Source organism: Aquabacterium sp. A7-Y (assembly GCF_026153205.1).
Classification (GTDB): domain Bacteria; phylum Pseudomonadota; class Gammaproteobacteria; order Burkholderiales; family Burkholderiaceae_C; genus Caldimonas.
On sequence record NZ_JAPFBW010000048.1, the window covers coordinates 1 to 42,199 of the forward strand.

Annotated in this window: 41 protein-coding genes and 1 pseudogene; 23 read left to right on the forward strand and 19 right to left on the reverse strand. The window is 69.9% G+C overall.

All coding sequences use genetic code 11. From position 1 onward, the window contains the following. Both OOT46_RS28305 and OOT46_RS28310 read left to right on the forward strand, forming a co-directional pair. Positions 1-696: helix-turn-helix domain-containing protein (locus tag OOT46_RS28305; RefSeq protein ID WP_265406972.1), on the forward strand; the 696-nt coding region annotated here is incomplete at its 5' end. 27 nt (positions 697-723) lie between these two features. Further along, positions 724-1,122, forward strand: a pseudogene (locus OOT46_RS28310) (integrase core domain-containing protein); the annotation flags it as partial. Positions 1,123-1,265: 143 nt separating this feature from the next. Here OOT46_RS28310 and OOT46_RS28315 read toward each other — a convergent pair. Beyond that, positions 1,266-2,840 carry a hypothetical protein gene (locus OOT46_RS28315; RefSeq protein WP_265406973.1) on the reverse strand — a complete coding sequence of 525 codons (1,575 nt, stop codon included), beginning with the start codon at positions 2,838-2,840 and terminating at the stop codon, positions 1,266-1,268. Between the two features lie 486 nt (positions 2,841-3,326). Here OOT46_RS28315 and OOT46_RS28320 point away from each other — a divergent pair, with 486 nt between their 5' ends. Continuing rightward, complete coding sequence (locus OOT46_RS28320) at positions 3,327-4,688, forward strand: chitinase (protein WP_265406974.1); 1,362 nt, start codon at positions 3,327-3,329, stop codon at positions 4,686-4,688. A 43-nt stretch (positions 4,689-4,731) separates the two neighbouring features. Here the strand turns inward: OOT46_RS28320 and OOT46_RS28325 are convergent, their stop codons facing one another. The 4 genes from OOT46_RS28325 to OOT46_RS28340 all read right to left on the reverse strand — a co-directional run bounded on the left by OOT46_RS28325 (position 4,732) and on the right by OOT46_RS28340 (position 8,590). After that, a complete protein-coding gene (locus OOT46_RS28325; RefSeq protein ID WP_265406975.1) occupies positions 4,732-5,583 on the reverse strand; it encodes a DUF2306 domain-containing protein in 852 nt (283 codons plus the stop codon). Positions 5,584-5,721: 138 nt separating this feature from the next. Continuing rightward, the gene (locus OOT46_RS28330; protein WP_265406976.1) at positions 5,722-6,447 is read right to left on the reverse strand and encodes a substrate-binding periplasmic protein; all 726 of its coding nucleotides are present in this window, start codon (positions 6,445-6,447) and stop codon (positions 5,722-5,724) included. A 20-nt stretch (positions 6,448-6,467) separates the two neighbouring features. Next, on the reverse strand, positions 6,468-7,805 hold the full coding sequence (locus OOT46_RS28335; RefSeq protein WP_265406977.1) for a diguanylate cyclase: 1,338 nt from the start codon (positions 7,803-7,805) through the stop codon (positions 6,468-6,470). Further along, positions 7,796-8,590, reverse strand: a complete 795-nt coding sequence (locus tag OOT46_RS28340) for a substrate-binding periplasmic protein (RefSeq protein WP_265406978.1) — start codon at positions 8,588-8,590, stop codon at positions 7,796-7,798. Before OOT46_RS28340 ends, OOT46_RS28335 begins: the two co-directional genes overlap by 10 nt. Before the next feature lie 284 nt (positions 8,591-8,874). Between OOT46_RS28340 and OOT46_RS28345 the strand changes: the two genes are divergently transcribed. Further along, positions 8,875-9,144 (forward strand): hypothetical protein, encoded by a 270-nt coding sequence (locus tag OOT46_RS28345; protein WP_265406979.1) that lies wholly within the window; start codon positions 8,875-8,877, stop codon positions 9,142-9,144. A 32-nt stretch (positions 9,145-9,176) separates the two neighbouring features. On the opposite strand, the gene OOT46_RS28350 is transcribed toward OOT46_RS28345, so the two are convergent. After that, a complete protein-coding gene (locus OOT46_RS28350; RefSeq protein ID WP_265406980.1) occupies positions 9,177-11,189 on the reverse strand; it encodes an acetoacetate--CoA ligase in 2,013 nt (670 codons plus the stop codon). Positions 11,190-11,343: 154 nt separating this feature from the next. On the opposite strand from OOT46_RS28350, the gene OOT46_RS28355 reads away from it, so the two are divergent. The 7 genes from OOT46_RS28355 to OOT46_RS28385 all read left to right on the forward strand — a co-directional run bounded on the left by OOT46_RS28355 (position 11,344) and on the right by OOT46_RS28385 (position 19,403). After that, positions 11,344-13,164: a 3-hydroxyacyl-CoA dehydrogenase NAD-binding domain-containing protein gene (locus OOT46_RS28355; protein WP_265406981.1), complete on the forward strand. Its 1,821-nt coding sequence runs from the start codon at positions 11,344-11,346 to the stop codon at positions 13,162-13,164. Between the two features lie 141 nt (positions 13,165-13,305). Beyond that, positions 13,306-14,466 carry an acyl-CoA dehydrogenase family protein gene (locus OOT46_RS28360; protein WP_265406982.1) on the forward strand — a complete coding sequence of 387 codons (1,161 nt, stop codon included), beginning with the start codon at positions 13,306-13,308 and terminating at the stop codon, positions 14,464-14,466. Positions 14,467-14,471: 5 nt separating this feature from the next. Next, the gene (locus tag OOT46_RS28365) at positions 14,472-16,889 is read left to right on the forward strand and encodes a PAS domain-containing hybrid sensor histidine kinase/response regulator (RefSeq protein WP_265406983.1); all 2,418 of its coding nucleotides are present in this window, start codon (positions 14,472-14,474) and stop codon (positions 16,887-16,889) included. 140 nt (positions 16,890-17,029) lie between these two features. After that, complete coding sequence (locus OOT46_RS28370; RefSeq protein WP_265406984.1) at positions 17,030-17,392, forward strand: hypothetical protein; 363 nt, start codon at positions 17,030-17,032, stop codon at positions 17,390-17,392. 77 nt (positions 17,393-17,469) lie between these two features. Further along, positions 17,470-18,402 carry a sodium-dependent bicarbonate transport family permease gene (locus OOT46_RS28375; protein ID WP_265406985.1) on the forward strand — a complete coding sequence of 311 codons (933 nt, stop codon included), beginning with the start codon at positions 17,470-17,472 and terminating at the stop codon, positions 18,400-18,402. Between the two features lie 16 nt (positions 18,403-18,418). Further along, the gene (locus OOT46_RS28380) at positions 18,419-18,727 is read left to right on the forward strand and encodes a P-II family nitrogen regulator (protein ID WP_265406986.1); all 309 of its coding nucleotides are present in this window, start codon (positions 18,419-18,421) and stop codon (positions 18,725-18,727) included. A gap of 358 nt (positions 18,728-19,085) precedes the next feature. After that, positions 19,086-19,403: a hypothetical protein gene (locus OOT46_RS28385; protein WP_265406987.1), complete on the forward strand. Its 318-nt coding sequence runs from the start codon at positions 19,086-19,088 to the stop codon at positions 19,401-19,403. Between the two features lie 33 nt (positions 19,404-19,436). Here the strand turns inward: OOT46_RS28385 and OOT46_RS28390 are convergent, their stop codons facing one another. From OOT46_RS28390 to OOT46_RS28400, 3 genes are all read right to left on the reverse strand, one after another. Next, positions 19,437-21,170: an ATP-binding protein gene (locus tag OOT46_RS28390; protein ID WP_265406988.1), complete on the reverse strand. Its 1,734-nt coding sequence runs from the start codon at positions 21,168-21,170 to the stop codon at positions 19,437-19,439. 187 nt (positions 21,171-21,357) lie between these two features. Beyond that, positions 21,358-22,008 (reverse strand): FMN-binding negative transcriptional regulator, encoded by a 651-nt coding sequence (locus OOT46_RS28395; protein WP_265406989.1) that lies wholly within the window; start codon positions 22,006-22,008, stop codon positions 21,358-21,360. Positions 22,009-22,063: 55 nt separating this feature from the next. Next, a complete protein-coding gene (locus tag OOT46_RS28400) occupies positions 22,064-22,507 on the reverse strand; it encodes a GNAT family N-acetyltransferase (protein ID WP_265406990.1) in 444 nt (147 codons plus the stop codon). Between the two features lie 286 nt (positions 22,508-22,793). On the opposite strand from OOT46_RS28400, the gene OOT46_RS28405 reads away from it, so the two are divergent. Genes OOT46_RS28405 through OOT46_RS28415 form a run of 3 tightly spaced genes read left to right on the forward strand, consistent with a single transcriptional unit; the run spans position 22,794 to position 27,487 of the window. Then, positions 22,794-25,985, forward strand: coding sequence for a LodA/GoxA family CTQ-dependent oxidase (locus OOT46_RS28405; protein WP_265406991.1), 3,192 nt, complete (start codon positions 22,794-22,796; stop codon positions 25,983-25,985). Further along, on the forward strand, positions 25,957-26,220 hold the full coding sequence (locus tag OOT46_RS28410; RefSeq protein WP_265406992.1) for a hypothetical protein: 264 nt from the start codon (positions 25,957-25,959) through the stop codon (positions 26,218-26,220). Before OOT46_RS28405 ends, OOT46_RS28410 begins: the two co-directional genes overlap by 29 nt. Beyond that, complete coding sequence (locus OOT46_RS28415) at positions 26,213-27,487, forward strand: FAD-dependent oxidoreductase (protein ID WP_265406993.1); 1,275 nt, start codon at positions 26,213-26,215, stop codon at positions 27,485-27,487. The genes OOT46_RS28410 and OOT46_RS28415 overlap by 8 nt, the downstream gene beginning before the upstream one ends. Before the next feature lie 36 nt (positions 27,488-27,523). Here OOT46_RS28415 and OOT46_RS28420 read toward each other — a convergent pair whose 3' ends face one another. Together OOT46_RS28420 and OOT46_RS28425 are read right to left on the reverse strand one after the other, a co-directional pair. After that, entirely contained in the window at positions 27,524-28,078 is a 555-nt protein-coding gene (locus OOT46_RS28420; protein WP_265406994.1) for a histidine phosphatase family protein, read from the reverse strand. A gap of 14 nt (positions 28,079-28,092) precedes the next feature. Next, the gene (locus OOT46_RS28425; protein WP_265406995.1) at positions 28,093-28,731 is read right to left on the reverse strand and encodes a YbhB/YbcL family Raf kinase inhibitor-like protein; all 639 of its coding nucleotides are present in this window, start codon (positions 28,729-28,731) and stop codon (positions 28,093-28,095) included. A gap of 186 nt (positions 28,732-28,917) precedes the next feature. Here OOT46_RS28425 and OOT46_RS28430 point away from each other — a divergent pair, with 186 nt between their 5' ends. Next, on the forward strand, positions 28,918-29,268 hold the full coding sequence (locus tag OOT46_RS28430; RefSeq protein WP_265406996.1) for a DUF805 domain-containing protein: 351 nt from the start codon (positions 28,918-28,920) through the stop codon (positions 29,266-29,268). A gap of 66 nt (positions 29,269-29,334) precedes the next feature. On the opposite strand, the gene OOT46_RS28435 is transcribed toward OOT46_RS28430, so the two are convergent. Continuing rightward, the gene (locus tag OOT46_RS28435) at positions 29,335-31,578 is read right to left on the reverse strand and encodes an alpha/beta fold hydrolase (RefSeq protein ID WP_265406997.1); all 2,244 of its coding nucleotides are present in this window, start codon (positions 31,576-31,578) and stop codon (positions 29,335-29,337) included. 149 nt (positions 31,579-31,727) lie between these two features. Here OOT46_RS28435 and pqqA point away from each other — a divergent pair, with 149 nt between their 5' ends. From pqqA to OOT46_RS28455, 5 genes are all read left to right on the forward strand, one after another. After that, positions 31,728-31,802 carry a pyrroloquinoline quinone precursor peptide PqqA gene (pqqA, locus tag OOT46_RS31080; RefSeq protein ID WP_416136270.1) on the forward strand — a complete coding sequence of 25 codons (75 nt, stop codon included), beginning with the start codon at positions 31,728-31,730 and terminating at the stop codon, positions 31,800-31,802. Positions 31,803-31,999: 197 nt separating this feature from the next. Continuing rightward, positions 32,000-32,779 (forward strand): pyrroloquinoline-quinone synthase PqqC, encoded by a 780-nt coding sequence (gene pqqC, locus OOT46_RS28440; protein WP_416136269.1) that lies wholly within the window; start codon positions 32,000-32,002, stop codon positions 32,777-32,779. A 92-nt stretch (positions 32,780-32,871) separates the two neighbouring features. Next, complete coding sequence (gene pqqD, locus OOT46_RS28445; protein ID WP_265407011.1) at positions 32,872-33,099, forward strand: pyrroloquinoline quinone biosynthesis peptide chaperone PqqD; 228 nt, start codon at positions 32,872-32,874, stop codon at positions 33,097-33,099. Then, on the forward strand, positions 33,071-34,267 hold the full coding sequence (gene pqqE, locus OOT46_RS28450) for a pyrroloquinoline quinone biosynthesis protein PqqE (protein WP_265406998.1): 1,197 nt from the start codon (positions 33,071-33,073) through the stop codon (positions 34,265-34,267). Before pqqD ends, pqqE begins: the two co-directional genes overlap by 29 nt. Before the next feature lie 62 nt (positions 34,268-34,329). After that, positions 34,330-35,544: a patatin-like phospholipase family protein gene (locus tag OOT46_RS28455; protein ID WP_265406999.1), complete on the forward strand. Its 1,215-nt coding sequence runs from the start codon at positions 34,330-34,332 to the stop codon at positions 35,542-35,544. Here OOT46_RS28455 and soxR read toward each other — a convergent pair. After that, positions 35,541-36,038 (reverse strand): redox-sensitive transcriptional activator SoxR, encoded by a 498-nt coding sequence (soxR, locus tag OOT46_RS28460; RefSeq protein ID WP_265407000.1) that lies wholly within the window; start codon positions 36,036-36,038, stop codon positions 35,541-35,543. The two genes, OOT46_RS28455 and soxR, sit on opposite strands and share 4 nt — an antisense overlap. An 83-nt stretch (positions 36,039-36,121) precedes the next feature. Between soxR and OOT46_RS28465 the strand changes: the two genes are divergently transcribed. Both OOT46_RS28465 and OOT46_RS28470 read left to right on the forward strand, forming a co-directional pair. Beyond that, positions 36,122-36,673, forward strand: a complete 552-nt coding sequence (locus OOT46_RS28465; protein ID WP_265407001.1) for an NADPH-dependent FMN reductase — start codon at positions 36,122-36,124, stop codon at positions 36,671-36,673. 101 nt (positions 36,674-36,774) lie between these two features. Then, a complete protein-coding gene (locus tag OOT46_RS28470; RefSeq protein WP_265407002.1) occupies positions 36,775-36,969 on the forward strand; it encodes a heavy-metal-associated domain-containing protein in 195 nt (64 codons plus the stop codon). A 63-nt stretch (positions 36,970-37,032) separates the two neighbouring features. On the opposite strand, the gene OOT46_RS28475 is transcribed toward OOT46_RS28470, so the two are convergent. From OOT46_RS28475 to OOT46_RS28490, 4 genes are all read right to left on the reverse strand, one after another. Beyond that, a complete protein-coding gene (locus OOT46_RS28475; protein WP_265407003.1) occupies positions 37,033-37,299 on the reverse strand; it encodes a hypothetical protein in 267 nt (88 codons plus the stop codon). 12 nt (positions 37,300-37,311) lie between these two features. Then, complete coding sequence (locus OOT46_RS28480) at positions 37,312-38,121, reverse strand: hypothetical protein (protein WP_265407004.1); 810 nt, start codon at positions 38,119-38,121, stop codon at positions 37,312-37,314. Between the two features lie 169 nt (positions 38,122-38,290). After that, entirely contained in the window at positions 38,291-38,866 is a 576-nt protein-coding gene (locus OOT46_RS28485; RefSeq protein ID WP_265407005.1) for an HNH endonuclease, read from the reverse strand. A 505-nt stretch (positions 38,867-39,371) separates the two neighbouring features. Then, positions 39,372-39,794, reverse strand: coding sequence for a VOC family protein (locus tag OOT46_RS28490; RefSeq protein ID WP_265407006.1), 423 nt, complete (start codon positions 39,792-39,794; stop codon positions 39,372-39,374). Between the two features lie 179 nt (positions 39,795-39,973). Between OOT46_RS28490 and OOT46_RS28495 the strand changes: the two genes are divergently transcribed. Then, a complete protein-coding gene (locus tag OOT46_RS28495; RefSeq protein ID WP_265407007.1) occupies positions 39,974-40,702 on the forward strand; it encodes a class I SAM-dependent methyltransferase in 729 nt (242 codons plus the stop codon). Between the two features lie 20 nt (positions 40,703-40,722). Here the strand turns inward: OOT46_RS28495 and OOT46_RS28500 are convergent, their stop codons facing one another. Next, positions 40,723-40,971 carry a DUF3297 family protein gene (locus tag OOT46_RS28500; RefSeq protein WP_265407008.1) on the reverse strand — a complete coding sequence of 83 codons (249 nt, stop codon included), beginning with the start codon at positions 40,969-40,971 and terminating at the stop codon, positions 40,723-40,725. A gap of 98 nt (positions 40,972-41,069) precedes the next feature. Continuing rightward, a complete protein-coding gene (locus OOT46_RS28505; RefSeq protein WP_265407009.1) occupies positions 41,070-41,579 on the reverse strand; it encodes a hypothetical protein in 510 nt (169 codons plus the stop codon). Positions 41,580-42,199 lie beyond the last annotated feature (620 nt).

Consider the following 42,199-nt stretch of genomic DNA (forward strand, 5'->3'; position numbering starts at 1 on the left):
TTCGTGCTGCACACACGCCGGGCCAATCTGTCAGGCCTGATGCAGCGGCTCAACGGCATCTACACGCAGGGCTACAACCGTCGCCACGGCAAAGTGGGGCATGTGCTGCAGGGCCGATTCAAGGCGATTCTGGTCGACCGCGACAGCTACTTGCTGGAGGTCTGTCGCTACGTGGAGCTGAATCCTGTCAGGGCCGGCCTGGTGGAGCAGGCAGGCCACTGGCCGTGGTCCAGCTACCGGGCGCATTGCCTGCAGTGCAACTCGCCGCCCTGGCTCGATACCGATGGTTTGCACGGTTATGTGTTGGCGCGTGAAGCGAGCACGCTGGCGCTCAAACGCCGAGCAGCACGGCGTTATGCCGACTTGGTCGCTGCGGCTCGCGATGTGCGGCTGTGGGAGCAGAGCCTGCAGCGGCAGATCTATCTTGGTAACGACGACTTCGTGGCACGCATGCAGGTGATCGTCGCGGGAACGCCACGGCTTGATCAAGCGCGCGACATCGCCAAGGTTCAGCGACGCAGCGAAGGCAAGACGCTGCGGCAGTACGTTGCCGAAGCGGCAACGCGCGAAGAGGCGATGTGGCTGGCACATGCGCGCTCCGGGCTGACGATGACGCAGATCGGTGAGGAACTGGGGCTGTCGACGGCACGGGTCAGTCAGCTGATCAAGCGTTATGAGCAGGGGCGTGGCACTTAAAATTTAACGCCTGGCCCCCAGTCGCCGATCCGTTCGGTGCGTGTCATCGAGGCCCTCAGCCGGCTTGTGAGCGAGCGCGGAGCGCCGAGATACTTGCGCAGCGACAACGGGCCAGAGTTCGTCGCGACAGCACTGCTGAAATGGGTTGTGGACCAAGGGATCGAAACCGCGCTGATCGAGCCGGGCAAGCCGTGGCAGAACGGCACCACTGAGAGCTTCAACGGGAAGTTGCGCGACGAATGCCTGTCGCTGGAATGGTTCCGCCACCGGCTGGAAGCACGCGTGGTCATCGAAGAATGGCGCCGCCACTACAACGAGGTTCGACCGCATTCAAGCTTGGGGTACAGGACGCCCCTGGAATTCGTCCGACAATCAGCCCCGCAAGGGAAACACGTCGAAGCCAGAGTCAACCCTCCAGTGGTCTGAAGAAGCCGAGCAGGTCAGCCTGACCCCGTCAGCGTGTGTGACCCCGTCAGCGTGTGTGACCCCGTCAGCGTGTGTGACCCCGTCAGCGTGTGTGACCCGTCAGCGTGACCGGTGTGACACTTAAGATTTAAGGCCTGACCCCGTCAGCGTTTACTGATCAAGGCGGTGTAGGTGGTGACGGTGCTGATCTGGTCGCGGAAGTCGTAGGCGTAGTCGGTGCGCTGCCCGGCGCTTTTGTTCAAGCCCGGGGTCCAGGCCTGCAGGTCGGCCAGCGTCGTGGCGCCGCTGTACAGGCTGGCGTGCTGCAGGGTGCTGGCGCGCCGGCCGTGGCTGTTGTATTGGTGCTCGGTGACCCGGCCGTCGGCGTTGACGACAAAGCGCAGGTGCAACTGGCCGTCGTAGACGTAGTGGGTGGTGACGGGGTCGCTGGGCAGCAGCGCGCCGGCGCCGTCGGGGTCGGGCTGGCGGTAGCGGGTTTCGCTCAGCAGTTCGTTGCGGCTGCCGTAGCTGCGCTCGATGACGTTGCCGATCGGGTCGCGCTCGTAGGTGCGGTTGCCGTTGGCGTCGTAGCCATAGGTGGTGGCGTAGGTGCTGCCTCGCGGGTTGGCAGCGCTGATGACGTTGCCTTCGAGGTCGTAGCCGAAGGTCGTCACCAAGTTGACCGCGCCCACCGCCGGCGCCTTGATGCTTTTCAGCAGTCTGTTGCTGGTCCAGTACGCGACTTCCGTGACCTGCCCGAGCGCGTCGGTGACCTTGGTCACGCCCGCCGTGCTGTAGTCGAAGCTGGTGACACGCACCTCGCTGCCGACGGTCTCCTTGACCGCACTGACCCGCCCGCTCGTGTCGTAGTCGAAGTCGAGCTTGCTGCCGTCGCTCTGCGTCAGCGTGTTGAGGCGCCGCGAGGTGGCGTCGACATAGGTGTAGGTCGTGACGTAGGTGGCGCCGTCGGCGATGGCGTTGTCGCTGGGGCTGAGGTCGACCGTGACGCTGGTGAGCCGGTTGACGCTGTCATAGCCGTAACGCACCCGCGTCAGCGAGCCGTCGGTCTTGACCGTGCGGATCTGCGCGATGTTCGCGGTCTTGCCCGTCGTCGTGTCGTAGTCGATATAGACGGTCTCGCCGCTGGCGGTCTGGATCTGGCTGACGAGGCCGGAGGCGTTGTAGCCAAGGGTCAGGGCCTTGCCGTCGAGGTCGGTCACGCTCTTGAGCCGCGCCTCACCGATCTCCGCCAGATCCACCACCTCGTAGACCTCGCGCACCTGACTGTCGCCGTCGGTCCAGGTCCAGCTGGTGCCGTTCCAGGCCAGCGTGTCGTGGGCGCCGCCACCTTCGGTGGTGACGTAGGCGGCACGCGCCGCGTCGTACGTGTAGAGGGCTTCGGCCCCGTCCTCGCCGATGCGCCGCACGGTGCTGCCGGCCGTGTTGACCGTGCCGGTCAAGCCGCTGATGCGCCGGCTCAGGCCCAAGCGCCAGTTGTCGCCATTGTCGTCGTCCAGCGCGCCCAGGCTGTTGTAGGTCCGCAGGATGGCGGCGTCCGGACCCGCGCTCACCAGCCATTCGTCGCGCTGCTGCACCACCAGGTTGCCCGTGCCGGCGTTGACGTACACCTGCTCGCCCGAGCGCCCTTGCGCGGCCTGGCCGACCTGTCCCCCTGCTCCGATCAGCCCCAGCGAGCTGTTGGACACACCCAGACCCTGGCCCGAAACGATTGCCGTCATCTTCCGACTCCCTCACCCACACCCGCGCTTGCGGGCTACTGCACTTGCTTGGTTTTAGGGACCGGCGGGCGGGCTGCACTTGGCCCTACCTGCCAGCCATCACAACTGGCGCGGCGCTCAGGGCGCCGCTCTCCGGGTGTTTATCCAGAGCGGAAGGCAAAGGTTTAGGAGACCCCCCTTATTCAGGGGGGCAAGGGGACGATGACCAGGCGGCAGCACGACGCATCAAGCCGGAAGGCAATGCGAGGCAGCCATACCACTTTCTTCTTGCTGGCAGGAAAGTTGGGCCAATAAGTCTATGTCGCCGTTTTGCTTTTTCCAGGGCCGCCTGGCATATGAAATACCACTGCAATACCAATAGTTGCACCTGGTATGGTCTTCAGCCTGCATGATCCCGCAGTCGGATGCGGACCTCGTTCGTGGCAGCGGCCGTGCCGACCTCTCCGGCGCAAGTGGCGCCCGACACCAGCCGAGGACAACCAGCACATGACACCCCAATCCCTCCCCACGCCTTCCGCCCGCTCCGCCCGCCTGGCCCGCCTGTTCGCTGCCGCGGCACTCGCGGGCAGCGTGCTCGCCGCCCAGGCTGCCCCGCTGTGGCAGGAAGGCCAGAGCTACAACGCCGGCACCGTCGTGACCTACAACGGCCACGACTACCGGGCCCATGTCACGCATACCGCCCACCCCGGCGCCGGCTGGAACCCGGTCGCCACACCCAGCCTGTGGAAGGACCTGGGCCCGACCTCCGGAGCACCGGCGCCCACCCCGACGCCCACACCCGCGCCGACACCGACCCCCACGCCTGCGCCAACCCCCACCCCGGCTCCGACACCTACCCCCACTCCTGCCCCCAGCCCCGGCCCGGCACTGCCCAAGCACGTGGTGGTCGGCTACTGGCACAACTTCGACAACGGCACCGGCACGATCCGGCTGCGCGACGTGCCCGACGAGTACGACATCATCAACGTCTCCTTCGTCGAGGGCGACCGCTCGGCCCCCAACGGCACCGCGATCTTCGTGCTCGACAAGGCCTTCAACGAGGCCGAATTCATCGCCGACATCAAGGCCAAGCAGGCCCAGGGCAAACGGGTGCAGGTCTCGCTGGGCGGCGCCAATGGCGTGATCATCCTCGACACGCCGGCCGCCCGCGACATCTTCATCCGGACGATGGGCGAGATCATCTCGAAGTACGGCTTCAATGGCATCGACGTCGACATCGAGAACAACCTGACCATCGGCGCCGGCGAGGACTTCCGCAACCCGCAGACGCCGCAGGCCGTGAACCTGATCGCCGGCGTCAAGGCGCTCAAGGCGCGCTTCGGCAAGGACTTCAGCGTCACGATGGCGCCCGAAACGGCCTACGTGCAGGGCGGCTACGGCGCGGCCGGCGGGCCCTGGGGCGCCTATCTGCCGATCATCCACGGGCTGCGCAACGAGCTGACGATGCTGCACGTGCAGCACTACAACACCGGCAGCATCACCGGCCCCGACGATCGCGCCTACAGCCAGGGCACGGTGGACTTCCAGGTCGCACTGACCGACATGCTGCTGACCGGCTTCAACATCAACCGCGACCCGAACAACTTCTTCCCGCCGCTGCGGGCCGACCAGGTGGGCTTCGGCGTGCCGGCCACCAGCGGCGCGGCGCCTGCGGGGGGCTACATCTCGGTGGCCCAGACGCAGCAGGCGCTGGACTGTCTGATGAAGCTGGTGAACTGCGGCAGCTACAAGCCGCGCACCGCGCAGCCGAACCTGCGCGGCATCATGACCTGGTCGATCAACTGGGACCGCAGCAACGGCTACGCCTTCGCCAAGGGGCACCGCGCCTACTTCAACCGGCAGCCCTGAGCGCGCTGGGGAAGGCTGGCCCCGCCCGGGGCCACCTCCCGCTTCAAGACCTCAGCCAGTCGACGATGGCCGGCCCCCAATAGTCTTTGGTGAAGTGGTACGTGCCGAGCAGCACGAAGCTGGTCGCAGCAGCCAGCACGACGGCGGCCGCGGTCTTCACGGCGGGCGGCGCCGAGGCCTTGCGGGCCCGGATGAAAGCCTCGACCAGCAGCAGGTTCGGCAGGTAGAAGAAGAAGGCCATCACCACGTCGAAGCGGCCGGTGAAGTCGTCGGTGTGGCCGGCGCCACCGGTGGCCACCATCCAGAAGCCGTACTCCATGCGGTACAACCAGGAGCCGATCGCCAGCGCGAACAGGCGCAAGGCCCAGGCGCGGTGCAGTTCGAAGCGCCGCGCCCGCGCGTGGCGCCAGGCCTGTGCGGCGGCCCACACCATCAAAGCACCGTACAGCGAAAACCCCAGGTCCATCGGCAGCCCGCCGACCGTTCCCTTCATCGCAATAAAACCGAGCCCTCCGAGGCCGGCCAACAGCGCCGCGCTCGCGTACAGACGCCCGATCCAGCGGTGCACCGCCGGATAGCGGGTGCGCAGCGCGCCGATCAGCTGGACGGCGCCGAGCACCAGGATCAGGCCACCGGCTCCGAAGTGCAGGCCGATCGCCAGGGTCGCGGCCGGTGTGGCGGGTTCGTACAGCCGGGGCAATATCCTGTTCCAGCGCGCCATGTCGCCATCCGACGCGGCGGCCGCGTAGAAGGCGAGGATGTACAGCCCGAAGAGCAAGGCACTGCCCATCGACGTCAGCGACAGCGCGGTGCCGCTCCAGCGCAGCGCCACGCCGGCTGCCGAGGCCCGGGGAAGGCCGTGAACAACGGCGTCGAACGATCCTGACCCTGCCATCCCCTGCCTCTCGTGTCGTGTCCCGGTCGAGGCCAATTATCTGCGCGGGCACCGATGCCGAGAAGCCCGCGGACGTGCGCCGCGTTCCGCACCTGACCTCAGGGGCCGCAGCCGAGCGGAGCGCGCGCTTCCTGGCCCTCAGGGCCGGCCCTGCATCACCCGTCCGACCCAGCCCTCGACCTTGAGCTTCTGGAAAGCCGCCCGGGTGCGCTCCACCACCTGGTCCGGGGTCGACATGCCGTAGGCCATGTACAGGCTGGCCGTCAGTTCGTCCAGCGTCAAGACGCGCTCCAGGTCGGCACAGTTGACGCCGGCCTCCTGGCACAGCGACAGCGCGTCGTTCTCCGGCAGCGGGATGAGCTGGATCTGCCGGCTCACCAGCTTGCGGAAGTTGTCGATGTTGTGTGCCGAGACCACGACCTTGGCAAAACCGCGGCTCTTGAGGTACTGGTGCCTCAGGTCGTCGCGGACCACGCCGACCGAGTAGCTGCGTGCGTCCTGCAGGCTGCTCACCACCACGTCCTTGCGCTCCTTGAGCTTGTAGAGGTGGTACTGCATCTTCATGAACTCGCCCACCCACTTGAAGCCCAGCTCGCGCTCGGGCGTGCGCGCGATCATGTAGATCAGCACGTTGGGCTGGTTGCGTGCCTGGTCGTAGGCACGTGCCCAGGGATAGAGGTTCAGGCGGTAGTCCAGTCCGGCACGCTGCAAGGTGGCCTCGACGACCTCGGTCGCCGGGCCGCTCACCTTGCCGTCGCGCAGGTAGCTGTAGGACGTCGCCTCGGTGACCGCCTGCACGGTCTGGGCTTGCGCGCCCAGGCCAGCCTGCATCGCCAGCAGCACCACCAGGAGAAATCGCTTCATCGTCCACCTCCTCGAGCTTCTCATGACGCCACCCGGTTGCGGCCGTCCCGCTTGGCTCGGTAAAGCGCCTCGTCGGCGTGCTGCAGCAGGACGTCGAAGCGGTCCATCGTGACCTCGTCGAACTGCGCCACCCCGACACTCAGCGTCACGTACGGCGCCGCCTCGGACCCCTTGTGCGGAATCTGCCGCTGCGCCACCGACAGGCACAGCCGCTCGCCGAGTGCCACGGCGCCGGCGCTGTCCACGCCCGGCAGCAGCACGGCGAACTCCTCGCCGCCTATGCGTGCCGGCAACTCGCCGGCACGGCTGAAGTTCTGCTTCAACACCTCGGCGACCGCCTGCAGGCAGCGGTCGCCGCTCGCGTGGCCGTAGGCGTCGTTGAAGCGCTTGAAGAAGTCGACGTCGCACAGCAGCACCGACAGCGGCTGCTGCGAACGGCGCGCGCGCCGCAGCTCGACATCCTTCATCTCGTCAAAGTGGCGCCGGTTGGGCAAGCCCGTCAGCGGGTCGCAGCGCGACAGCTCCTCCAGGCGCGCGATGGCCGATTCGAGCTCCTTGGTGCGGTCATGCACCAGTTCGGCCAGCCGGTCGCGGTGGGCGGCCAGCTCGCGCTCGTACTGGCGTTGCCGCGCCAGGTAGTCGTAGAGGCTGCCTTGCAGGTGGTTGACCCCCTCCTCCAGCCGGCTCAGCTCGTCGCGCCGCGGCGGGCGCTCGAGTTTCACGAAGTCCTGCAGCGTGTCGGGCGACATGGCGGCCAGGTGCCGCGCGATGTGCTTGACGTGCACCGTCACCGAGCGGTTGAACATCCACATGATCAAGCCGGCCAGCAGCAGCGACTGGATGATCTGGGTGATGACGATGCTGGTGACCTCGGCCTGCAGCCGCTTCCACAGTACCCGCTCGTCGCCGTCGAGCGTCAACTCGCCGACCGGTTCGCGGGCACCTTCATACGGCTCGTAGCTCAGGGTCCGCTGCAGCGAGGGCATGCGGGCCGATCGTGTCCAGCCGGACTGGCGGTGGTCCAGCACCTCGGGCGGCCGGTTGGCCTGGCGGATCTTCAGCTCCACACGGCCCACCGAGGCCACCTGCGCGGCGCTGGCCAGGTGGGTGCGCAGCGCGTCGCGGTCCATCTCCCAAATCGCCTTGGCGAGCGTGCGCTCGAACACCTTGTCGATCTGGGCCAGCTCCTGGCGCATCGCGTCGACCGTGGCATGCCAGGCCGACCAGGTGCGCACGGCCACCGTCACGAGCGTGAACACCAGGCAGAAGCCGATGGTGCCCAGCGCCACCTGACGCCCGAGCGAGCCGCCTCGCAAGGAGCGCGCGAGCTTGCGGCAGACGTCCCGGGCTACAGCCATTTCCGTTTCAGGGCCTCGTACTTGCCGCTTTTCTTGATGGCGTCCAGCCCCTTGCGGAAACGCTCGACGACGGTGTCCGAGGTCTTGGGGCCGAAGGCCATGTAGAGCCCGTCGCTGCCACTGAGCTCGGGCAGGTAGAGCACACGCGCCAGCACCTGGTCCGGGTTGTCACCGGCGCGGCGCGCCAGGTAGCGTGCCACCAGGTCGTTGGCCACCCACAGGTCGACACGGCCCCGCTTGAGCTTGTCGTAGTTGAACTCGTACTTGTTGCTCGACTGCAGGTTCTTGCCGATCACGAACCCGCGCGAGACCAGGAACTGCTCGCCGGCGTCCTCGTTGACGGTGGCGACCTGGTACTTCTTGGCATCGTCCAGCCGTTCGATGCGGATGCCGCCCTCGCGCGCAGCGAACAGCGACCAGTCCGACGGCGCCACCGCGCCGACCCACTTGAACAGCTTCTCGCGCTCGGGCGTGCGGGCGATCGAGTAGATCAGCACGTTTTCCGTGTTGCGGGCGATGTCGTAGGCGCGTGCCCAAGGCATGGACTGGATGCCGGCCTGCACGCCGATCTCCTTGAGCACGGCTTCCACCACTTCGGTGCTGAAGCCGGTCACCTTGCCTTTTTCCGTGAGGTTGTAGGGCGGGAACTCCTCGGTCACGACCCGGATCTCGCCCGCGTTTGCGCTCACGCCGCCGACGAACAGCAGGCAGGCCGCCAGAAGGACGGCATACGCCGCGCCGGAGCGAGTCCGCAGGAGCTGCAGGCAGGAGATCTTGTTCACCATGGCGTCGTGTCCGTTCTGGGCGCCTCCCGGCCGCCGAGGTACGGCCGGTATCGCAGGAACAGGAAGGCGGCACGCGTCGGTCGCGCGCGCTTTTTTCCTCTCCTGCCTTATCGGATGCCGGCGTGCGGAATTGAGCCAACAAAGTCACGGACTGCGGCGAAACCTGGCCCAGCCCCCCGGTCCCCGTGCCCACCGGGGGGCACCGGCGGCAGGCATCCGGCTTGCCGCTACCCGGCCATGGGCCGGTTGCAATGTCGCGCCGGCGCCTTGGCAGGAGCAAACGAATGGCACAGACACGCAACACCCCCTCGCAACACGGCGGCACCGACAGTCAGGGCTCACGCGGCGGCAGCCTGACCGGCTCGGCCAGCCCGCATACCGGCCTGGGCGACCAGCGCGCCCCCGAGCCGGCCGCCCCGGGCGCGGACGCCGACGAGCGCGGGTCACAGCATTCGTCGCAGGGACTGGCCGGCGCGCAAGGCAGCGGCGGCGGCGCCGAACGCGGCATGCAGCAGGACCGCGACCGGGGCGCCCGGGGTGGCAAGTCGCACTGAGACCGGTGCCCCTTGCGGCCAAGGTCGGTGCGCTAAGCGGGTGAACCCGCGGCGGCGCGCGCCTCGGCCAGCTCGGCATACCAGGGCAGGCACTGCGGGTTGGCCATGGCCTCGGGGTTGACGACCTTGGCGAGCGGCTGGCCCAGCAGTAGCTTCTTGATCGGCACCTCCTGCTTCTTGCCCGAGAGCGTGCGCGGGATGGCGGGTGCCTGCAGGATCTCGTCGGGCAGGAAACGCGGCGACAAGGCGCTGCGTATCGCCGCCCTCAACCGCGTGCGCAGGGCCTCGTCCAGCACCTCACCCTCGCGCAGCACGACAAACAGCGCCATCCAGCTCTCGCGCCCGAGGTACTCCAGGTCGACCACCATCGAGTCCATCACCTCCGGCAGCGCCTCGACGGCGGCGTAGATTTCGCTCGTGCCCATGCGCAGGCCGTGGCGGTTGATGGTCGCGTCGCTGCGGCCGTAGATGATGCAGCCGCCGTCCGCACCGATCCGGAGCCAGTCGCCGTGCCGCCACACGCCGGGGTAGACGTCGAAGTAGCTCGACAGGTAGCGCGCCTGGTCCTCGTCGCCCCACAGATAGAGCGGCATCGACGGGATCGGGCGCGTACAGACCAGCTCGCCCACCTCGTCCACCACCGGCTGCCCCTGCTCGTTCCAGGCCTCCACCGCACAGCCCAGCTGGCGGCATTGCATCTGCCCGGGCACCTGGGGCAGCTCGCGGTGGCCGCCGATGAAAGCGCCACAGAAGTCGGTGCCGCCCGAGATATTGCACCACCAGATGTCGGGCCGGCCCAGGCCCTCGAACTGGTCGCTGCCCCAGCGCTGCACCTCCTCGGACAAGGGTGAGCCGGTGCAGCCCAGCGCCCGGATGCGCGAGAGGTCGCCGCAGTCGCCGAGCTGCAGGCCGGCCTTCCTGCAACTCGTGTAGAAGGCCGCCCCGGCACCGAAAAACGTGACCCGGTGACGCGCCGCGAAACGCCACAGGGTGCTCCAGTCGGGATGCTCCTTCGAGCCGCTGGGACTGCCGTCGAAGAGGCAGGCCGTGGTGCCGCCAAGCAGTCCGTTGACCTGGCCGTTCCACATCACCCAGCCGGTGGAGCTGTACCAGTGGTAGCGCTCGCCGCGGCTGTTGGGCGTGTAGCTGCAGCCGATGTCGTTGTGCAGCCCGCAGGCCGCGCTGGTCAGCAGGATGCCGCCGTGGCCGTGCACGATGGCCTTGGGCAAGCCGGTGGTGCCGCTCGAATAGACGATCCACAGCGGGTGGTCGAAGGGCAGCCATTCGGGCTCGAAGGCCGCGGTCGCCGCGTCGTCGCGCGACACCGCCCCGGCAAAACAGGCATCGGCGTCCAGCCGGCCGGCCGCGTAGGGCGTCTCGAGCACGACCAGGCGCGAGACGCTGGGCAGCGCCGCCCGCAGCTCGCGCACCACCGCGCTGCGGTCCATTGCGCGCCCGGCATAGTGCACCCCGTCGGCGGCGATCAGCACGCGCGGCTCGATCTGGCGGAAGCGGTCCGCCACCGCCTGCGTGCCCATGTCGGGCGAACACACGCTCCACACTGCGCCCAGGCTGGCACAGGCGAGGAAGGCGACCACAGTCTCGGGCAGGTTGGGCAGCCAGGCCGCGACCCGGTCGCCGCGCTGCACACCCAGCTCGCGCAGGCACAAGGCCAGCGAGGCCACCTGGCGCCGCAGCTCGGACCAGGACAGCTCGCGCACCTGGCCCAGCTCGTTGTCGCTGACGATGGCCGGCACACCCGCCGCATGCGCGGCATCGACGTGCCGCAGCACCCGCTGCGCATAGTTGACCTGGGCCCCCGGGAACCACACGGCGCCCGGCATGCGGGCTTGCGCCAGCACCGCGCCGTGGAGGGTCGGCGACTGCATCTCCTCGTAATCCCACACGCTCTGCCAGAAGGCGTCGAGGTCGGTGACGGACCAGCGCCACAGCGCCTCGTAAGAGGTGAAGGACAGCCGGCGCTGCTCGCGCAGCCAGTCCTGGTAGAGACGCATCCGGGGACGGTAAGGAGGAATGTTTTCCATGCCAGGCAGCCTATAGTCGTCCTTGGCAGGACGCCCTCGGGATTTGTACGGCACGATCCCGCGCTCACGCACGTCCGCCGCCCTGTCCTTCTGCACCGCGGGACGGCAGGTGTCGGGCTGGCGCTGCCGTCAGAACAAGACAAGGAGACATGCCATGGCGGTCGACCACGAGGTCCGCGGCGAGGTCGTGGTGATCCGGCTGGCACCGCCGCCGGAGCCGGGAGCACCGACCCGTCGGGCCGTCGCCACGGCGCTGGCCGCGGCGGAAGCGAACCGGGGGGTGCGGGCCATCGTGCTGCTCGCCGACGAGGCCGCCTGCCTCGACCTCGACGAGGGGGGTCCCGGCGGACACGCCGCCAGTCTCGCGGCCCTGGCGCTGGCGATCGAGAACGCCCGCAAGCCGGTGGTCGCCGCCCTGCACGGCAGGGCCGTCGGCCCCTGGTTCGAACTGGCGCTCGCCTGCCACGACCGCATCGCGGCGCCGGGCTGCGAGTTGGGGCTCGACGAGGTCCGCCTCGGCGGCCTGCCGTCAGCCGGGGGCACCCAGCGGCTGCCGCGGCTGGTGGGCGTGGAGCCGGCCCTCAACATGATCCTGAGTGCCCTGCCGGTCAGCAGCGAGGCCATGATGACCTTGCCGCGGCAGGCGCTGCTGTGCCGCCTCGCGAGCTCGCCCGACACCCTGGTCGACGAAGCCCTGGCCCGGGCCCTGGAACTCGCCGCATCAGCCGCGTTCAGGCGCACCTGCGACCTGCCCTGCCGCCACCCGATGCGCGAGGCCTATTTCCAGTTCGCCCGCAACATGACGCGGCCGCGACCGCAGCCCACCCCGGCCGCGCTGCTGGCGATCGACGCGGTCGAGGCCGCAACCGGCAGCAGCTTCGCGCTCGGCCTGGCCGAGGAGCAGCGGCTGGCCGCCCAGCTGATCGGGACGCCGGCATGGCGCGCGCTGCACCACGCGGCCCGCGCCGAGCGGCTGGCCGCAGCCCTGCCCGACATGCCGGCCGACATGCCGCGGCGCAGCATCGCCGCGGTGGCCGTCATCGGTGCCGGCCTCCCGGGCGAGGACATCGCGGCGACCTTCCGCGACGCCGGCGTCCCGGTCACGCCGGTCGACCTTCAGCAACTGTGCGCGGCACCGCAGCCGGCCGACCTCGCCCGGGCCGACCTGGTGATCGAGGCAGTGCCGGAGGATGCGGGGGCCCGGGAAGCACTGTTCCGACATCTGGGCGAACTGGTGCAAGCCGGCACCATCCTGGCCGTCACCACCCCGGCCCTCGATCTCGACGCCGTCGCCGCCTTGACGCGTCGGCCGCAGGACGTCGTGGGCCTGCACTTCTCCAGCCCGGCTCGCCGCACGCGTTTGCTGGAGGTGGTGCGCGGGCGGGACACGGCACCGGATGTGATCGCCCCCCTGCTCACACTGGCGCGCCGCCTCCGCAAAACCGCGGTGTTCTCCAGCGGCGGCGGGGACGGCATCAGTGCACGGCTGCTCGAGCACTACGGCCGGCAGGTCAACTTCCTGCTCGCCAGGGGCACCTCGCCGCAGCAGCTCGACCGCGCCCTCGAGGCCTTCGGTTTCGGGATCGGGCCCTGCCGCGTCAGCGCAGACGAGCCGGGCCTCCGCGGCACCGCTGCCCGCACCGTGATGGGTCCGCAGCCACGCCCGGCGCCCGACGAGGAGCTGGTCGACCGCCTGCTGTTCGCGCTGGTCAACGAAGGCGCCCGGATGCTGGAGGAAGGCAGCGTCGCGCGCGCCAGCGACATCGACCTCGTCTGCGTGTGCGGCCACGGCTTCCCGGCCCACCGCGGCGGCCCGATGTTTCATGCCGACGAAGTGGGCCTGCACACCGTGCTGCAGGCGATGCGGCGCTTCCAGTGCCACCCTGCCGACGACGCCGCGTATTGGGAGCCGGCCCCCCTGCTGGCGCGCCTGGCGGCCGGAGGCCAGACCTTCCACCCGCAGCCGCGTGCCTGAACCGCGCCGGCCCGGCTGCGACAAGCGCATGCCGCCAGCCCCGGACCCCGCATGCGTGACATGCCGCGGTTTCGCTCGCACGCCGATTGCTTGTTGGGCTGGGCCCCTCAAGACCGAAAGCCCGGAGCGTTTCGAGCCGCCATGGACGAGTTTCTTCCGAGCGAACTGCAGGCGCTCCTCGCAACTGCACGTGCGGTGGCGGAGGAGACCCTGCTGCCCGAGGCCGACAGCGTCGACCGGGACTGCCTTTGGCCGGCGGCCGGGCTGCAGGCGCTGGCCGCAACCGGCCTCGCCGGCCTCACGGTACCGAGCCGGCTGGGCGGGCTGGGGCAGCGCCTGCTCGGACTGGTCGCGCTGACCGAGGTGTTGGGCCAGTCGTGCGCCTCCACCGCGATGTGCTACGCCATGCACTGCGTGGCGACCGCGGTGATCGCCGCCAAGGCGACCCGCTTCCACGAAGAGCACTACCTGAGGCCCATCGCGGCGGGCCGGCATCTCACCACCCTGGCGCTGTCCGAAACGGGCACCGGGGCCCACTTTTTCTTGCCCCAGACCAGGCTGGAGCCGCGCGGTGACAGCTTCGCGGTGAACGGCACCAAGCAGTTCGTCACCAATGGCGGCCAGGCCGACTCCTACGTGGTGTCCACCACCGCGGGCAGCGAGACGGCCGAGGGCGACTTCAGCTGCGTGGTGGTCGACCGCGACACGCCGGGCATGAGCTGGGGCGCACCCTGGCGGGGGCTGGGCATGCGCGGCAACGCCTCCCGCAGCCTGACCTTAGAGAACGTGGTGCTGCCGCGGCACCACCTGCTGGGGCGCGAAGGCGACCAGGCCTGGTATGTGTTCGAGGTCATCACGCCGTACTTCGCGCTGGCGATGGCCGGCACTTATCTCGGCGTGGCCGGCGCCGCGCTGGAGGCCGCGGTGCAGCACCTCAAGACCCGCCGCTATGCCCACTCGGGGCAGGCAGTGGCCGAGATCGAGGTGCTGCAGCACCGCATCGGCCAGCTCTGGACCGGCTGGCAGAAGACCCGGCTGCTGGTCTACCACGCGGCCCGGCTCGGCGACCTCGGCGACCCCAGCGCGCTGACGGCCATCCTGGCCTGCAAGGCCGATGCGGCCAACACCGCGGTGACCCTGGTCAACGAAGCCATGACCCTGTGCGGGGGCATGGCCTATCGCGAAAACAGCACCCTGTCGCGCCTGCTGCGCGACGCACGCGCGGCCCATGTGATGTCACCCACCACCGACATGCTCACGGTCTGGACCGGCCGCACCGTGCTGGGCCTGCCGCTGCTCTGAGACCGATGGACGCCCAACTGGTGGTCGTGACCGGCGAGCGCGTCGACACCCGGGCGCTGTCCCTGCGCGAACGCCTGCTGCAGCAGGCCCGCGAACTTGGCGCCACCGCGGCCCAGGCGGACTCGGTGGAGGCGGCGTCGCAGCAGGTGCGTGCCGCCGAGGCCCTGGGCCGGCCCAGCGTGGTCGTGCTAGGCCCGTGCGTCGAGCACCCCGCGCGCCTGGCGCGCCGGCTGAGCGCGCAGCACCCCGAGCTGCGCTACGTCTTCGCGCTCGACCCCGGTCGGGAGCAGGCGGTGCGGCGCGAGCTGCTGTTCTCGGCCCCGCCCGGCGGCCGCTGGACCGCCCTGGCGGCCGACAGCCCGGCACTGGCCGAGCACCTGGACCAGGCGCTCGCCGCATGCGCCCAGCAGCAGCGCAGCCGTACCACGCTGGAGCGCCTGCGCCTGCGCCTGGCCGGACGGCCGCCGCTGAGCAGCGCGGAGCACCGGCGCCTGGTGGTGTCCGACCACTACCTGGCCGGCGTGCTCGCGTGTGCCCACGACGCCATCGTCTCGCTGGATCTCTCGGGCGCCATCGTGTCATGCAATGCCGCGGCCGAGCGGCTCTTCAAGCTCGAACACCTGGAGGCCGAGGGCCTCGACCTGGCCTCGCTGTTCGACGTGCCCGCCTCACTGCAGCTGACGCTGCAGGCTGCCACGCGCGGCAGCCCGACGCGTGGCGAATTCGTGCTCGACGAGGCGCGCGGTGCACGGGTCGTCGCTACCGCCTTCACGGCCTTCCGGGACGAGCGCGACCAGATCCTCGGGGTGGTTGCGATCCTGCGCGACATCACCTTGCAGCGCGAGGCCGAGGCGCGCAGCCGCGAGCTCAACGAGCGCCTGGTCACGACCTTGGAAAGCATCACCGACGGCCTCTACACGCTGGATCGCGACTGGCGCTTCACCTATGTGAACCGGCGCGCCGAGGAGCTGCTGCGACGCGACCGCGCCAGCCTGCTGGGCCGCTCGATCTGGGAGGAGTTCGCGCCGGCGCTGGGCAGCGCGTTCGAGGCCGAGTACCGGCGTGCCTGCCGGGAGCAGCGGGCGAGCACCTTCCGCGCCTTCTACGCGCCGCTGGACGGCTGGTTCGAGATGACCGCCTACCCCTCCGAGCAGGGCCTTGCCGTGTACTTCCGGGACGTCACGGAGGCGCTGCAGATCGAGCAGGCCCAGCGGGCGCAGCTGGCCGCCGAGGCCGCCAGCCGCACCAAGAGCCAGTTCCTCTCGCGCCTGAGCCACGAGATGCGCACGCCGCTGAACGCCGTGCTCGGCTTCGCGCAGTTGCTGGCGCTGCACGCCGGCGATCCCGAGGGCCTGGACGCCCGCAGCCAGCTCAGCTACGCGAACCAGATCCGGCGCGCCGGCCTGCACCTGCTGGCGCTGGTCAACGACGTGCTCGACATCCAGCAGGTCGAGGAAGGACGGCTGTCGCTGAGCCCCGAGCCCATCGAACTGGCCGAAGCGGTGGATACCACCACCGAGCTGCTGTTGCCCTTGGCCGAGGCGCACCGGGTGGCGACCTTCAACGAGGTGCCCCCGGGCGTGGCCGTGGTCGCCGACCGGGTGCGGCTGCGGCAGGTGATGATCAACCTGGGCGGCAACGCCGTGAAGTACAACCACGAAGGCGGGACCGTGCGCTGGCAGCTGGCGCGCGACCCGGCGCGGGCCGACCGCGCCACGCTGTGCGTGGTGGACAGCGGCCCCGGCATGTCGGCCGAGCAGCTGGGGCGGCTGTTCCAGCCGTTCGAGCGGCTCGGCAAGGAAACCGGCGACATCGAGGGCACCGGCCTCGGGCTGTTCGTCTCGCGCGGCATCGTCGAGCAGATGGGCGGCAGCCTGCGCATCGAGAGCGAGCCCGGCCGCGGCACCCGCGCGCTGGTCGAGTTGCCGCTATGGAGCGGCGGCGCCGGGGAGCTGCCGACCGCCCTCAACACCGCCCCGGGCGAGCTGCTGCCCTTCCGTCCCGCCGCCGCGCCAGGCGCCGGGGCCGACGGCGTGCGCAAACGGCTGCTTTATGTCGAGGACAACCGCGTCAATGCCATGCTGTTCGAAGCCGCCATGCGGCTGCAGAGCGATGTGGAACTGCGCGTCGCGGAAAACGGCGCCCAGGGCCTGGAGATCGCCGCCCACTGGATCCCCGACGTCATCGCTCTGGACGCCAACCTGCCCGACACCAACGGATATGAGCTGCTGATGCGGCTGCGGCAGCTGCCGCCGCTGCGCGAGACGCCGGCCTTCATGTGTTCGGCCGATGCGATGCCGGAGGACTTGCAGCGCGCCCGGCGGGCCGGCTTCGTCGGCTATTGGACCAAACCCATCGACATCGAGCAGGTGCTCGGCGACATCGAGACCGTCTGCGGCGAAGGCGCGGGGCCGCCGTCCTGAGGCCGCACCGCGTGTCTGCCGTGCTGCTGCCGCAAAGCACGGTAAAGGCACCGTAAAGCTTCGGTAAAGCATGACACCCGAGCGGCAGTCGGCGCGTTGTGGAGGCAAGGCCTGTTTCCCGGGCCTGCAAGGAGAAACTGATGAATGCTCGTGCCCTCTTCGCCAGCGCTGTCCTCGCCCTCGGCGGACTGGCCGCCGTCCCGGCTCAGGCCGGCGACATCCGCTGGTCGGTCGCCGTGCACGGCCCGGGCGTGACGACGACGGTCGGCAATGCCCGCCCGGTGGTGGTCCATGCGCCGCCGCCCCAGGTCTGGGTGCACCCGGTGCGCTCGCGCCGCGGCGACCACGGCCATCACCATCATCACCGCGGCCGCTGGGTGCATCACGATCACCGCGGCGGCCACGACCACCATGGCTACCATGGCCACCATCGTCACCATGACCACCACGGCCACGGCGACCACCGCGATGGTCACGACGGTCACGGCTGGCACCGTCGTTGAGCGGCCGGGCGCGGGCCGCCGGCGCTGACGCCGCGACCGGCGCCCTCCCCGCGCGGCTTGTGGCAGCATGACGGGTGATGCTTGATGTTGTTGTCTTCTTTTTCCTGCTCGGTGTCGTGGCCCGGGTGGCCGGCTCGGACCTGCGGCTGCCCGAGGCGCTGTACGAAACCCTGTCCATCTACCTGCTGCTGGCCATCGGCCTCAAAGGCGGCATCGAACTGTCCAGGGAGCCGTTCGCGGCGCTGATGCCCCAGGTGCTCGGCGCGATGCTGCTGAGCTTCACGATTCCCCTGCTGCTCTACCCGGTGCTGCGCGCGCTGCGCCTGAGCGGGCCCGATGCCGCTTCATTGGGCGCCCACTACGGCTCGGTCAGCGTCGTGACTTTCGCGGTGGTGACGGCCTCCCTGGTGCGCCAGGGCATCGGCCATGAAAGCCATGCGGCGCTGTGGGTCGCGGTGATGGAGGCACCCGGCGTGGTGTCGGGCATCCTGCTGGCGCGGCTGTCCCGGCTCAAGGAGGTGCGCTGGGGCGCGCTGCTGCACGAGGTGGCCTTCGGCAAGAGCGTGCTGCTTCTGCTGGGCGGCATCCTGATCGGCGCGCTCGCCGGCGAGGAGGGCACGGCGCCGATCCGGCCGCTGTTCATCGACCTGTTCAAGGGGGTGCTCGCCCTCTTCCTGCTGGAGCTGGGCCTGGTGGCGGGGGCACGGCTGGCCGAGGTGCGGCGCTTCGGCGCCACGGTGCTGGCGGTCGGCCTGCTGGTGCCGCCGGTGCTGGCGCTGCTCGGGGCGCTGGCCGGCTGGGCCCTCGGACTGTCCACCGGCGGCGTCGCGGTGTTTGCGACGCTGGCCGCCAGCGCGAGCTACATCGCGGCGCCGACCGCGATGCGGCTGGCGGTGCCGGAAGCCAACGCCGCGCTGTCCATCACCGCGGCGCTGGGCATCACCTTCCCGTTCAACATCGTGGTCGGCATCCCGCTGTACATCCAGCTCGCGCAGGCGCTGACCCACTGACCGCCGAGGAGCATCGATGGCCCTGACCAAACACCCGCGCCAGCTGCTGGTCATCATCGCCGAGGCGGCGCTGGAGAAGTCGCTGGTGCGCGACGTCAAGCGCCTGGGCGCACACGGCTACACGGTCTACGACGTACGCGGCGAGGGCGCGACCGGCGTGCGTGAAGGCGCGTGGGAGGCCGACCGGACGATAGAGATGAAGGTGATCTGCGAGCCGGCGGTGGCCGACCAGATCGCCCAGCACGTGCTGGCGCAGTACGCGCCGCACTACGGGTTGACGATGTTTTTCACCGACGTGCACGTGCTCCGGCCGGAGAAGTTTTGAAGCCGGGTCGCGGCCGCCCGAGGCGCTCGCCCTGTACGCGAGCTGCGGCTACCGCCCCACGCCGGCGTTTCCAGCCGACCGCGTCCCGATTGCATCGTGCGAAACGTCATCTCTAGGAAGATGGCAGGCGGCTGGACCTCGGTTTCAAGTGCGGGCGTGCCCCGACAACAGAACAGCCGAATGGTGCAAGCCGGCAGATTTGCTAGAAGGGTATTCAGCTGCTTGCAAGGAAACAGGCCACGTCGTAAGGTGACCCCGCACCTTTGACCAAGACATTGCAGTGCACCGAAAGGTCCGACTGCCCGGGCCCGGGTCGTGACCCCGGCGCACTGATCTCACCGCGGGGAGCGGAGACACGATGCCGCATCGAAAAGCACGCCGGGAGCGTGAACTGCAGCCACGGGGGTTGCGACATGCCTTGTGGGTCGCCCGCGTCGCTTCGGCGACCATCGCGCCCGCGTTCGACCTGCCGGCGTGGCGCCGGCGCGGTGAGCCGCCCTATGATCCGGAGGCGGGTCGTGCCGGCGACCGGACTTCCCGGCTCATCCCGTCCACCTGGCAACCGGCATTGACGCTCGAACACCTTGCGGCGTGGCAAGGCGGCCTGTTCTGGTCGGTGGCCGGCCCCTGCCCCGAGGAGCAGTTCGGACAGCTCGCTCACGGCGGCACCGGTTGAGTGCCGCGCCGGAGGCCGCAGCGATCCGGTCGGTCATGCCGCCGGCGGCTCCGCCTGCCCCGCCACCTCGGCGGGCCACTCGCCCTCGTCTGCGGGCAGCAGCAGGCACACCGTGCTGCCGCGGCCGGGCTGGCTCTCCATCAGCGCCAGGCCGCCGGCCGCGGTGCAGAAACGCTGCACCTGAGCGAGCCCCAGCCCCGCCGTTGCGGGACCGGGGCGTGTGGTCCAGAAAGGGTCGAACACCCGTGCCAGGTGCTCGGCCGGCACGCCCCGGCCGGTGTCCCTGACGGCGACCTCGATCCACTCGCCGCCGCGGCCGGCGAGCCGCCGATCACCGGGCTGCACATTGCACACCGTGATGACCACCCGGCCCGGCGTATCCATCGCTTCCCCGGCATTGAGCACAAGGTTGCGCAGCGCCGCCTCCAGCGCCTGCGGGTCGGCGCGCACCGGTCTCACATGCGGGTCGATATAGACGTCCAGCCGCGCCTGTCCTGCAAGCAGCGGCGCCAGCCGGGGCAGCAGCTCGGTGAGCATCTGCCGGGTGTCGATGCGGCAGGCCGGCCCCTGGCCTTCGGCCGAGAGGCTCCGCAGCTGCTGTGCCAGGTGGCCGCCCTGGTTGACCACGTCGACCAGCCGTGCCAGCGGCCGCCCGGCCGCCGGCTGGCTGCGCAGCTGGACGTGCAGCACATGCACGTCGGTCGCCACCTTGACCATCAGCTCGTGCAGGGAGCGCGCCAGCGCGCCGAAGGCGAGCTCGTCCGGCGGCGCGGCGGCCTCGCCCTGCCGCTGCGCCAGTCCGCGGCGCAGTGCCCACAGAGTCCACAGCAGCGCACTGCTGAGCAGCAGCGGCACGAGCAGGGCCTGCCAGCCGCTTGCGCTCAGCTGCCGCCACCACTCGGCGCGCCAGGCGAGCTGGTCGTGACTCACCAGCACATACAGCGGAAAGCCCTGCACCTTGCGAAAGCTCATGCGACGGTCGGCGCCGTCCAGCGGCGAGACGCCACGAAGGCTGCCGCTTTCCCCGGCGCAGCGCAGGAACTCGAGCAGGCCGCTCTCGGCCTCCAGCTGCAGGCGGGTGTTCAGGCGCGGACGCCGGGCAACCACCGAGCCGTCGTCATGCAGCAGGGTCACCGCGTGGCCCGGGGGAAGGTCCGGCAGGCCGCGAAGGAAGGCGTCGAAGTAGGCCGCCGGCAAGGTCGCGGCCGCCACGCCGAGGTAGCGGCCCTTTGCATCGACCCGCCGTGCGCTCATGCGGATCAGCCAGTCGTCGCCCGGCCCGGGCGTCAAGGCCACCCGGGGACCCGCCGCCTCCAAGCCTGCGCGGCGGGTCGCGTCGGACGGCGCCTGCAAGCCGCTGGAGACCAGCAAGCGCCCCTCGGCATCGAACACGTTCAGCGCTGCGGCTGAATCGCTGTCGCGGGCCAGGTGTGCCAGCCGGGCCCGCAAGGGTGAGCTCTGGCTGCGGATCGCGACATCGCCCATCCCGCCGACCAGCTCCAGCGTCTGCTGCAACAACACCTGGTGCGTCTCCAGCACCCTCAGCGCGTTCTCACGCACCAGCCCGGTCAGGCGCTCCAGGCGCTCCTGCAAGGCCCGCTCGGTGCTGCGCGAGGTCTGCCAGGTCAGCACGCCGAACAGGCTGACGGGCAACAGGAGGGCCAGCAGGCAGGCCTGCCGCAGCCGGGCAGCGGCGGAACCGAACGAGAACGGGAAGTTGGGGTGACGCCCGGGGGGCGGAGGCGAAGCCGGACGACGACGGAACATGCGGAAGACAGCGGCAGCGGCGAGAGAGGGAAGGCCCGAGCATCCTCCTGGGGACGCGCCCGCGCGCGCGGCCGGCCTTGAATTGCGCAAGGCCGCAGAGGGCCCGCAAGCATCGAGAAGGGGATTATCAAAAAGTCCGGCTGGTCGCGGAAACCTGTCAACCCACGCAGGCTCCGAGGCCTGCCCTTCAAGCGGCCGGCGTGCCGTCGAGATGCCGGCCGACCAGGGCCGCCATGTCGAGCGAGACGCTGTCGCCCTGCGCGGCCAGGCCGGCCACGACACCTCGCTTGTCAGCCTCGGTGCGGTTCTGGCTCACCTTCCACTTGCCCATCATCCGGGTGATCGGGATCTCGATGCCGACGATGGCTGCGAGCAGTCGCTCGGTGAAGTCCGCCGGTGCGTCGGCGAGTGTCCAGGGCAGCTCGCGCCCGGCCTCGTGTTCGTCGGTGAGCCGGGCCAGGTGCCGCAGCAGCCACTCGCGGTCCTCGACAACGCGGGGCCGGCCGTGAACGTGCACCACCGCGTAGTTCCAGGTCGGCACCGCCTTGCCGTGTTCCGCCTTGCCGGGATACCAGGAGGGCGAGATGTAGCGGTCGGGGCCGTGGAACACGACCAGCGCATCGCCCCCGGCCGCGCAGGAACGCCACACCGGGTTGGCGCGCGCCACATGGCACAGCAGGGTGCCGTGCTCGCCGCGCCCGGCGTCGAGCAGGAAGGGGACGTGGTTGGCGAGCAGCCCGTCGTCCGAGTGGCTCACCCAGGTGCCCAGCGGATAGGCCCGGATCAAGGCCTGCAGGACGGCGGGATCGGACTCTTCGTGGAACTTGGGAACGTACATGCGCACTCCGGAGACGAACGGAACGACGAACAAAAGGAGGCCGGATTGTGCGGCCTCAGCCGGCAAATTCCATGAAAACGCGCTCTGCGGTTTCGGACGTCACCCGGAAACCCAGCCTCTCGTAGAAGGCCCGGGCCGGATTGACCCTCAGCACGCGCAGCCGCAGCGGCAGGCCGTGGCGCTGCGCATCGTCCTGCAGCCCCCGCACCAGGCGCCCGCCTATGCCCTGTCGCTGCCAGGCCGGCAGCAGGAACAGCTGCTCCAGTTCCAGATGGGTCGCGAAGCGGTCGAGTCGCAGCAGCCCGATGCGCTGCCCCTGCGCCTCGACGATCTCGGACCGCCCCGCGGCCGCGTCGGCGGCGACCGCCTCGCGGGCCTCCCGTTCCAGCCAGCGGCCCCAGGTGGCCACAGCATGACCGCGCATCGTGTCTTCGAGGACCTGGTAGGCGAAAGCGGCGTCGGCCGCCGTGGCCGGCCGGCGCATCACGGAAAGCGACATGTGGCAAGGCCCGCCGGGCGCGCGGCAGGGCAAGTGGTTCTGTCAGGGACCGAAGCATAGCCCCCCGCGCAGGCCACCTGCTTTCGATGTGAAGCAAGGCCTCGCGCCGTCGGCGCTTGCGCAGCGCGGCAACGCTTCACCTGTGAACCAGCCCCGAGTAAGTCCCGATCCCGCCTTCCCCCTTCGGAGGGTTGTGGGCCGACGGCCCAGGGTCTCTCATTGATCTGCGTACCGCCCGCCGTGCGCGTGCCAGCGGCGCGAGCGCATTCAATCAGGGAGACATCACATGGCCACCGTCTACAGGATCCATCCTGCGATCGGCATTGCCCGCCTGGGCAACAGCCCGAACGAGTTTTTCGTCGGTCCCGAACGTCCCGGCGAGCGGCCAGCACCGCCCGGGGGTTTCAAGGATGCGCAATGCCGCGTCAAGCGCCAGGCGGCACGCTTTCGCATCTATGCGCACCACGACGACCTCAGTGTCGAGGAGATCACCGATGCCGAGGCCGAGATCACCTGGACCGTCCACCTCGCGAACAAGAAGGCCTCGTATCCCGGCCGCGGCAACAGCGAGCCGGCTGCCGACCTCAACATCGACCCCGGCCCGCGCACCCTGGAGGGCCCGAACCAGATCGAACGTTTCGACACCGGCAGCATCCACTTCTCCGGCCAGCCCGTCACCACGGTCGAGCTCGGAGAGATCCGCAGCGACGACGACAACCGGCTGCTGGTGCTGGGCGGCTTCGGCCGCTCGGCCTCGCCCGGCGGCAATGGCATCGGCAGCTTCTGGGGCAATGCCGGCTGGTACGACGACATCTCCGACGGACCCGTGACCGCCACGCTGCGGGTCCGCGCCACCGGCACCATCCATCCGGTCGAAGGCGCCTGGGTGATCGTCGCGCCGCCGAAGTTCGCGCCGCATCAGGACAGCGTCGTCACGCTCTGGGACCGGGTGTTCCAGACCATGGTCGATGCCGGCCATGCCACCGCCCCGACCACCACCAGCTACACCCAGGACGTCTATCCGGTGCTGCAGCGGGCGCGCGACACCCGCTGGGTCTACGAGACCTATGCGCACAACTGGGCCGACCCCATCGTGGCGCAGCCGATGCGCGAATTCATCTTCAACAAGCTGCGGCCGCTCGGCAACATGCCGGCGCTGCTGGGCAGCGACTCGGCACTCACCGCCGTGCAGTACGCGCACATGCAGCGCTGGAAGGACAACAACTTCACCAACGACTGGGTCGGCGTGCCGCCCCCTCAGGCAGACGTGACGCCGCAGGGCCTCGACCGCGCTGCGCTGGAGGCCTGTGTCGGCGGCGCCTTTTATCCCGGCATCGAGGCCGGCGGGCTGGACGACAGCCAGCGGCCCATCACGACGGCGTCGAACTACGACGGCTTCCTGCGCTTCGACCCCGCCGCGGTCGGCCCGGGCAGCATCAGCGCCTCGATGGCGCTGCCCTGGCAGGCCGACTTCAATGCCTGCGCCGACAACTGGTGGCCGGTGCCGCGGCCCAACCAGGTCACACCGCAGGGCGCCAGCGGCTACGAGGAATGGGACCGCGGCGTGGGCAGCTACGAGGACATGGTCGCGAAGTGGCACACCCTGGGCTTCGTGGTCCGCCAGGGGGCGGTGCACGTCGAGGTGGACCGCTGCGAGAACGCGTCCATCACCCTGCTGACGCCCCAGCTCGATTTCGTCGACATCCCGCAGGGCCCGATGGGCATGGTGCGCGAACAGCCGCTGGCGATCAGCTTCGAGGTGATCGCCCCCGGCGGACCGCTCACGCTGGAGTACGCGCCGGGCGGCGCGCCGATGCACGCGCAGCTGGTGGCGGCAAACGCCAGCGTCTCCGCGGGCCCGACCTCGCCCGGCGCGGTGCAGACCGTGCGGCTGTGGGTCATCTACCGCACCGGCAGCGCCGGCTCGGCCCTGCCAACCCAGGTCGTCACGGTGCAGGAGCCCGTCAGCGGCCAGCAGTGGGCCATCACGATAGATGGCAACACGGTGGCGCGCCGGACCGCCGCCGCGGCGCTGGTGCTGGACCGCTCGGGCAGCATGAGCGAGGACCGCGGCGACGGCCTCAGCAAACATGTGTCGCTGCAACAGGCCGCGAGCATCTTCGTCGACGTGATGCTGGAAGGCGACGGCGTCGGCCTGGTGCGCTACAACGACGACGCCCAAGCGCTGCAGCCGGTGCTGCAGCTCGGCGCGGGCGGCCTTTCCGACCTCAACCGCAGCGCGACGCTGGACCTCATCCACGGCAGCGGCCTGGACCCGGCCGGCAACACCTCCATCGGCGACGGCATCCATGAGGGGCGCCAGATCCTCAATGCGGCGGCCGGCAGCTACGACCTGAAGTCGCTGGTCGTGCTGACCGACGGCAAGGAGAACCGCACGCGCTACATCGCCGACGTGGCCAGCGACATCAACGAACGCACCTATGCGGTCGGCTTCGGCACGCCGCAGAACACCAGCGCGGCGGCGCTGCAGACGGTCTCGGGCAACCACGGCGGCTTCCTGCTCGTGACCGGTGCGATCGGCACCGACAACCGCTTCCTGTTGCAGAAGTACTTCCTGCAGATCCTCGCTGGCGTCAGCAATGCCGAGGTGGTGCTCGACCCCGACGGCGAGCTGGCGCCCGGCGCGGTGCACCGTACTTCCCTTCCTGCTCAGCGAGGCGGATGCCGGTGTCGACGTGATCCTGCTGACGCCCTACCCCCGGGCGGTGGACTTCCGGCTGCAGACCCCCAACGGGCTGCTGCTGGAGCCCTGGCGGGCGCAGAGCGAGCCGGCCATGCGGTATGTCTCGGGCCGCGGCGTCAGCTACTACCGGCTGGTGCTGCCGGCCCAGCTGGTCGAGGGGCGCTTCGACCAGCACGGCACCTGGCATGCGCTGCTGAGCCTCGGCCCGCCGCGCGACCGGCCCACCGACGGCAGCCCGGACGGCGCCGACCACAGCATCCTGCGCGGCCTGCACGGCGCCCCGGGCGGTGCCCGCGAACGCCCGCCGCGTGTGGTGCCCAACGAGTTGCAGCGCGCCTTCGCGGTGGCGCAGGCGGCGGCCACGGCCGGCGCGAACCCCTTCACGGGCGCAGCCGCTGCTGCGGACCCGGGCCCGAACCGGCGCCGCCTGCCCTACAGCCTGGTGGTGCACAGCCACTCCAGCCTGTCGCTGCAGGCCGAGCTGCAGCAGAACGGCTACGGGCCGGGGGCCCAGGTGCAGCTCTCGGCCAGCCTGACGCAGTCGGGCCTGCCGCTGTCGCGCGATGCCGCGGTCTGGGCCGAGTTGACGCGACCCGACGGCAGCCACACCACCGTGAGCTACAGCGCCGAAGACGCGGCCCGCTGGCAAGCGCAGTTCACCGCGGCGTCGCCCGGGCTCTACCGCCTGCGGGTGCGTGCCAGCGGGCACACCCGCAAGGGCCTGCCCTTCCAGCGCGAGCGACTGTTGACCGCGGCGGTCTGGCGCGGCGGTGATCGCGACGCTGAAACCTCGAGCGGCGGCGGCACCCGCCCCGCCGACACGCAGGCCGAGCGCGACGATCGGCTGTGCCGGCTGCTGAAATGTCTGCTCGGCAGCACCCACGGGATCGACACCGAACTGGAGCACCGCCTGCGTGGGCTCGGCCTGGATCTGGAGCAGGTCCGCAAGTGCCTGGCCGCCTGGTGCACCGACGGCCGCGACAGCCGGCGCGGAGGCCTGGATGGCTGAGCCGGCGACGCTGGACTGCGATGTGGCGGTGGTCGGCGCCGGGCCGGCCGGCTCCGCCTGCGCACACTGGCTGGCGCGGGCGGGCTGCCGGGTGCTGCTGATCGAGCGCAGCCGCTTCGACGCCCCGCGGGTCGGCGAATCGCTGGCGCCGGCCGTGCAGCCCCTGCTGCGCGAGCTGGGCGTCTGGGAGCGTTTCGCCGCCCTGCATCCCTGGCCCTCCTGGGGCACGCGCAGCCTGTGGGGCGCCGAGGAGGAGCAGAGCCACTCGCACATGGTCAGCGCCTGGGGCTGCGGCTGGCACGTCGACCGGCTGGCCTTCGACCGCATGCTGGCCGACGCCGCCGTCTCCGCGGGCGCCTGCCGGCTCGACGGCACCGCGGTGCAGGCCTGCGAGGCCGGGCCGGGGGGCTGGCGGCTTTCGCTCGCCGCGACGCCCGGCACCACCCGTCCGCGCACAGCCGGCCGCTGGCCGGTGGCGCGGCGCGCCGCGGCACACGCAGGGCCACGCCAACTGACGGCGGCCGTGCTCGTCGATGCGACCGGGCGCAGCGCGAGCCTTGCGAGGAGGCTGGGCGCCCAGCGCCTGCTGTTCGATCGACTGGTCGGCGTGGCGGCACAGTGGAGCCGGGCCGAGAACGGCACGCCCAGCCGGCCGCGGCCCCCGCAGCAGGTGGTGACGGTCGAGACCGTGCCGCTGGGCTGGTGGTATTCGGCGCCGCTGCCGGGGTCCGCGCGCGTGTCGGCGGCGACCCGCGGAGAAGTGGTGGACCACGGCATGGTCGGCATGCTGTTCACCGATGCCGACCTGTGCGGCCGCCACGACCTCGCCAGCCTGGCGCGCTGGCAAGCCGGCCTGGCCGATGCCCCGCTCACCAGCGAGCGGCTGGCCGGGCGCTCGCTGCGCTGGGGCCCGTGCCCCTGCTCCGCGGTCAGCCAGCGGCTGCGGCGGCGCGAGCGACAGGCGCCCTGGCTCGCGGTGGGCGACGCGGCGCTGGCGGTCGACCCGATCTCGGGCAGCGGTGTGGTGCGGGCCTTGCGCACCGCCAAGGCCGCGAGCGGCGCGGCCCTGGGGCTGCTGGCCACCGGCGCGGATACGGCGCGCCCCAGCGCGGCGCTGGAGGCCTACGAGGCCGAGCTCGACAGCGAGTGCACGCGCTACCTGCGCGAGCGCGCGCTGTACTACGGGCTGGAGCAGCGCTGGCAGGCGGCCGAGTTCTGGCAGCGGCGGGGCCTGCGGCAGCCGGCCGGCCGAGGCGCGGAGGCCTGAGACACCCCTGAGGAACTCGGACGTTCCGCGCCGTCCTCAGGCAAGCGGCTGCGCGCTGTCGCGCGGCAGCAGCAGCTGTGGCAGTTGCACCAGGGCCGGGTCGGCACCACCCGGGCGGATCAGCCACACCAGGTCGTAGCGGTCCTCGGTCCAGGCCGGCGGCACGACACGTCCTTGCAGCAGCGTGGCCGCCAGGGCCGCCATCTCCTTGTGCCGCCAGCACAGCAGCACGGGCTGCGGCGCCGCGAGCAGGACTTTCGCCACGGCGTCCGGCGGGTCCTCGCTGGCGCAGTTTTCACGGATCTCCAGGCCCAACTCGCGCGCCAGCGGCAGCAGCGTCTGCACCGGCCGCCGGCTCGCATGTGCCTGTGTGGCCGGGGCGGCGAACAGCGTCGCGGGCCGCGGCAGTCGTGCCGGGACCTGGGCTTCCGGCGCGGCGGCGAACAGTCGCACCAGCGCGCCGGCACGCTGCCAGCCGCGCACGGACAGCGACTGGGGATCCCGGTCCCCCTGCTCCGTCACGCCCTTGAGGCCGGCCTCCGCATCGGGCTTCTCGGCGTGCCGCAGGAGCAGCACGAGCGGCGTTGGCATCGGTCCTCGCGGCCTCAGGCCGTCGCATCAGGACGCGAGGCGACGGCCGCCCGCTTGTCGCCGGCCTTGACGCTGCCATCGGGTCGCTCATAGGTGCCGATCAGGCAGCCGCAGGCCAGGGCATGTTCCTGCAGCGCCTCCAGCACCTCGTCACGCCCCGGCTTGCCGGACAGACCCGGGTCGACCTCGAGCGCGAACAGCTGGAAGGCGTAGCGGTGCACGCCGTGACCCGGCGGCGGGTCGGGCGGCAGCCAGGCGGTCTGCAGATAGGAGTTGCGGCCCAGCCTGAAGCCGGCCTCGTCCGCGCTGCCGGGCCGCAAGGCCCCGGCCGGCAGCGAGCCGTCCCGGGGGTCGAGCCCCACGGCAATGGCATGCACCAGCGGGCGCGGTGTCGGCGCGTCCGCGTCCTCGACGATCAGGACCAGCGAGGCCGCGCCGGGCGGCACCCCGTGCCACTGCAGCGGCGGCGAAACCCCTGCGCCGTCGGCCGTGTACTCGGCCGGGATGGGCATGTGGTCGGCGAAGGCGAGGCTGCTGATCTGGATGGGCGGCACACCGAGGCGCGGCTGCGCCAGGGTGGAGGCGATCTGTTCGAGACCCGCGCGCTGCTCGCGCAGGACATGACCGACCGCTCCGGGCAGTTTCTCGAGCATGGCGGTGCTCCTTTCGTGAACTCTGACCGCCTTGTCGAAGCACGGCGTGTTCCCGCCCCACACCCCCGCGTCCGTGGCCTTGCCGAAGCCTGCAAGGCGATGTTTCAATGCGACCCGGAGGGCCGAGAGACCCGGCGGCGGCTTCATTCACATCGTTCCGGGCACGACAGAAGAAAGGTGAACAAGATGAACTGGTATCTGGAAGTAGTGAGGAAATACGCGACCTTCAGCGGACGCGCACGGCGCAAGGAATACTGGATGTTCCTGCTCTTCAACATCATCATCTCGGTGGTGCTGTCCGTGCTGGACGCCATGCTGGGCACGATGTTCATCGGCATCGTCTACAGCCTGGCGATGCTGATCCCGAGCATCGCGGTGAGCGTGCGCCGCCTGCACGACATCAACCGCAGCGGCTGGTGGTGCCTGATTGCACTGGTGCCCTTCGTCGGCGCCATCGTGCTGCTGGTCTTCGCCGTGATGGAAGGCAACGCCGGCCAGAACGAGTACGGCGCCGACCCCAAGGCCGAGGCGGCCTGAAGCTCGCGGCAGTCGCCAACCGGCGACTGCCGGGGGCCGGTCCGAGGCGGCCGGCCCGACCGAGGTTCAAGCGCTGCGCGGCACCGCCTGCTGCAGCGGCAGCCGGACCGTGAACTCGCTGCCCCGGCCCTTGCCCTCGCTGCGCACTTCCACGCTGCCGCGGTGGGCGTCCACCAGCTCCTTCACCAGCGCCAGCCCGACCCCGAAGCCGCCCTTGGCACCGGTCGGATGCTCTTGCGTGAACAGGTCGAAGATGCGCGGCAGCGCCGCGGGCGCGATGCCTTCGCCCGAGTCCTGCACGCGCAGCACGGCATAGCGGTCCTCGACGTTCAGCTTGACCCAGATGCGTCCGCCCGCAAGGGTGTACTTGATGGCGTTGTCGAGCAGGTTGTAGACGATCTGGTGCAGGCGCTCGCGGTCGGCATCGACCTCGATGGCCGCCGCGGCAATCAGCAGCTCCAGCCCCACCCCTTTCTGGGCGGCGCGGTCGCGCACGGCATCCAGCAGCGCGGGCAGCTCGCGGCTGAGATCGATGCGCTGCTGCATCAGGTCCAGCTTGCCGACCCCCACACGTGCGAGCTCCGACAGATCGGCGGTCATGCGGACCAGGAAGTCGAGCTGGCGTTCAACGATGCCAAGCGCCATCCGGTGCTGCTCGGGTTGCGTGGCGCGTTTCATCAGCGCGGTGCCGTTGCGCATCGGCCCCAGCGAGTTGCGCAGCTCGTGGGTCAGCCGGGCGAAAAACGCGTCCTTGTCCCGGTGCATGCGGTCCAGCTGCGCGACGCGGTTCTCCAGCGTCTCCAGCTGGGTGCGCAAGTCGGTGCGGTCGCGCACGGTCTTGGCGAAGCCGAGCAGTTGCCCCTGGCCGTCGCGCAGCGCGGTGGTCGCGCCGGTGAGCCAGACCTCCGTGCCGTCGCGGCGCACATGCCAACGGTCGTCCTCGGCACGGCCGTCGCTCGCAGCGACCCTCCTTTCATAAGCCGGCAGATCCAGTTGCTGGTCCCTGCCGGTGAAGATCAGGGCGACAGGCCGGCCCAGCACTTCGTCCTCGCGGTAGCCGAGAATGCGCTCGGCCGCACCGCGCCAGGCGATGATGCGGCCTTCCGGATCGAGAAACATCAGCGCCAGGTCCTCGGTCTGCTCGACGAACAGATCGAGCATCGCGTGGATGCTGTCCTGGCTGGCTGCCAGCCTGTCCGCGCCCCCCTGTCCTGCCTGTTCCATGCGCCACTCCGTTCTGTCGATGCCGTCGGCCTTTGCAGCATAGTCCCGCGAGCGAAACCGCGAAGGCGCCGCGGCCCATCCGGCCGGCGTTGCCCAAGGCGCGCCCCCTCCCTCGCCGCTCAACTGCCGTGCCCAGCGCCGCGCCTCCTCGCGCAGGACCGGCGCCAGCAGCGGGTCGCTGATGCGATGGCCGGCCCCCGGCACCAGCCGCACCCGGGCTGCGCCACCGGCGGCCTGTTGCAGCCAACGTGTATTGCCCACCGGACAGGTGGCGTCGCTTTCGCCGTGCACGAAAGCCAGCGGCCCCTGCCGCCAGCCGGCCAGCATCTGCTGCCAGCGGGCCGGCGCATCGTCGGGCAGGAAACAAGCATGGCGCAGGAAATGAACAAACACCTGCCAGGACGCCTGCGCCTCGGCCAAGGGCCCGGGCTCCGGTGCGCCCCGCGGGCCGCGCCATGGCGCGGCCGCCGCGCTGCCGCCCGGGCCGGCGTGCGCCTGCTCGAAGGCCTGCCAGGCCTGCAGCAGCCGCGGCGTCGCCGCCTCGCGGCGCGCCAGCAAGGCCGCTGTCCCCTCCTGGCCCAGCCCGAGCAGGCGCAGCCCCGCAGGACCGAGCCAGCGGTCCCAGCACGAAAAATAGGCGGCGATCTCCTCGGGCCGTGCCAGGAAGGGGCTGCGCAGCAGCAGGCCCCACACCGCTTGAGGACGCAGCAGCGCGTACTGCAAGGCCGGCACCGCGCCCCAGGAGCCAGCCAGCAAGGCCAGCCGCCGCCCGCCCAGCCTCTCGCGCAGCCGGTCGACGTCGTCCAGCAGGTGGGACAGCGTGTTGTCCTCGCAGCGGCCCGGGGGCTGGCTGCGCCCGCAGCCACGCTGGTCCCAGCAGACCCGCAGCACCGGCAGGCCCTCGAGCCAGGACCAGGGATCGGGCCGGCTGCGACCGCCCGGCCCGCCATGGACGACCAGCACGGCCGGCGCGTCGGCGGGACCGGATTGCGACCACCAGAGGCGATGGCCCTCGCCGGTGTCGAGCAGTTCGCCGGGACCGAGTGCGAGCTCCGCAGCCTGCGGGGTCGGAGGGTTGTTTGACATCGTTACAACGAACAAAGGGCACAGCTCTTGCTGAAATCGGACGCCGGGCTCGCAGAGCGCTGCGCCTGAAGGCCCGGCATCCCTGAGAATGCCGACACGGGCCGAAGCCCGTCATTTTCTGACCACTTTTTTCCTGAAAGGACCGCCTCATGCAATGGAGCAAGCCCCAGTACCAGGACCTGCGTTTCGGCTTCGAGATCACGATGTACATCGCGGCGCGCTGAACGAAAGCGTCTTGCCCGGTCTCCCTGCGGTGAAGGGGAGACCTTCCCTTCCTTCCGGGCCGCCGCACGCAAGCCTTGCGGCAAGGTCCTCACCGACCTCAGGCGATCAGGATCCTGGTGTCCGGCCCGGGCGCCGGCCGCGGCCATCCGCAGTGGATTTGCAATTGCAGGAGGTGCGCCGGCATGGAGATCGATCAGTGACCCCCGTCCCTTCTTCCCTCGCGAGCGGCCACGAGACCGCCCTGCCCGCCTGGCCTGCGGCCGAGTTCGAGGCCCGCTTGCGCGCCAAGGAGGCCGGCTACCACATCCACCACCGCTTCAACCAGCGCCTCAACAGCGGGGCGCTGGCGCCCTTCCAGGTGCGCGGCTGGGTGGCCAACCGCTTCTATTACCAGCTCTGCATCCCGATGAAGGATGCCGCCATCCTTTCCAACTGCCCGGATCGCGCCGTGCGGCGGCGCTGGATCGAACGGCTGCTGGACCACGACGGCCGGGCCGGGCCGGACGGCGCCTACCGCGACGGCCATGCCGGCGGCATCGAAGCCTGGACCCGGCTGGGTCTGGCGGTGGGCCTCTCCGAGGAGGACCTCTGGTCACAGCGCCACGTCGTGCCCGGCGTGCGCTTCGCGGTCGACGCCTACCTCGACTTCGCGCGCCGGCGCCCCTGGCAGGAGGCCGTGATCTCCTCGCTCACCGAGCTGTTCGCGCCGCGCATCCATGCCGACCGGCTGGCCGGCTGGCCCAGCCACTACCCGTGGATCGAGGCCGAGGGGCTGCAGTACTTCCGCAGCCGCATCCCGCTCGCGGCGCGCGACGTCGAGCACGGGCTGGAGGTCGCCATGAGCTGGTGCACAACCGGCGAGCGCCAGCAGCGCGCGCTGGAGATCCTGCAGTTCAAGCTCGACATCCTGTGGGCCATGCTCGATGCCATCGAGCTCGCCTATCCCGACGACCTGCCCGAGGACCAGCGACCATGAGCACCGAGGCTGTGACGACACCCCTGCCGGACGGCAGTGCCGCCTTGCCCGGACTGCCGCAAGGCCTGCGCGCAACGCCGGCGATCGCGCCGATGTACCGCCTGCAGTTCGAGCCCGCCCAGGATGCCTGGGTGCTGCTCTACCCGGAAGGTCTGGTGCGCCTGAACGGCCCGGCCGCCGAGATCCTGCGCCGCTGCGACGGACAGCAGACCATCGAGGCGCTGATCGCCGGGCTGGAGCGCGACTACCCCGGCGCCGACCTGCGCGGCGACGTCTGCGACTTCCTCGTCGATGCCCATGGCCGCGGCTGGATCGTCTGAGGCGGCCGCCCGACCGGCGGCCGGTCCGCCGCTGTGGCTGCTGGCCGAGCTGACCTACCGCTGCCCGCTGCACTGTGTGTTCTGCTCCAACCCGGTGGACTACCAGCGCCATCGCGAAGAGCTCGACACACGCGCCTGGCTCGACGTGCTGGACCAGGCGCGCGCGCTGGGTGCTGTGCAGCTGGGCCTGTCGGGCGGCGAGCCCTTGCTGCGCGAAGACCTGGAGGAGATCGTCGCGCATGCGCACCGGCTCGGCTTCTACGTCAACCTGATCACGTCCGGTGTCGGCCTGACGCGCGCGAGGGCACAAGCGCTCAAGCAAGCCGGGCTGGATCACATCCAGCTCTCCTTCCAGGACTCCAGCCGCGAGCTGAACGACTTCCTGTCGTCCTCCCGCACCTTCGATCTGAAGTCGCGCACCGCCGCCCTGATCAAGGAACTCGGCTACCCCATGGTGCTGAACTGCGTGATGCACCGCTTCAACCTGCCGCACGTGGGTCGCATCATCGCGATGGCCGAGGCCATGGGCGCGGACTTCCTGGAACTGGCCAACACGCAGTACTACGGCTGGGCCTGGCTCAACCGCGACGCGCTGATGCCCACGCCAGAAGACCTCGCCGAGGCCGAGGCGCTGGTCAACCACCACCGGACGCGCCTGGCCGGGCGCATGAAGATCCTGTGGGTCTCGCCCGACTATGCCGACGCACGGCCCAAGGCCTGCATGAACGGCTGGGGCTCGGTGTTCCTGCTGGTCGCGCCGGACGGCACCGCGCAGCCCTGCCACAGCGCGCGTTCGCTGCCGGGGCTTCAATTGCCCAGGGTGCAGGACACCGCCTTGCGCGAGATCTGGCAGGACAGCCCGGCCTTCAACCGCTACCGGGGCGAAGCCTGGATGAGCAAGACCTGTCGCGACTGCGACGAGCGCGGCCGCGACTTCGGCGGCTGCCGCTGCCAGGCCTGGCTGTTGACCGGGTCCGCCGAGGCGACCGATCCGGTCTGCCCGAAGAGCCCCGACCGACCGCGCGTCGACGCCGTGCTGGCCCGAGCCCGCGCGCAGGCCACCGCGCCCGCGCAGCCGCTGCGTTTCGTCCCGAATGCGGGCCGCGGCGGCGGACTGGTCTGGCGCAGCGACGAGAACTCGCGGCGCCTGGCCGGCGAGACGGATTAGGCGCGGCGAACGCGGCATGGCGGCGCAGGCCATGCCGCCGGCCCTCGGTATGATCGTCCGCCATGTCCTCCCGCTTCACCACCCTCAAGGCCTTCGCCGCCGGTCTGTTGCTGGCCGGCTGCGCCTCCGCCCCCGAGCGGCCGACCGCCAATGCGCAGGGCGCACAGCTCGCCGCGGCTGAATCCCGCGAGCTTTACGCCCAGGCCCAGCAGCAGCTGGCGCAGCGCCTGGTGCGGCGCGTGCAGGCCCGCGGCGACCACACGCTGGACATCCTGCTGCTGTCGGGCGGCGGACAGAACGGAGCCTACGGCGCCGGCTTCCTGAGAGGCTGGCAGGCGCATCCCGGCGCACCGATGCCGCGTTTCGACCTGGTCACCGGCGTCAGCACCGGAGCCCTGCAGACGCCCTTCGCCTTGCTGGGCAGCGAGGCGGCGCTGGCGCAGGCCAGCCGGCTCTACCGGGAGGCGGCCGAGCGCATCGCGCCGGGCTTCGACTGGTGGTTCTGGCTCAACCGCAAGGGGGGCCTGCTCGACACCTCGCGCTACCGCCGCGCGCTGGACGAGGCGGTGTCTCCCGTGCTGGTGGAGGCGCTGGCGAAAGAATTCGCGGCCGGCCGCGACATCGCCATCGCGACCTCGGACTTCGACCTCGGCACCGGGCGCATCTGGAGCCTGGCCGACACGCTGGCTCGCCCCGACGGGCTGGAGCGGGCGCGCTCGCTGTTCATGGCCTCGTCGGCCATCCCGGGCGCCTTCCCGCCGGTGATGCTCGACGGTCGCGTGCATGCCGACGGCGGCATTGTCTCCAACCTGCTGATCGCGCCCGACCGCGAAGGCTACCGCCGCCTGGCCGAGGCGCTGCCGGCCGCTGGCGTGCACGGCCCCGTGACCGTGCGGCTGTGGGTGGTCATGAACCTCTGGACCCATGCGCGGCCGATGGCGGTGGATGCGGGCAGCGTGCTGTCGATGTCGCGCCGCTCGGCGCTGATGCTGTTCTGGTCGCAGCAGCCGCAGCTGCTGCAGGGGCTGCATGACATGGCCCGGCTGGTCGGCAGCGACCACCCGCAGCTGAAGTTGCAGGTGCGCTTCACGGCCATCCCCTCGGAGCTCGCCGGCGACCCGGCCGCAGAGAAGCTGTTCGACAAGGACTGGATGGCGCGCATGGAAGCACTCGGCCACGCCCGGGCCCAAAGCGCGAGCCCGTGGGACGCGCTGACGACCATCTATGCCCGGCCGCCGGCGGCGACATCGGCCGAGCCCGGCGCAGCCACCTACTAGCCGCCGCCCTCGCGCGCCGTCGCCTGGCCGGCCTCGAACAGCCGCGGCCCAGGCCCCTGCTCCGACAGCGCGTCCCAGGGGTTGCGCAGCGGGCAGGCCTGCATCGACAGACAGCCGCAGCCGATGCAGCCGCTGAGCTGGTCGCGCAGCAGTCCCAGCTGACGGATGCGTTCGTCCAGGTCGGCGCGCCAGCGGGCCGACAGCCGGTTCCAGTCCTCGGCAGTCGGCGTGCGGCCGTCGGGCAGCTCGCGCAGCGCCTCGCCGATCTCCGCCAGCGGCACGCCAATCCGCTGCGCCACCTTGATGACCGCGACACGGCGCAGCACCTCGCGTGCATAGCGCCGTTGGTTGCCGGCGTTGCGGACACTCTGGATCAGGCCCTTGGTCTCATAGAAGTGCAGCGTCGAGACCGGCACGCCGCTGCGTGCCGCGACCTCGCCCACCGTCAGGGAATGCAGCCGCCGGGCCGGATCGATCTTGCTCAGTTTTTTCATGTGCCAGGGCTTGACCTCAACTTTGCTTGAGGTTTTACCGTGACGGCTCCTTCTTCACAAGCTCTTCGAGGAATACCGCGCCCATGAACCCGCCTCTTCGCCTCGCACTCATCTACGGCAGCGCCCGCGAAGGCCGCTTCTGCGACGTCGTCGGCCGCTGGGCCGCCGAACGGGTCGTCCGTGACGGACGTTTTGCGGTCGACGTGGTCGACCCCGCCGCACCGGAGGGCGCCAGCCCTCCGAGGCTGGACGAACGTATCGCGCAGGCCGATGCCTTCCTGGTAGTGACGCCGGAGTACAACCACGGCTATCCTGCAGCCTTGAAAGCCTTGATCGACACGGTGGGCGAGCCCTGGCATGCCAAGCCGGTCGCCTTCGTCAGCTATGGCGGCGTGTCGGGCGGGCTGCGGGCCGTCGAGCAGCTGCGCCAGGTGTTTGCCGAGCTGCACGCCGTGACGGTGCGCGACACGGTGAGCTTCGCGAACGCCCCCGAGCGTTTCGACGCCGAGGGCGCCCTGCTCGAGCCCGCACGCCCTGACCGCTCGATGGCCACGCTGCTGGCGCGTCTGGCCTGGTGGGGGCACGCGCTGCGCCAGGGCCGCGCGGCGGCTCCCTACCGAGGCGCCGTCGCATGAGGGCGGCGCGTCCCACAAGGCGCTTGACCCTGCGACGGTGGCAGGGTCGATGATGGTGAATCGTCACGCACACACGCACATCGAGAGACCCGGAGTTCGGCATGCTGGAGTTCAACATCGAGGCCATGAGCACGGCTCGCGCAGCCGCCTGCGTGACCGAGGCGGTCTACTCGGTGGACCCACGGGCGGTGCTGCAGATCGACCTGGAAGGCCGTGAGGTCCGGGTGGCGAGCACGCAAGCCAACGCGCGTTTCGTCGCCGCTCTCGAGGCCGCGGGCTACCGCCCGCTCGAGTAGGCAGGACTCACCGGCACGTGCCTGCGGCTGCAGCACGACAGCCAGCGGGATGGGCGGCGACGTCTATCCGGTGCCCGCCATGCCGAGCTTGCCGCACTCCGGCGCCGCGCTCGGCTGCAGCGGCGTCAGGGCCGCCAGCTCCACCAGCAGCACGCGTCTGTGTGCGTCGGCCGCGGCCCGCGTCGCCTCGGCACACGCCACCCGCGCCGGCAGTGGCAGCGGCGCGGCCGGTCCGACGCAAGGGGCGACCTCGGCAAGCAGCGCCAGCCTGCGCAGCTCGCATTGGTCCAGCTGCCACAGCCTCTGGTAGATCACTGCGCGACTCTCCATCCGGATCCTCCGTCATACCGCGCGCCGCCCACCGTCCACAGGCAGACGGCGACGCCCCAGTTCGATCCGCATCCGCGAGCGCAGCGATTGCAGCGCGCCCCCGGCGAGCGCGCCATCATGCTGCGCCAGCGCCACGGCGCGCGACAGCGAGGTGAGCTGCCGGTCGGACAGGGCCTGCTTGATGTCCGCGAAGCTGTCGTTCACCCCCACAACGATCTGCCGGCGCAGCTCGGGCGCGAACACGTGCGGCGACACCACCGACCACCCGGCCCGCACCGCGATGCCCGCCAACCGGGAGCGCAAGGCGCGGCAGCGACGCACCGACCGCACGTCCTCCGCATGCACCGAGGCCAGCCGGACGTCCGCGAGCCGGATACCGACCACCGCGGCCTCGAGCAAAAAGCGCAGCAGCTGCCCCGCCTCGGCAGCATGCCGCCGATCCGGGCCCCCGGTGGCGCCGTAGTGCTCACAGAAGAGCCGGCTGGCCACCCGCACCAGGCGGCAGAAGTCGCACAGGCGCTCCTCCTGGGGACGGCTGCCGTCGAGCAGCGGCCACAGGTTGTCGGTCGACACCATCGCGTAAAAAAAAGGGGCCGTGACCGGGTCGTCCAGCGCGGGCAGCGGATCGACACCGTACTCGATGCGGTCCAGCGCCGTTTCGTAATCGCTCGCACGCCACAGGGGCGGCGGCGGCAGCCTCATCGTCTTGAGCCAGAGCAGCACGGTCGTGACATCTCGTGGGGGTAGGCCGATGGTCTTCTTGTGCGGGCCAATCCGGAGTGTGCAAAGCCACAGGCAACAAGGCCAATGCTGATAAGGCATGGAATCGGTGGCTGCCGCGACGCTGCGCGCAGGTCCCCGGAGACGACACCGCGCGTCCGAAAACAAAGCGCCTGCCGCAAGGGCAGGCGCTGTCACCCGGCGCCCTTCGGACGCCCAGGGCGCTGCGATCCGTCGACGGCGGGTCGCGTTGTGTTGCCCGTGCCTGCCTTCAGTGCAGGCGCGAACCTTTCGGCAGGCGCGAAGCCAGCCAGTCATGCACGTCGGCCCGGATGTGGCGGCCCTGCAGCAGAAAGTCTTCGAAGCGGCTGGGCACGTAGGGCAGGTAGAGCAGCGGCATGCCGGCTTCCTCGGGGGTGCGGTCGGCCTTGCGGCCGTTGCAGGCAGCGCAGGCCGCCACCAGGTTCATCCAGCTCCACGGCCCGCCGCGCGACTCGGGCAGGATGTGCTCGCACTGCAGCTCTCGCTCCTCGAAGCGCTGGCCGCAGTAGGCGCAGGTCAGCCGGTCGCGGCGCAGCAGCTTGCGCTTGCTGAAGGCCGGCACGACGTCGAAGAGGTTGATGCGCGGGGCGCCGGCCAGGGCGATGATGGGATAGACCTCGATCTGCGATTGGCGCCCGGCGGCCACGTTCCACCCTCCCCTGAGCAGGCGCAGCGGACCTGCGCCGTCGACCCAGGCGACCGATCCGGTGGCATGGTGCACGGCCGCCTGCTCCGGCGAGATCCACGCCTGCGGCGTGCCCTGGATGTCGAGTTGCAGCACGTGGCTGTGCGAGTCTGTTGGCATGGGTGCCCTCCTTTCTGCGGGCAGCAAGCGGTGTCCCCGCGGGACAAAAACAAAAGGCCCGGATCCCATTTCAGGGATCCGGGCCTCGAAGGCTTCGATCGGCTGGCGACGCGCCTAAACGCCTCCCTGGCCCGGATCCGGTCCCCATTTCGTTTCGAAGCCCAGCGCGCCGTCGAGTCGCCGGCCTTGAATCAAGGATTGCCGATCGCTCATCGTGAGTTCCGCCCGGGGCTCGCCCATGGACGCACACTGGCCTTTGCAGGGCAGCGGGCGGCAGGTGCAATGGTCGATGGTGTTCACGGTGGGGTCTCGAAGGCCAAGTCGTTCGGCGGCTGAGTCGGATGCTGCTCATGATGATTTGAAGCAGCGTGGAGGCGGAATGTAAAGAGTCTTCACTCCACCGTCAAGAGAAGGTGAATACTCTTTACAACAACCGTCCTGTCCGGATCCTATCGATGTTGCAGGGACAGGCCACTTCACCGCGCCGGACTGCGAAGACCTGGGCTCAATCGGGAGGCAGCAAGTCCGGGTTGTAGACAACTTCCCACAAATGGCCGTCGGGATCTCTGAAATAGCCGCTGTAACCGCCCCAGAAGGCTTTCTGTCCTTCCTTCACGATCTGAGCACCTGCGACGCGCGCCTGGGACAGGACCTCGTCGACCTCCTGAGCGGATTTGACGTTGTGGCCGATCGAGAACTGAGGGAGGCCGCCGGAAGAGACCGGCAACCCGGTGTCGTGAGCCAGGCTGGCGCGCGGCCAGAGGGCCAGTTTGAGCCCCGCTTGCAGGTCGATGAACACGACCGCTCCATGCTCGAACTGGGTTCCGACGATCCCCGGGGTTGGCAGCCCGAGGCCGTCGCGATAAAAAGCCAGCGAACGCTCAAGATCGTCGACACACAAGGTGAGGACACAGATGCTCGGTTTCATGGCAGCAGGCCTCCAGCGAAGCAGAGTCGCACCGATGATAGTGCTGTGATCCCAACGTGGCTTTCGCGTGCGCTTGCAGCCAAAGGTCAGCTCAGCTTGTATCGTCGCGCGGAAATGGTGGTGCAAACGATGAGCGAGAGACTTGACGCCGCATCCCAAACCCCAAAGGCCCCCTTCTGATGACCACGACTGCACAGCACTACGAACATCACCTCGCGCCCCTCTATGTCTGGATGGCGGGTGGTGCCACAGCCGCCTTGCAGGCCGGTGCGGCCGAAATCGAGGCCATGAAACTACCGGTCGCCGCCGGTGAGGTGGTTGTGGATCTCGGCGCAGGCTTTGGCATGCACGCCATTCCGTTGGCGCGCCAGGGCGCCCTCGTCACGGCCATCGACTCATCGGCCGCCCTGCTTCAGACCTTGCAGGAGCTGGGCAGCGGGTTGCCAGTCAGAGTCATCATTGACGACCTGCTCTCGTTTCAGGATCACGTCCAGCAAGCTCCGAAAGCAATCCTGTGCATGGGCGACACCATCACCCATCTAGCGGAGCCCTCGATGGTGGACGAGCTGATCACCAAGGCCTACGAGACACTCGTCCCCGGCGGCGTTTTCGTGCTGTCGTTCCGCGACTATTCCGTGCCGCTCACCGAGGACCAGCGTTTCATCCCGGTGAGGAACGACGACACGCGACTCTTGACCTGTTTCCTGGACTACGAGACGAAAACCGTGCTCGTCCACGACATCGTGCACGAGCGTACCCCTCAAGGCTGGCAGCTGAAGGTGAGTCACTACAGGAAGCTGCGCCTGCCGCCGGACGATCTGGTCGATCGGATGAAATCCACCGGTTTCCTTGTGCGCCGGGAGGCAGGACCCAGAGGCATGACGCGACTGATCGCAACGAAGGCTTGAAGCTTGGATGTCGTCGGAAGCTACTTGTAGGAGGCTTCGACCGTCCCGTTCAGCTTGATCATCAGGGGCTTGCCCTTGCGGTCCAGCGTCTTGCCGGCGGGGACGCGAATCCAGCCTTCACTGATGCAGTACTCCTCGACGTCGAAACGTTCCTTGCCATTGAAGCGGATGCCGATGTCGTGCTGGAACACCGCTGCGACATGGTGCGGGCTCTTCGGATCGATCGACAGGCGGTCGGGCAGCGGGGGCAGGTCTCGGGTCTCGGTCATGGGGGTCTGGCTCCGGTCAGTGCGTGTTGAACCGATATTGTCCTTGACTCGGACCAGCGGACCGGTCTATCACCCCCTGCCGCGGGGCACGCGTGCCCTCAGTCCGCCGTGAGCCGCGTCGGCTTCACTCGCTCACCCAGCGCCGGGCGAAGCCAGTCGGCGTGCCGCTGCAAGGTGTCCACGGGCATCTTCTGCCCGAAATCGAGCAACTTCTCCTCGCCCCCCGGAAGTCGCACTTGCACCGAGAAACTGCCCTCCCTGTCGTTCTCGTATTCAAGGCAGGGCCAGAGGGACAGCACCTCCTGCAGGGCCACCGTCCGGACGCGGGTGCGCCACCAGGCACTGGTCTCGGTGTAGGCAAGCCGCCCTTCCGCGAGGTCGAACTCAACGGCCGCCACGCCGTAGCTCGCGGACAGCACGGCCAGGAAGACGGCCATGACCGCCCCGAACAGGAGCATCACGATGACGAACTCGCCGAAGGATGCATCGATCAGCGAGCCCTCGGCGCCGCTGATCAGCATCACCACGCCGACCAAGACGAGGAAGACGAGAACCGGGAGCACACAAATGACGACGAAGACCCCCATTGCCACCAGACTGAAGGCCATCGGCTCCCACCATCTCTGCTCGAACGCAGCGGGTTTGCGGTAGCTCAACCGCTGGGGCGACTCTTGCCAGAGCCAGCCGTCCGGGTTTGTGTCGACGGAGGCCTTGCCGCCGGCAGCCGGGGCCTCACGCTGCGACGTGGCGATGCGGGCCCGTTGGGCCGCACGCTGTGCGGTGCGGCGCTGTTTGGAACTTGAGGTCATGCGGCCCGGATCTTACCCAGAGCCGCCCCGGGAAACGTCGCACGAGCGCACCTCCATGCCCCTGGAACGAGGGGGACGGTCAGAGCCTTTCGACCGGCTTCTTATGACGCTCCGGGACCGAACACCGGAAACTATCTTGTTTTATCTTGATTCCGATAATTTATCCAAACCGAGATAATTGCGGATAAAGCCATGATCGCCCTCCCACGCGCAGCACTCGCACAGGAGATGGCGGCAGCCTTCAGCATGCAAAGCCTCCGCATGCAGCGCCGAGCGAAGCGATTCGGAGTAAGCGTCAGAGGCCTGCAGCGTGCCATCGGAGCGGCAGCAACCCCCACGGTCGGCGGCACGACTCGGTTGACGCAGCTTTGACCCAGATGGTTTGACCAGGATGGTGTTCCTCTATGGTGCTGACGGCT

Coding starts and splice junctions, on each gene's coding strand:
- OOT46_RS28505 (WP_265407009.1), bottom strand. CDS start 41,579: ATGGCCTTCAGTCTGGTGGCAATGGGGGTCTTCGTCGTCATTTGTGTG.
- pqqE (WP_265406998.1), top strand. CDS start 33,071: ATGCCCATGGCCGCGGCTGGATCGTCTGAGGCGGCCGCCCGACCGGCG.
- OOT46_RS28375 (WP_265406985.1), top strand. CDS start 17,470: ATGCTTGATGTTGTTGTCTTCTTTTTCCTGCTCGGTGTCGTGGCCCGG.
- OOT46_RS28335 (WP_265406977.1), bottom strand. CDS start 7,805: ATGGCTGTAGCCCGGGACGTCTGCCGCAAGCTCGCGCGCTCCTTGCGA.
- OOT46_RS28485 (WP_265407005.1), bottom strand. CDS start 38,866: ATGCCAACAGACTCGCACAGCCACGTGCTGCAACTCGACATCCAGGGC.
- OOT46_RS28355 (WP_265406981.1), top strand. CDS start 11,344: ATGGCGGTCGACCACGAGGTCCGCGGCGAGGTCGTGGTGATCCGGCTG.
- OOT46_RS28370 (WP_265406984.1), top strand. CDS start 17,030: ATGAATGCTCGTGCCCTCTTCGCCAGCGCTGTCCTCGCCCTCGGCGGA.
- OOT46_RS28490 (WP_265407006.1), bottom strand. CDS start 39,794: ATGAAACCGAGCATCTGTGTCCTCACCTTGTGTGTCGACGATCTTGAG.
- OOT46_RS28380 (WP_265406986.1), top strand. CDS start 18,419: ATGGCCCTGACCAAACACCCGCGCCAGCTGCTGGTCATCATCGCCGAG.
- OOT46_RS28340 (WP_265406978.1), bottom strand. CDS start 8,590: ATGGTGAACAAGATCTCCTGCCTGCAGCTCCTGCGGACTCGCTCCGGC.
- OOT46_RS28420 (WP_265406994.1), bottom strand. CDS start 28,078: ATGCCAACGCCGCTCGTGCTGCTCCTGCGGCACGCCGAGAAGCCCGAT.
- OOT46_RS28345 (WP_265406979.1), top strand. CDS start 8,875: ATGGCACAGACACGCAACACCCCCTCGCAACACGGCGGCACCGACAGT.
- OOT46_RS28385 (WP_265406987.1), top strand. CDS start 19,086: ATGCCGCATCGAAAAGCACGCCGGGAGCGTGAACTGCAGCCACGGGGG.
- OOT46_RS28435 (WP_265406997.1), bottom strand. CDS start 31,578: ATGTCAAACAACCCTCCGACCCCGCAGGCTGCGGAGCTCGCACTCGGT.
- pqqD (WP_265407011.1), top strand. CDS start 32,872: ATGTACCGCCTGCAGTTCGAGCCCGCCCAGGATGCCTGGGTGCTGCTC.
- OOT46_RS28455 (WP_265406999.1), top strand. CDS start 34,330: ATGTCCTCCCGCTTCACCACCCTCAAGGCCTTCGCCGCCGGTCTGTTG.
- OOT46_RS28320 (WP_265406974.1), top strand. CDS start 3,327: ATGACACCCCAATCCCTCCCCACGCCTTCCGCCCGCTCCGCCCGCCTG.
- OOT46_RS28500 (WP_265407008.1), bottom strand. CDS start 40,971: ATGACCGAGACCCGAGACCTGCCCCCGCTGCCCGACCGCCTGTCGATC.
- soxR (WP_265407000.1), bottom strand. CDS start 36,038: ATGAAAAAACTGAGCAAGATCGATCCGGCCCGGCGGCTGCATTCCCTG.
- OOT46_RS28405 (WP_265406991.1), top strand. CDS start 22,794: ATGGCCACCGTCTACAGGATCCATCCTGCGATCGGCATTGCCCGCCTG.
- OOT46_RS28325 (WP_265406975.1), bottom strand. CDS start 5,583: ATGGCAGGGTCAGGATCGTTCGACGCCGTTGTTCACGGCCTTCCCCGG.
- OOT46_RS28365 (WP_265406983.1), top strand. CDS start 14,472: ATGGACGCCCAACTGGTGGTCGTGACCGGCGAGCGCGTCGACACCCGG.
- OOT46_RS28495 (WP_265407007.1), top strand. CDS start 39,974: ATGACCACGACTGCACAGCACTACGAACATCACCTCGCGCCCCTCTAT.
- OOT46_RS28330 (WP_265406976.1), bottom strand. CDS start 6,447: ATGAAGCGATTTCTCCTGGTGGTGCTGCTGGCGATGCAGGCTGGCCTG.
- OOT46_RS28315 (WP_265406973.1), bottom strand. CDS start 2,840: ATGACGGCAATCGTTTCGGGCCAGGGTCTGGGTGTGTCCAACAGCTCG.
- OOT46_RS28480 (WP_265407004.1), bottom strand. CDS start 38,121: ATGCCTTATCAGCATTGGCCTTGTTGCCTGTGGCTTTGCACACTCCGG.
- OOT46_RS28395 (WP_265406989.1), bottom strand. CDS start 22,008: ATGTACGTTCCCAAGTTCCACGAAGAGTCCGATCCCGCCGTCCTGCAG.
- OOT46_RS28390 (WP_265406988.1), bottom strand. CDS start 21,170: ATGTTCCGTCGTCGTCCGGCTTCGCCTCCGCCCCCCGGGCGTCACCCC.
- OOT46_RS28475 (WP_265407003.1), bottom strand. CDS start 37,299: ATGGAGAGTCGCGCAGTGATCTACCAGAGGCTGTGGCAGCTGGACCAA.
- OOT46_RS28465 (WP_265407001.1), top strand. CDS start 36,122: ATGAACCCGCCTCTTCGCCTCGCACTCATCTACGGCAGCGCCCGCGAA.
- OOT46_RS28415 (WP_265406993.1), top strand. CDS start 26,213: ATGGCTGAGCCGGCGACGCTGGACTGCGATGTGGCGGTGGTCGGCGCC.
- OOT46_RS28350 (WP_265406980.1), bottom strand. CDS start 11,189: ATGGAAAACATTCCTCCTTACCGTCCCCGGATGCGTCTCTACCAGGAC.
- OOT46_RS28470 (WP_265407002.1), top strand. CDS start 36,775: ATGCTGGAGTTCAACATCGAGGCCATGAGCACGGCTCGCGCAGCCGCC.
- OOT46_RS28360 (WP_265406982.1), top strand. CDS start 13,306: ATGGACGAGTTTCTTCCGAGCGAACTGCAGGCGCTCCTCGCAACTGCA.
- OOT46_RS28430 (WP_265406996.1), top strand. CDS start 28,918: ATGAACTGGTATCTGGAAGTAGTGAGGAAATACGCGACCTTCAGCGGA.
- OOT46_RS28400 (WP_265406990.1), bottom strand. CDS start 22,507: ATGTCGCTTTCCGTGATGCGCCGGCCGGCCACGGCGGCCGACGCCGCT.
- OOT46_RS28425 (WP_265406995.1), bottom strand. CDS start 28,731: ATGCTCGAGAAACTGCCCGGAGCGGTCGGTCATGTCCTGCGCGAGCAG.